The 54,782-nt window shown below is 36.5% G+C and carries 54 protein-coding genes, 13 tRNA genes, 2 pseudogenes and 1 riboswitch; of the genes and pseudogenes, 18 read left to right on the top strand and 51 right to left on the bottom strand.

Annotated features, from left to right (window positions below):
• Window positions 1-114 precede the first annotated feature (114 nt).
• The 14 genes from ACIGHG_RS23320 to ACIGHG_RS23255 form a co-directional block, all read right to left on the bottom strand.
• Window positions 115-185, bottom strand: a tRNA-Gly gene (locus ACIGHG_RS23320).
• Window position 186: 1 nt separating this feature from the next.
• A tRNA-Pro gene (locus ACIGHG_RS23315) sits at window positions 187-263 on the bottom strand.
• 4 nt (window positions 264-267) lie between these two features.
• Window positions 268-344 (bottom strand) — tRNA-Arg (locus ACIGHG_RS23310).
• Window positions 345-428: 84 nt separating this feature from the next.
• Window positions 429-514: transfer RNA gene (locus ACIGHG_RS23305), tRNA-Leu, on the bottom strand.
• Window positions 515-517: 3 nt separating this feature from the next.
• Window positions 518-598 (bottom strand) — tRNA-Leu (locus ACIGHG_RS23300).
• Between the two features lie 14 nt (window positions 599-612).
• Window positions 613-688: transfer RNA gene (locus ACIGHG_RS23295), tRNA-Lys, on the bottom strand.
• 5 nt (window positions 689-693) lie between these two features.
• Window positions 694-768: transfer RNA gene (locus ACIGHG_RS23290), tRNA-Gln, on the bottom strand.
• Between the two features lie 132 nt (window positions 769-900).
• Window positions 901-976: transfer RNA gene (locus ACIGHG_RS23285), tRNA-Asp, on the bottom strand.
• A gap of 3 nt (window positions 977-979) precedes the next feature.
• A tRNA-Met gene (locus tag ACIGHG_RS23280) sits at window positions 980-1,056 on the bottom strand.
• A 23-nt stretch (window positions 1,057-1,079) separates the two neighbouring features.
• A tRNA-Val gene (locus ACIGHG_RS23275) sits at window positions 1,080-1,155 on the bottom strand.
• Window positions 1,156-1,159: 4 nt separating this feature from the next.
• Window positions 1,160-1,234 (bottom strand) — tRNA-Glu (locus ACIGHG_RS23270).
• A gap of 7 nt (window positions 1,235-1,241) precedes the next feature.
• A tRNA-Ser gene (locus ACIGHG_RS23265) sits at window positions 1,242-1,332 on the bottom strand.
• Window positions 1,333-1,340: 8 nt separating this feature from the next.
• A tRNA-Asn gene (locus ACIGHG_RS23260) sits at window positions 1,341-1,415 on the bottom strand.
• Window positions 1,416-1,544: 129 nt separating this feature from the next.
• A complete protein-coding gene (locus ACIGHG_RS23255) occupies window positions 1,545-1,985 on the bottom strand; it encodes a SprT family protein (protein ID WP_336473927.1) in 441 nt (146 codons plus the stop codon).
• Window positions 1,986-2,092: 107 nt separating this feature from the next.
• On the opposite strand from ACIGHG_RS23255, the gene cmpA reads away from it, so the two are divergent.
• Window positions 2,093-2,206, top strand: a complete 114-nt coding sequence (gene cmpA / locus ACIGHG_RS23250) for a cortex morphogenetic protein CmpA (protein ID WP_020063275.1) — start codon at window positions 2,093-2,095, stop codon at window positions 2,204-2,206.
• A 91-nt stretch (window positions 2,207-2,297) separates the two neighbouring features.
• Here the strand turns inward: cmpA and ACIGHG_RS23245 are convergent, their stop codons facing one another.
• From ACIGHG_RS23245 to acpS, 6 genes are all read right to left on the bottom strand, one after another.
• On the bottom strand, window positions 2,298-4,469 hold the full coding sequence (locus ACIGHG_RS23245) for a Tex family protein (RefSeq protein ID WP_336473926.1): 2,172 nt from the start codon (window positions 4,467-4,469) through the stop codon (window positions 2,298-2,300).
• 66 nt (window positions 4,470-4,535) lie between these two features.
• Window positions 4,536-4,886 (bottom strand): type II toxin-antitoxin system endoribonuclease NdoA, encoded by a 351-nt coding sequence (ndoA, locus tag ACIGHG_RS23240; RefSeq protein ID WP_020063273.1) that lies wholly within the window; start codon window positions 4,884-4,886, stop codon window positions 4,536-4,538.
• A gap of 4 nt (window positions 4,887-4,890) precedes the next feature.
• Window positions 4,891-5,178, bottom strand: a complete 288-nt coding sequence (locus tag ACIGHG_RS23235; RefSeq protein WP_000004571.1) for an antitoxin EndoAI — start codon at window positions 5,176-5,178, stop codon at window positions 4,891-4,893.
• 239 nt (window positions 5,179-5,417) lie between these two features.
• Window positions 5,418-6,587: an alanine racemase gene (gene alr, locus ACIGHG_RS23230; RefSeq protein WP_336473925.1), complete on the bottom strand. Its 1,170-nt coding sequence runs from the start codon at window positions 6,585-6,587 to the stop codon at window positions 5,418-5,420.
• A 248-nt stretch (window positions 6,588-6,835) separates the two neighbouring features.
• The gene (locus tag ACIGHG_RS23225) at window positions 6,836-7,783 is read right to left on the bottom strand and encodes a LolA family protein (RefSeq protein WP_336473936.1); all 948 of its coding nucleotides are present in this window, start codon (window positions 7,781-7,783) and stop codon (window positions 6,836-6,838) included.
• 156 nt (window positions 7,784-7,939) lie between these two features.
• A complete protein-coding gene (gene acpS / locus ACIGHG_RS23220) occupies window positions 7,940-8,299 on the bottom strand; it encodes a holo-ACP synthase (RefSeq protein ID WP_396550744.1) in 360 nt (119 codons plus the stop codon).
• Between the two features lie 92 nt (window positions 8,300-8,391).
• On the opposite strand from acpS, the gene ACIGHG_RS23215 reads away from it, so the two are divergent.
• Entirely contained in the window at window positions 8,392-8,961 is a 570-nt protein-coding gene (locus ACIGHG_RS23215; RefSeq protein ID WP_336473923.1) for a rhomboid family intramembrane serine protease, read from the top strand.
• 2 nt (window positions 8,962-8,963) lie between these two features.
• Here the strand turns inward: ACIGHG_RS23215 and uvsE are convergent, their stop codons facing one another.
• The 12 genes from uvsE to ACIGHG_RS23155 form a co-directional block, all read right to left on the bottom strand.
• Window positions 8,964-9,926, bottom strand: coding sequence for a UV DNA damage repair endonuclease UvsE (uvsE, locus tag ACIGHG_RS23210; protein ID WP_336473922.1), 963 nt, complete (start codon window positions 9,924-9,926; stop codon window positions 8,964-8,966).
• A 99-nt stretch (window positions 9,927-10,025) separates the two neighbouring features.
• A complete protein-coding gene (gene cshA / locus ACIGHG_RS23205; RefSeq protein ID WP_090917257.1) occupies window positions 10,026-11,582 on the bottom strand; it encodes a degradosome RNA helicase CshA in 1,557 nt (518 codons plus the stop codon).
• A gap of 619 nt (window positions 11,583-12,201) precedes the next feature.
• Window positions 12,202-13,578, bottom strand: a complete 1,377-nt coding sequence (locus ACIGHG_RS23200; RefSeq protein ID WP_336473921.1) for a UDP-N-acetylmuramoyl-tripeptide--D-alanyl-D-alanine ligase — start codon at window positions 13,576-13,578, stop codon at window positions 12,202-12,204.
• A 62-nt stretch (window positions 13,579-13,640) separates the two neighbouring features.
• The gene (locus ACIGHG_RS23195; RefSeq protein ID WP_336473935.1) at window positions 13,641-14,729 is read right to left on the bottom strand and encodes a D-alanine--D-alanine ligase; all 1,089 of its coding nucleotides are present in this window, start codon (window positions 14,727-14,729) and stop codon (window positions 13,641-13,643) included.
• 236 nt (window positions 14,730-14,965) lie between these two features.
• A complete protein-coding gene (locus ACIGHG_RS23190; protein WP_336473920.1) occupies window positions 14,966-16,240 on the bottom strand; it encodes an MDR family MFS transporter in 1,275 nt (424 codons plus the stop codon).
• A 299-nt stretch (window positions 16,241-16,539) separates the two neighbouring features.
• Window positions 16,540-17,955 (bottom strand): branched-chain amino acid transporter BcaP, encoded by a 1,416-nt coding sequence (bcaP, locus tag ACIGHG_RS23185; RefSeq protein ID WP_336473919.1) that lies wholly within the window; start codon window positions 17,953-17,955, stop codon window positions 16,540-16,542.
• 318 nt (window positions 17,956-18,273) lie between these two features.
• Window positions 18,274-19,443 (bottom strand): homogentisate 1,2-dioxygenase, encoded by a 1,170-nt coding sequence (locus ACIGHG_RS23180; protein WP_336473918.1) that lies wholly within the window; start codon window positions 19,441-19,443, stop codon window positions 18,274-18,276.
• Window positions 19,409-20,365: a fumarylacetoacetate hydrolase family protein gene (locus ACIGHG_RS23175; protein ID WP_396550754.1), complete on the bottom strand. Its 957-nt coding sequence runs from the start codon at window positions 20,363-20,365 to the stop codon at window positions 19,409-19,411. The genes ACIGHG_RS23180 and ACIGHG_RS23175 overlap by 35 nt, the downstream gene beginning before the upstream one ends.
• A 93-nt stretch (window positions 20,366-20,458) precedes the next feature.
• Window positions 20,459-21,577 (bottom strand): 4-hydroxyphenylpyruvate dioxygenase, encoded by a 1,119-nt coding sequence (gene hppD, locus ACIGHG_RS23170; protein WP_396550741.1) that lies wholly within the window; start codon window positions 21,575-21,577, stop codon window positions 20,459-20,461.
• Between the two features lie 473 nt (window positions 21,578-22,050).
• Window positions 22,051-22,170, bottom strand: coding sequence for a DUF3948 family protein (locus ACIGHG_RS23165; protein WP_098916066.1), 120 nt, complete (start codon window positions 22,168-22,170; stop codon window positions 22,051-22,053).
• A gap of 81 nt (window positions 22,171-22,251) precedes the next feature.
• The gene (locus ACIGHG_RS23160; protein ID WP_090917239.1) at window positions 22,252-22,371 is read right to left on the bottom strand and encodes a DUF3948 family protein; all 120 of its coding nucleotides are present in this window, start codon (window positions 22,369-22,371) and stop codon (window positions 22,252-22,254) included.
• Window positions 22,372-22,414: 43 nt separating this feature from the next.
• On the bottom strand, window positions 22,415-22,525 hold the full coding sequence (locus ACIGHG_RS23155; RefSeq protein WP_090917237.1) for a DUF3948 family protein: 111 nt from the start codon (window positions 22,523-22,525) through the stop codon (window positions 22,415-22,417).
• A 439-nt stretch (window positions 22,526-22,964) separates the two neighbouring features.
• Here ACIGHG_RS23155 and ACIGHG_RS23150 point away from each other — a divergent pair, with 439 nt between their 5' ends.
• Together ACIGHG_RS23150 and ACIGHG_RS23145 are read left to right on the top strand one after the other, a co-directional pair.
• Entirely contained in the window at window positions 22,965-23,834 is an 870-nt protein-coding gene (locus ACIGHG_RS23150) for a Cof-type HAD-IIB family hydrolase (protein WP_396550738.1), read from the top strand.
• Window positions 23,835-24,223: 389 nt separating this feature from the next.
• Window positions 24,224-24,424 (top strand): hypothetical protein, encoded by a 201-nt coding sequence (locus ACIGHG_RS23145; RefSeq protein ID WP_090917236.1) that lies wholly within the window; start codon window positions 24,224-24,226, stop codon window positions 24,422-24,424.
• 114 nt (window positions 24,425-24,538) lie between these two features.
• On the opposite strand, the pseudogene ACIGHG_RS23140 reads toward ACIGHG_RS23145, so the two are convergent.
• The 3 genes and pseudogenes from ACIGHG_RS23140 to ACIGHG_RS23130 form a co-directional block, all read right to left on the bottom strand.
• Window positions 24,539-24,736, bottom strand: a pseudogene (locus ACIGHG_RS23140) (sensor histidine kinase); the annotation flags it as partial.
• A 384-nt stretch (window positions 24,737-25,120) separates the two neighbouring features.
• Window positions 25,121-26,980, bottom strand: coding sequence for a ribosomal protection-like ABC-F family protein (gene abc-f / locus ACIGHG_RS23135; protein WP_396550736.1), 1,860 nt, complete (start codon window positions 26,978-26,980; stop codon window positions 25,121-25,123).
• A 132-nt stretch (window positions 26,981-27,112) separates the two neighbouring features.
• Entirely contained in the window at window positions 27,113-27,247 is a 135-nt protein-coding gene (locus ACIGHG_RS23130) for an RAxF-45 family protein (RefSeq protein ID WP_090917231.1), read from the bottom strand.
• An 845-nt stretch (window positions 27,248-28,092) separates the two neighbouring features.
• On the opposite strand from ACIGHG_RS23130, the gene ACIGHG_RS23125 reads away from it, so the two are divergent.
• Entirely contained in the window at window positions 28,093-28,860 is a 768-nt protein-coding gene (locus ACIGHG_RS23125) for a DUF4931 domain-containing protein (protein ID WP_396550734.1), read from the top strand.
• 18 nt (window positions 28,861-28,878) lie between these two features.
• On the opposite strand, the gene ACIGHG_RS23120 is transcribed toward ACIGHG_RS23125, so the two are convergent.
• From ACIGHG_RS23120 to ACIGHG_RS23105, 4 genes are all read right to left on the bottom strand, one after another.
• Window positions 28,879-29,412, bottom strand: coding sequence for a transglycosylase SLT domain-containing protein (locus ACIGHG_RS23120; protein WP_396550752.1), 534 nt, complete (start codon window positions 29,410-29,412; stop codon window positions 28,879-28,881).
• 179 nt (window positions 29,413-29,591) lie between these two features.
• Complete coding sequence (locus ACIGHG_RS23115) at window positions 29,592-29,804, bottom strand: hypothetical protein (RefSeq protein ID WP_396550732.1); 213 nt, start codon at window positions 29,802-29,804, stop codon at window positions 29,592-29,594.
• Between the two features lie 10 nt (window positions 29,805-29,814).
• On the bottom strand, window positions 29,815-30,573 hold the full coding sequence (locus tag ACIGHG_RS23110; RefSeq protein WP_396550730.1) for a TatD family hydrolase: 759 nt from the start codon (window positions 30,571-30,573) through the stop codon (window positions 29,815-29,817).
• Window positions 30,574-31,297: 724 nt separating this feature from the next.
• On the bottom strand, window positions 31,298-31,654 hold the full coding sequence (locus tag ACIGHG_RS23105; RefSeq protein WP_396550750.1) for a YxeA family protein: 357 nt from the start codon (window positions 31,652-31,654) through the stop codon (window positions 31,298-31,300).
• 230 nt (window positions 31,655-31,884) lie between these two features.
• Between ACIGHG_RS23105 and ACIGHG_RS23100 the strand changes: the two genes are divergently transcribed.
• On the top strand, window positions 31,885-31,989 hold the full coding sequence (locus ACIGHG_RS23100) for a DUF3948 family protein (RefSeq protein ID WP_396550728.1): 105 nt from the start codon (window positions 31,885-31,887) through the stop codon (window positions 31,987-31,989).
• 249 nt (window positions 31,990-32,238) lie between these two features.
• Here the strand turns inward: ACIGHG_RS23100 and ACIGHG_RS23095 are convergent, their stop codons facing one another.
• On the bottom strand, window positions 32,239-32,850 hold the full coding sequence (locus tag ACIGHG_RS23095; RefSeq protein WP_336473909.1) for a lysophospholipid acyltransferase family protein: 612 nt from the start codon (window positions 32,848-32,850) through the stop codon (window positions 32,239-32,241).
• 320 nt (window positions 32,851-33,170) lie between these two features.
• Here ACIGHG_RS23095 and ACIGHG_RS23090 point away from each other — a divergent pair, with 320 nt between their 5' ends.
• On the top strand, window positions 33,171-33,272 hold the full coding sequence (locus tag ACIGHG_RS23090; protein WP_090917216.1) for a DUF3948 family protein: 102 nt from the start codon (window positions 33,171-33,173) through the stop codon (window positions 33,270-33,272).
• A 63-nt stretch (window positions 33,273-33,335) separates the two neighbouring features.
• On the opposite strand, the gene ACIGHG_RS23085 is transcribed toward ACIGHG_RS23090, so the two are convergent.
• Window positions 33,336-34,265: a substrate-binding domain-containing protein gene (locus ACIGHG_RS23085; RefSeq protein ID WP_396550726.1), complete on the bottom strand. Its 930-nt coding sequence runs from the start codon at window positions 34,263-34,265 to the stop codon at window positions 33,336-33,338.
• Window positions 34,266-34,430: 165 nt separating this feature from the next.
• On the opposite strand from ACIGHG_RS23085, the gene modA reads away from it, so the two are divergent.
• The 3 genes from modA to ACIGHG_RS23070 all read left to right on the top strand — a co-directional run bounded on the left by modA (window position 34,431) and on the right by ACIGHG_RS23070 (window position 36,504).
• Window positions 34,431-35,231 carry a molybdate ABC transporter substrate-binding protein gene (gene modA, locus ACIGHG_RS23080; RefSeq protein ID WP_396550724.1) on the top strand — a complete coding sequence of 267 codons (801 nt, stop codon included), beginning with the start codon at window positions 34,431-34,433 and terminating at the stop codon, window positions 35,229-35,231.
• An 8-nt stretch (window positions 35,232-35,239) separates the two neighbouring features.
• On the top strand, window positions 35,240-35,914 hold the full coding sequence (gene modB / locus ACIGHG_RS23075; RefSeq protein ID WP_396550722.1) for a molybdate ABC transporter permease subunit: 675 nt from the start codon (window positions 35,240-35,242) through the stop codon (window positions 35,912-35,914).
• Between the two features lie 101 nt (window positions 35,915-36,015).
• Complete coding sequence (locus ACIGHG_RS23070; RefSeq protein ID WP_336473905.1) at window positions 36,016-36,504, top strand: NUDIX hydrolase; 489 nt, start codon at window positions 36,016-36,018, stop codon at window positions 36,502-36,504.
• A 23-nt stretch (window positions 36,505-36,527) separates the two neighbouring features.
• Here the strand turns inward: ACIGHG_RS23070 and ACIGHG_RS23065 are convergent, their stop codons facing one another.
• A complete protein-coding gene (locus ACIGHG_RS23065) occupies window positions 36,528-37,070 on the bottom strand; it encodes a GNAT family N-acetyltransferase (protein ID WP_336473904.1) in 543 nt (180 codons plus the stop codon).
• 348 nt (window positions 37,071-37,418) lie between these two features.
• On the opposite strand from ACIGHG_RS23065, the gene ACIGHG_RS23060 reads away from it, so the two are divergent.
• The 3 genes from ACIGHG_RS23060 to ACIGHG_RS23050 all read left to right on the top strand — a co-directional run bounded on the left by ACIGHG_RS23060 (window position 37,419) and on the right by ACIGHG_RS23050 (window position 41,491).
• Complete coding sequence (locus ACIGHG_RS23060; protein WP_336473903.1) at window positions 37,419-38,270, top strand: GRP family sugar transporter; 852 nt, start codon at window positions 37,419-37,421, stop codon at window positions 38,268-38,270.
• A gap of 135 nt (window positions 38,271-38,405) precedes the next feature.
• Window positions 38,406-39,221 (top strand): pyrroline-5-carboxylate reductase, encoded by an 816-nt coding sequence (gene proC / locus ACIGHG_RS23055; protein WP_396550719.1) that lies wholly within the window; start codon window positions 38,406-38,408, stop codon window positions 39,219-39,221.
• Between the two features lie 371 nt (window positions 39,222-39,592).
• A riboswitch (SAM riboswitch) is annotated at window positions 39,593-39,698 on the top strand.
• Between the two features lie 149 nt (window positions 39,699-39,847).
• Window positions 39,848-41,491 carry a peptide ABC transporter substrate-binding protein gene (locus tag ACIGHG_RS23050; RefSeq protein ID WP_396550717.1) on the top strand — a complete coding sequence of 548 codons (1,644 nt, stop codon included), beginning with the start codon at window positions 39,848-39,850 and terminating at the stop codon, window positions 41,489-41,491.
• A 38-nt stretch (window positions 41,492-41,529) separates the two neighbouring features.
• Here the strand turns inward: ACIGHG_RS23050 and ACIGHG_RS23045 are convergent, their stop codons facing one another.
• The 4 genes from ACIGHG_RS23045 to ACIGHG_RS23030 all read right to left on the bottom strand — a co-directional run bounded on the left by ACIGHG_RS23045 (window position 41,530) and on the right by ACIGHG_RS23030 (window position 44,758).
• Entirely contained in the window at window positions 41,530-42,675 is a 1,146-nt protein-coding gene (locus tag ACIGHG_RS23045; protein WP_396550715.1) for a YhgE/Pip domain-containing protein, read from the bottom strand.
• A 53-nt stretch (window positions 42,676-42,728) separates the two neighbouring features.
• Window positions 42,729-43,310: a TetR/AcrR family transcriptional regulator gene (locus ACIGHG_RS23040; RefSeq protein ID WP_336473899.1), complete on the bottom strand. Its 582-nt coding sequence runs from the start codon at window positions 43,308-43,310 to the stop codon at window positions 42,729-42,731.
• Window positions 43,311-43,397: 87 nt separating this feature from the next.
• A complete protein-coding gene (locus tag ACIGHG_RS23035) occupies window positions 43,398-43,928 on the bottom strand; it encodes a hypothetical protein (protein WP_336473898.1) in 531 nt (176 codons plus the stop codon).
• 20 nt (window positions 43,929-43,948) lie between these two features.
• A complete protein-coding gene (locus tag ACIGHG_RS23030) occupies window positions 43,949-44,758 on the bottom strand; it encodes a helix-turn-helix transcriptional regulator (RefSeq protein WP_396550748.1) in 810 nt (269 codons plus the stop codon).
• 355 nt (window positions 44,759-45,113) lie between these two features.
• Here ACIGHG_RS23030 and ACIGHG_RS23025 point away from each other — a divergent pair, with 355 nt between their 5' ends.
• Window positions 45,114-45,575 (top strand): YusW family protein, encoded by a 462-nt coding sequence (locus ACIGHG_RS23025; protein ID WP_336473897.1) that lies wholly within the window; start codon window positions 45,114-45,116, stop codon window positions 45,573-45,575.
• 163 nt (window positions 45,576-45,738) lie between these two features.
• Here ACIGHG_RS23025 and ACIGHG_RS23020 read toward each other — a convergent pair whose 3' ends face one another.
• On the bottom strand, window positions 45,739-46,263 hold the full coding sequence (locus tag ACIGHG_RS23020) for a hypothetical protein (RefSeq protein WP_090917193.1): 525 nt from the start codon (window positions 46,261-46,263) through the stop codon (window positions 45,739-45,741).
• Between the two features lie 229 nt (window positions 46,264-46,492).
• Between ACIGHG_RS23020 and ACIGHG_RS23015 the strand changes: the two genes are divergently transcribed.
• Entirely contained in the window at window positions 46,493-47,140 is a 648-nt protein-coding gene (locus ACIGHG_RS23015; RefSeq protein ID WP_336473896.1) for a glycosyltransferase, read from the top strand.
• Window positions 47,141-47,547: 407 nt separating this feature from the next.
• Here ACIGHG_RS23015 and dctP read toward each other — a convergent pair whose 3' ends face one another.
• The 3 genes from dctP to ACIGHG_RS23000 all read right to left on the bottom strand — a co-directional run bounded on the left by dctP (window position 47,548) and on the right by ACIGHG_RS23000 (window position 51,235).
• Window positions 47,548-48,825, bottom strand: coding sequence for a C4-dicarboxylate transporter DctP (gene dctP / locus ACIGHG_RS23010; protein ID WP_336473895.1), 1,278 nt, complete (start codon window positions 48,823-48,825; stop codon window positions 47,548-47,550).
• Window positions 48,826-48,945: 120 nt separating this feature from the next.
• Entirely contained in the window at window positions 48,946-49,644 is a 699-nt protein-coding gene (locus ACIGHG_RS23005; RefSeq protein WP_336473894.1) for a response regulator, read from the bottom strand.
• Window positions 49,634-51,235, bottom strand: coding sequence for an ATP-binding protein (locus ACIGHG_RS23000; protein ID WP_396550710.1), 1,602 nt, complete (start codon window positions 51,233-51,235; stop codon window positions 49,634-49,636). Before ACIGHG_RS23000 ends, ACIGHG_RS23005 begins: the two co-directional genes overlap by 11 nt.
• Window positions 51,236-51,468: 233 nt before the next feature.
• Between ACIGHG_RS23000 and ACIGHG_RS22995 the strand changes: the two genes are divergently transcribed.
• From ACIGHG_RS22995 to scfB, 3 genes are all read left to right on the top strand, one after another.
• On the top strand, window positions 51,469-52,539 hold the full coding sequence (locus ACIGHG_RS22995; protein WP_396550708.1) for a TRAP transporter substrate-binding protein: 1,071 nt from the start codon (window positions 51,469-51,471) through the stop codon (window positions 52,537-52,539).
• 333 nt (window positions 52,540-52,872) lie between these two features.
• A complete protein-coding gene (gene scfA / locus ACIGHG_RS22990) occupies window positions 52,873-53,022 on the top strand; it encodes a six-cysteine ranthipeptide SCIFF (protein WP_081625642.1) in 150 nt (49 codons plus the stop codon).
• A gap of 130 nt (window positions 53,023-53,152) precedes the next feature.
• Window positions 53,153-54,544 (top strand): thioether cross-link-forming SCIFF peptide maturase, encoded by a 1,392-nt coding sequence (scfB, locus tag ACIGHG_RS22985; RefSeq protein WP_396550705.1) that lies wholly within the window; start codon window positions 53,153-53,155, stop codon window positions 54,542-54,544.
• A 67-nt stretch (window positions 54,545-54,611) separates the two neighbouring features.
• Here scfB and ACIGHG_RS22980 read toward each other — a convergent pair.
• Window positions 54,612-54,782 (bottom strand): annotated as a pseudogene (locus ACIGHG_RS22980) (undecaprenyl-diphosphatase); the annotation flags it as partial.

Here is a 54,782-nt window from a genome sequence, read left to right as displayed (position 1 = left end):
CCGCCAGCGTTCATCCTGAGCCAGGATCAAACTCTCCAATAAAGTTTGTCTAGCATCATAAATAAAAATTGACGTTTCACGTTGTTTGTTTCGTTCAGTTTTCAAAGAACTAAAAGCGGGTGAAGAGAATCGAACTCTCGACCAGAGCTTGGAAGGCTCTTGTTTTACCACTAAACTACACCCGCATGGTCGGGAAGACAGGATTCGAACCTGCGACCCCCTGGTCCCAAACCAGGTGCTCTACCAAGCTGAGCCACTTCCCGTAAATGGCGCGCCCGAGAGGACTCGAACCCCTAACCTTTTGATCCGTAGTCAAACGCTCTATCCAATTGAGCTACGGGCGCTTAATGTATGTTGTTTGTTTTTTGCGACTTTATTAATATACCATGGTGGTAAGATTAATGCAAGCACTTTTTTTATTTCTTTTTTGGTGCGGCCGAGAGGACTTGAACCTCCACGGGGTTGCCCCCACTAGGCCCTCAACCTAGCGCGTCTGCCATTCCGCCACGACCGCATATGCGGGTGAAGGGAGTCGAACCCCCACGCCAAAGGCGCCAGATCCTAAGTCTGGTGCGTCTGCCAATTCCGCCACACCCGCGAAATCAAAATAAATGGTGAGCCATGAAGGACTCGAACCTTCGACCCTCTGATTAAAAGTCAGATGCTCTACCAACTGAGCTAATGGCTCTTAAATGGCTGGGCTAGCTGGATTCGAACCAGCGCATGACGGAGTCAAAGTCCGTTGCCTTACCGCTTGGCTATAGCCCATCGATTTAATCGAATAAATTAACATCTTTGTGGATATCACTTAAATTCGCTTCACAAGATTTTTCAGTGAAGAAATACATTCTATCATACCCTCTAACAAAAAAAACAACTTCCATCTATTAGAAGTTTAAATGGCGGTCCCGACCGGGGTCGAACCGGCGATCTCCTGCGTGACAGGCAGGCATGTTAACCACTACACCACGGGACCATTTGGTTGCGGGGACAGGATTTGAACCTGCGACCTTCGGGTTATGAGCCCGACGAGCTACCAGACTGCTCCACCCCGCGATGATACTATTCATTATTTTATATGGTGGAGGATGACGGGATCGAACCGCCGACCCCCTGCTTGTAAGGCAGGTGCTCTCCCAGCTGAGCTAATCCTCCGAAGTGGTGACCCGTACGGGATTCGAACCCGTGTTACCGCCGTGAAAGGGCGGTGTCTTAACCACTTGACCAACGGGCCAAAATTATGGCAGAGAAGAAGGGATTCGAACCCTCGCACCGCGTAAGCGATCTACTCCCTTAGCAGGGGAGCCCCTTGAGCCACTTGGGTACTTCTCTATATTATATGGCTCCGCAGGTAGGACTCGAACCTACGACCGATCGGTTAACAGCCGATAGCTCTACCACTGAGCTACTGCGGAATAAAAAAGACATTTTTTATCTTATAAAAAATCATTTTACAAGTCAAGCACTTCCTACAATGTCTTGTAGTGAGCTGACATGTTTATAATATACTGGATTGATTTTTAACTGTCAAGGTGTTTTTTTACCTACTTCAAACGCCCTTTACACTTTCCACAAACGTAGCGATTTGTATCCATTCTTCTCCTTCTTATATATTGAAAACCACACGATAAACAAACATATATGTATTGTTTCTTCTCTTTCCTCTCATCGGGGATTCTTTTGCAAAAACGCGGCGCATCTACCTTATTCAACAACTCACGAAAATCCCTATCCCTATGTTGATACCCTTTTCTCATAAGGTGTAAATGATAATGACAAAGCTCATGCTTAATTACTGCAATTAATTCCTTTTCTCCATAAGTTTGATAATAACGATAATTTAATTCTATATTGTGTGTCCCCAATATATACCGTCCGCCTGTCGTACGTAAACGTTTATTAAATGTTGCTTCATGCAAAAAAGGTTTCGCAAAATATTTTATCGATACTTCCTCCACTAATCCCTGAATATCTATTTCACGCATCCTTATCTCTCCTACCCATAAAAATAAATCTACACGTCTTTTTTGTCTCATGCATACATTAAATAGTACATATACCCATCCTCATTCCTGTAAAAGGAGGGATTCATATGCCAGCATGGCTTCGCAAACAAATGCGGCGTGCTTATTATGAAAAAAACCGCTATCAAATTAAATTACTTAACGAATGCTGGTTTTTTTATAAAAAAAAGCAACATCCTTAGTAAACAAAGGGAGCGGACTAACATTCCACTCCCCTTTCATTCAACTAATAGAAAAGTTATTCATAGGCGCGGCACCCAATCATTCATTTTTTCAGCCTTCTGTCGGCAGCATAGATAAGGCGACGCGTCCCTTTTTCATATCAATCTCATCGACCCACACTTTTACAATTTGTCCGACAGAAACAATATCTAATGGGTGTTTTACAAACTGCTTACTCATTTTAGAAATATGAACCAATCCATCTTGCTTCACACCAATATCTACAAAAGCACCAAAATCAACAACATTCCGAACTGTACCTTCCAATTCCATATCGCGTTTTAAATCTTCTAGTTTTAAGATACCTTTTTTAAGAAGCGGCTTTGGTAATTCATCACGTAAGTCTCGCTCTGGACGAATAAGGGCATCAATAATATCGCGCAGCGTAGGTTCGCCAATGTTTATTTGCTCTGATAACGAGGAGATTTCTACTTCCTCTAAACATTTTTGCAAATGAGGTTGTCCAACATCTGTAATAGATAATCCTAAACTTTTCAATAATAACTCCACATTCTTATATTGCTCTGGATGAATACTCGTTCGATCAAGCGGATTCTCACCTTCTACTACACGTAGAAAACCGATACATTGTTCATATGTCTTTGCACCTAAGCGCGGTATATCTTTCAGTTCAGCACGTTTCGTAAACTTCCCGCTCTCTTCACGTTTTTTTACAATGTTTTTCGCAACAGTTTTTGATAAACCAGAAACATATTGCAGCAAGGAAACCGAAGCCGTATTTACGTTCACTCCAACTTGGTTTACAGCTGTTTCAACAACAAACGTTAATGATTCATTCAACCGTTTTTGCGACACATCATGCTGGTATTGTCCCACACCAACAGACTTCGGATCAATCTTCACTAATTCTGCAAGCGGATCTTGCAAACGTCTTCCAATGGAAACTGCACTTCTTTCTTCAACTTGTAAATTAGGAAACTCTTCTCTCGCTAAATCTGATGCAGAATACACACTTGCACCAGCTTCATTGACAATAATATAAAACACATCACGCACAGCCGCCTGTAGTACATCTACTACAAATTCTTCCGTTTCACGAGAAGCCGTACCATTTCCAATTGCAACTACTTCTACTTCATACTTTTCTAAAATTGAAATACATTTCTTTTTCGCTTCTTCATATTTCTGAGCAGGTGGATGCGGATAGATGACATCAATATGAAGCACTTTGCCCGTATCATCTACAACCGCAAGTTTACATCCTGTACGATACGCCGGATCTACAGCTAATACTACTTTCCCTTTCATCGGTGGCTGCAACAATAAATTCCGTAAGTTCTCTGAAAAAATATGAATCGCTTGTTCTTCCGCTATTTCTGTTAACTCTTTACGAATCTCCCTTTCAATAGACGGTTGAATTAAACGCTTATAACCATCTTCAATCGCTTCTTGTACATAAGAAGTACTTGAAGCACATGAATTATGAATTACTTTTTTATGTAAAAATTGAAGAATTTCTTCAACTGGAGGCACAATTGTTATTTTTAAAATTTCTTCTTTTTCACCGCGATTCATAGCCAATATACGATGAGGAACAACCTTTTGCAGCGGCTCTTCATAGCCATAATACATTTCATATACATTTTTTTCGTCTTTTTCTTCATCTTTTACAACTGCTGAAATCGTTCCTTTTCTAAAGGTAGTATTACGAATCCAACTACGATAAGATGCTTCATCGGACACATATTCCGCAACAATGTCTTTTGCACCCTGCAGTGCTTCTTCTGGTGATTGGACTTCTTTTTCCTCATTTACGAACATTTTTGCTTTTTCTAGCACATCATCCTTCGCAAACGTTAATAGCCAATCTGCTAAAGGTTCTAATCCCTTCTCTTTCGCAATTGTCGCTTTTGTTCTTCGTTTTTCTTTATATGGACGATATAAATCCTCCACTTCTTGTAGTTTTGTTGCAGATACAATGTTACGACGCAATTCTTCTGTAAGCTTTCCCTTTTCATGAATTAAACGCAACACTTCTTCTTTACGATTTTCAAGCTGAGTGATATATTGCCATCTTTCTAAAATCGAACGAATTTGCACCTCGTCTAACGAATTTGTCCATTCTTTTCGATAACGAGCAATAAAAGGGACTGTATTACCTTCCTCTGTTAACTCAATAACATGACGAACTTGCTTCTCTGAAAAATTCAATTCTTTCGCTAACATTTTCATTAATTCTTGGCGGTTATCTACCATTTCCATTTGCAACAAAACCTCCTTCAATAATAAAAAAAGTTGCTCTTAAAAGAGAGCAACTTCAACGTTGAACTAAAAATCTATCAGTCCTAGACTAATTTGCAGAGCTTCATCTACACGATTCATCATCAGATCATCTAACTGAGTGATTTTGTCCGTTAAGCGCTGCTTATCGATTGTTCGAATCTGTTCGAGCAAGATAACCGAATCTCTCTCAAATCCATACTTTTTTGCATCGATTTCCACATGGGTGGGCAATTTTGCTTTCTGAATCTGTGCAGTAATGGCCGCCACAATTACAGTAGGACTAAAGCGATTCCCAATGTCATTTTGAATGACAAGAACCGGACGAACGCCTCCTTGCTCAGAACCAACAACTGGGGAAAGGTCTGCAAAATACACGTCGCCGCGTTTTACAATCAAAAGATTACCCCCCGCTAACTAAGCGTTCTACTGTATGAGCTGCTTCATACTCTGCTAAGAAAGCTTCAGATGCAATACCAAGATTGATTTTTCCCATTTCAATGTACCCACGTCTCATTGATTCATGCTGGTAGCGCTTCTTCGTTTTATGTTGGCGCAATAGCAATTGTGTTGCCTGGCAAATAAGTTCATGGCGATTCTTATTCTCTTGTTTTCCAATTCCGTCTAATTCTGTTACCACTTGTTTCGGCAACCGAACAACGATTTCAGTAGTTACACTTGATTCGGACACAAAAATACACCTCCACCGTCAACTACACACACATATATGACACCTATTGTAATAATACCATTGTATAGGGCCTGTTGCAAAGACTTCCTAATGTCTTGTTTTATGTTTTCCAACTTGGAAATAAAACATTCATTTCCCTGTACTTTTCTATGTTATTCTTCTAAAGCGAGTTTCGCAAATTGCCATCTAGTAAAAAACATTGCTATTATAAGCGTACATTTAAACTCCGGAAGCCCCTTTTATATATCACTCAAATAATTTACCACCTCTACAACTTTTCCATTTTTCACATATACACGTGGAATACGAAAACTAATCGTTGCAATCACTTCATAATTAATTGTCCCTAAATACTCTGCAACCTCAGTAGCACTAATATACTGATCGTCTTGTCTTCCAATTATAGTGACTTTTGTCCCAAGCGGTACTTCATACGGCATGTGAAGCATCAGCATATCCATTGTAATTCTCCCCACAATTGGCACTCTTATACCATTTACAAGAACTTTAAGTCCCTGCAACCTACGCAACCAACCATCAGCATATCCAACGGGCAATGTAGCAATCCATTCTTCTTTTTCCGTTCGATAAGTGACGCCATAACTAATACCATCACCTTTTATCACCTGTTTTATATGCATAACCGTTGTATGCCAAGACAATGCCGGTTCAAGCTTAATTGGTAAAAAAGGGCCGATCTGTATAGATGGAGTCAATCCATACATCGCAATTCCTATTCTGACGGCATTAAAAGTAATGCTTTGAAAACGTAAAGTTGTCGCACTATTAGCTGTATGAATAAACTTTGGATTCACTCCAAATTCTTTTAGCCAGCTTAATTGTTCTAAAAAAGTATTATACTGCTTATCAAAGTAAGTTGTTACTACTTCATCAGCTGTTGCAAAATGAGTATAAACTCCTTCAAACTTAAGAAAGGGAGCACCTTGTAGACTCTTTAGAAATTCTTTCAATTCATCTTTTTCACGAATTCCAATTCTCCCCATCCCACTATCGAAGTTAAGATGAAAATGTAATGAATCTGAAGAACACCACACCTTCTTCGCTATTTCTATCCATTCTTTTTGAAATACAGTTAATGTAACATCATTCTCCGCTGCCACATTAACATCTTCTGGACGTGAAGGACCTAATACTAAAATAGGCGATTTAATTCCAGCTCTTCTCAAAACCAAAGCTTCATCTAAAAAAGCAACCGCTAACCTTGTTGCCCCCGCCGCTAATGCTGCACTTGCAACTTGCACTGATCCATGACCATATGCATTTGCTTTCACAACAGCAAAAATCTCTACACCCTTCGGGATAATAGACTTAATACGAGTTAAATTCTCATAAATCGCATCTAAGTTTACCTCGATCCACGTATCACGATAAAATGGCGATTTTTCCATCTAGAAAAAACACTTCCTTTATACGATATGCAAAGCTTATTCTTTTATATTCACTTTTTTCTCACCTTTATTTCATCAGATTACATAAAAATTTTTATCAATAAAGTGAAACTTCCATCAGTGGGGGTTTTTTTATCCCCCATCTAGCTTCCTTGTTTCTCTCTGCATCTTGAGTGCCCGTTAAAGCGGGATAAATTAAAACGTGCTAAAAAACGTGGTGTACACTGTAGTCACCACGTCTTAGTTGTTTACTTTACTTGTTTCTGAGTCACAGAGCGTGCTACCATTAATAATTCTTCTTGTTTCAAACCTTTTGATACAAGCATATACTCCGCCCCATTATGTGACCATGTAACAGAATCTTTTGTTAATGCCCCAATAGTGAAACCTAAATCAACAGGCTCCCCGCTTACACTTTGCATAGCAATAGTTGGTGCTACTTTCGCCTTTTCTTGTATTAATGTAAAACTCTTCTTATTACCAGTGTACGTGAGAATGCTACGTTTTCCATTATCTTCATTAAATTCTTTCTCTTCTTTTAAAGTCATGCCTTGTGGTGTATCACTTGGGTACAAAACAGCTAATGGTTTTTCTTGTTGAGCTGCCGTTTGTATATCTACTTGTGCTCTAGACATATTTTGCTTCGTATCAAATGCACCTTTATCAAATTTCGCATCAAACTTTACTTTCGAAAAATCTACTTGCACAAGAACATTTTGATCGTTATCCATCAACTTCACCGAAACAGGCGATAAATCTTTTTTATTAAATGTAATTTGTTGCCTTGGCAACATATTTTGATGATGATAGTTTGTTTTTGTTTCAAACACATAATATTTGTCTGTTTTCTTAAACGAACGGTCCTTATCATTCAAAATATCCCTTACAAGTGATTCATATAAATATGCTTGACTGCTATTTTGCGGCCAATCACTTTGAAAGCGAAAACTTTTATTTAAAGATGGAGTAAGAACAAACACACCTTCATCATTTCGTAAAATAATTTGACTTTGATCTTTCTTTGCGTTTTTTAAATTAACTCGGTAATACGAGGGTTTATTATACCAAACTTCAACATCATACACTTGTGGTTCATTTCCTGTTTTAATCGATAGTTTCGCTTCGGCTTGATAGCTTTTCATGTCTTTTACTCTTTCATTCAAATCTTGCACAACATCTTCTTTCTTCTTCTCCATGCAACCTGCTAACAGAAAAACGGTCAACAAACCGACAATAAACAAAAATAGCCGCCTTTTCATACGTTCAGCCCCTTTGCCTCAATAAGTAAGTGGAAGAAAACCTCTTCCTTAACGCTACTCAAATATATGAGACAAGGAGATGAAATATGCAGACTAGCTTGACGGGCTTTCTAAAACAACCTGCGCTACCGCAAACTCTCGGCTATGGCTAATCGAAAGATGGATAGTATAACTTGTATTCGCAAGCAAAAGAGGTTTTCCTCTTTCATCATTCATAATTTCAATATGCAAAAAACTAACCTCTTTTCCAATTCCAGTACCAAGCGCTTTCGAATACGCTTCTTTCGCTGCAAAGCGCCCTGCAACAAATTCACTACGTCTCTTTCCTTTTAACGTGTATGCCACTTGACGCTCATTTTCCGTTAAAATACGCTCTATAAATTTCGGTTGCCCTTCTATCATCTTTTCAATTCTTTCAATTTCAATAATATCGATTCCAACTCCTACAATCATATCCTTCCGTTCCTTCCTTCCTTCTATTTTCTCTCTCACTTTCATATTGTAAGAATAACAGACAATACGTTAACAGCAAAAGGAGTGTAAATATGAATACTCCATTAAAATACTCATTTTCTTCTTTCCCTCCGATTACTACGGCACTACTTTTTATACAACTTGTTTTACTATTGGTAGGAAATAAGAGCTTATCTACCGGAATCGCCTGTAACGAGTGTATAGCTGACGGAGAATGGTGGCGACTCATTTCTCCATTATTTGTTCATACAACATTTTCTCATTTCCTATCCAATAGCATCTGCTGCTTTGCGCTTGGATTTTCATTAGAAAAACAACTTCATAGCATTCGATTTTTATTTGTGTTTCTTACGTCTGGAATCACCGGAAATATTGCCTCTTACTTTTTATTTTCGCCCCAATATACTCATACAGGAGCTTCTGGTGCTATTTTCGGACTACTAGGAGTGCAGCTTTACCTATTCTATATGCAATTTCAGCCTACTAGAAGAAAAGAAATTCTTCTCTTTGTTATCATTTTATTTATTCTCCTTGCATTTACATTTCTTGATCCAACAACAAATTCAATTAGCCATCTAGCCGGATTACTTACAGGAGCTTGCTTAGGACCATTATTCATAAAAAAAACAGATGGTGCATAAGCTTATTTCACCCAAAAGCTTGCACCATCTATTATCTCCACTCCCGTCTTACCTATCATATCCCTCATCAACCGTAAGAGAGCTTCGTCTTTTTGTTTCGCTTCTATCATACAGTGAATTTCCGGAACACTTCCTTTTATATATTGCAAAAAAGAAATGAAATAATCAGAATCAATAAAATCGGCATGCGCCCGCGGATCCTTCCCTTCTCGCGGACTCGAAATATGCATTTTAATCGACAAAGGGGATTGCTCCCACGTTTGCACAACACGTTCCCAGTGGGTTTCCCATTCGTCTAAATCATGATTCATCATATGATGATGTAGATCAAAAACTACCGGGATTCCAAGTTTTTCCCCTAAGTATAGCGTCTCTTTTAAAGAAAATGTTGTGTCATCATTTTCTAGCATAATCATCTTTTGAATCCACGCTGGAACAAGCGACCAATTTTCAATAAATTGTTCTAGCGCTTGTTCTTTATCCCCATATGCACCGCCAACATGTAAAACACAACGATGCGTTCTATCGATTCCCATTCCCTGTAGTAACTTCCCATGCATTTTTAATGTTTTTAGGGACTGCTTTAAAATGGGTGGACGCAATGAATTTAAAACAACAAAATGATCTGGATGAAAGTCAATTCGCATTCCTTTTTGTTTTGCGTATTCTCCAATTTTCCGCAAATTTTCTTGCAAAGGCTTTATATAATCCCACCCTAACAATGCCTCATGGTTTGCCAGAGGAATTAATTTCGAACTTAAACGAAAGAATGAAATATCATGTCCATAATTATGCTTTAACAACCGTAAACAATTCTCCAAATTAGAATTAGAAATCCTCTCTAATTTTTTAATTGCCGCTTCTCGGTCTTGTATTCGCTGAAACTGTGTATACGTCATTGTTTGCGAAGGAGAAGCATCCTTGACATGCACACTCATCGCAACATACCCAAGCTTTACAAGCATTCTATTTCCTCATTTCCGATACAAGTTTCTATGTAGTATGTCCAAATGAAGAAACAAAAAAGACAGCCTTTCGAAAAAGGCTGCCTCTTTTCTATATATTTAGTTAGATTGTGGTTTACGGCTTTGATGCTTTCTTTCGCCACCGCGTCCTCTAGGAGCTCCAGAACGCCCTTCACGCCCTTCGCGTCCTTGACCTTCTCCTTTACGACCGCCACGATTGCGGTTGCCATCACGGTTACGGCCGCCTTCACGATTACGATTGCCTTCGCGGTTACCATCACGATAACCACCTCTTCCGTTTCCGTTTCCGTTTCTCTTTCTAGAACGATCTTTTGAAACTACTGGCGGCTCTGATGTTAAAGAAACTGGCGTTGCATCTGGCTCTTTTGTCATCATTTTTAAAGCACCTGCTACAACCGCTACAGAATCATGCTCTTCTAACAGCTCTTCTGCAATACGTTTGTAGTATGATAAGTTTTCACTTTCAATAATGCTTTGAAGCTTTTCAGCGATTAAACGTTGTTGGCCTTCTAAAGCTTCATCTAATGTCGGCGGGTTCATACGATCTATTTTACGTTTTGTTGTACGCTCAATATTCTTTAATTGGCCCGTTTCACGTGGTGTTACAAATAGCATTGCAAGACCCGTTTTACCTGCACGACCTGTACGACCAATGCGGTGTACGTACGATTCAGGGTCTTGTGGAATATCAAAGTTATATACGTGCGTTACACCTGAAATATCAAGACCGCGCGCTGCTACATCTGTCGCAACAAGAACTTCAATTGAACCTTCTTTAAATTTACGTAATACAGAAAGACGCTTCGCTTGTGTTAAATCACCATGAATTCCTTCTGCTGCATAGCCACGTAAGTTTAATGCTTCTGATAATTCATCAACACGACGCTTTGTACGACCGAACACGATTGCAAGCTCTGGAGATTGAATATCTAATAAACGTGTTAATACGTCAAATTTCTTTTTCTCTTGCACTTCTAAATAGAACTGCTGAATGTTTGGCATTGTTACTTCTTTAGCTTTAACCTTAATATGTTTAGGCTCACTCATGAAGCGTTCAGCAATGCGACGGATTGGATCTGGCATTGTTGCTGAGAATAATAATGTTTGGTGTGTTTCAGGAACATCTGTTAAAATCGCTTCAATATCTTCAATGAAGCCCATATTTAACATTTCATCTGCTTCATCAAGAACAACTGTCTCTACGTTTTGCAGACGAAGTGTTTTACGTTTAATATGATCTAAAATACGTCCTGGCGTACCCACAATGATGTGTGGACCTTTTTTCAACGCGCGAATTTGACGGTTAATATCTTGACCGCCATAGATTGGTAAAATGCGCACACGCTTATGCTGACCAATTTTGTATAGCTCTTCACCTACTTGAATTGCTAACTCACGAGTTGGCGCGATAACGATACCTTGAACTGTATCTTGACGTGTATTTACTTTTTCTAATAGTGGTAATCCAAATGCAGCTGTTTTTCCTGTACCTGTTTGAGCCTGACCAATGATGTCCAAACCTTGTAAGGCTACTGGAATTGTTTCTGCCTGAATTGGTGTTGCCTCTTCAAACCCCATGTTTTCAACAGACTGTAACAAAGAACTGCTTAATCCTAACTCTCGAAATGTTGTCAATTTTACTTCTCCTTTTCTATCTAAAATAGCCCAGATTATTCCTTCTTCTCATATTTACAGGATATCCAAGTAAGGTTGGGCTAAGTCTTCTTCAGACAAAATGCGTCATCAGCGCAAGGTTGCCTGACAATTATAATAAAACTAGCTTTTGAAAAATGAATGTAACAAGTATGCGTACTTCAAACATCCAAACGTAAAGCTAGACAAAAGTAGTCCCGAGACAAATTTATCCCGCTATTCTTGGGCAGTAAAACCCCAACTTCAAACAATTATAACTTTCAAATGGCAGGAGTAATTATCCTAACTATCCATTCAAAAAAGACATTTTCCGTGTTTGCGGAAAATGCCCTTTCCCTTATGTTCACATATATAAACGGGCCTACATTTATCACAAAAATACTCTACAACGTTATTACACCCTATCAATTATAAGTTTTGTATGGGTAAAAAGCAAACCCAACTCTTCCCTAATTTTACATATGGACTTTTCCATCTTTATTCTAGCTTTTCACTCTCCGTGTTGTAAGCGTTTCTTTTTATTACGTATTAACGGGCAGTAACCAAGTAATAGAACAGACCATATGCAGAGCAACAAAGAAACCCCTCACTGATGGAAGTTTCACTTTATCATCGTGATAATTTCTTCTAATTTCATTCCACGAGATGCTTTTACTAATATAACGTCTTTCACATCAACGACTTCTTTTAAATCTTTAACAAGTTCTTCTTTATTATCGTAAGCCTTCACGCGTTCATTAGAAAAATTAATTTTTGCACCTTCTGCCATTTGCGCCCCTAACGTACCGTACGTAAATACATATGCAATACGGGCCGGATCAATTAATTTTCCAACTTCATAATGAAATTGTACTTCTTGGTCACCAAGCTCCAACATATCGCCAAGCACGAGAATTTTTTTGGAAAATCCATTTAATTCACTCATTAAATGGAACGCCGCTTCCATCGCTGTCGGACTCGCGTTATATGCATCATTAATAATTGTTAACCCTGCATCCGTTTTTACAACTTCCATACGCATGCCTGTCATTTTCAAATTCACTAAACCTTGTTTCATTTCTTCCCACGTTACGCCAAAGAACTCAGCGACCGCCATTGATGCTAATGCGTTATATACATTATGTTTCCCAAGAACGGGCAAATAAAACACTACATCCTGCGCTTGATTCATTTTAAATTGTGTACCTGTCGCTTCCAACTTTACAGATACTGGGTAGTAATCATTCGCTCTTGCATCACCGAATGTAATTGTCTTTGCTGATAAATTCATGCCTGGTACACGTGTAGTTAACAACGGCTCATCTCCGTTATAAACAAATACACCATTATCTTGTAAACCTGTCACAATTTCTAACTTCGCTTCTGCAATTCCATCACGAGAGCCCAAATCCATTAAATGTGCTTCTCCAATATTTGTGATAATCGCTGCATCAGGACGAGCAAGCTTTGACAAAAATTCAATTTCACCACGGCTCGACATTCCCATCTCTAATACAGCTATTTCTGTATCTTCTTCTAAATTTAAAATTGTCAACGGAAGTCCGATATGGTTATTGAAATTCCCTTCTGTTTTTTGCACTTTAAATTTTGCTCCAAGTAAGCTTGTCACAATATCTTTCGTTGATGTTTTTCCGTTACTCCCTGTTACACCAACTACTTTCACATTTAATTGATCACGATAGTTTTTCGCTAATGTCTGCAATGCTTGTAGTGTATCTTCCACAAAAATAACTGGTACATTTTCTGGCGGGTTGGCTACACCTTTTTTCCATAGCGTTGCAACAGCACCATTTTCTATCGCTTTCCTCGCAAAAGTATGACCATCAAAACGTTCTCCTTGAATCGGAACATATAAATTTCCTTGTTCAATCTTTCTTGTATCAATGGAAACACCTTTTATCGCTATATCATTCCACTGCTCCGCTAAACTAGTTCCACATACCATTTGCTCAACTTGCTTCGCTGTTCGTTGTATCATATAAAAAACACTCCTTACAAGGAAGAAACACTATTCATTTGAATAGTGCTTCTCCTTTCTTGTTAGATTGTATATTTAATTTTTTGTTTTTCTTCATGACGTTCAATCGCTAAGCGCACTAATTCTTGAATAAGCTCTGGATACGCCAATCCTGTATTTTCCCATAATAGAGGGAACATACTAAATGGCGTGAATCCTGGCATTGTATTTACTTCATTAATAAATACATCACCATCTTTCGTTAAGAAGAAATCTGCTCGCGTTAATCCCGCACCATCTAAAGATTGAAATGCACGAATCGCATACTCTTTAATCTTCTCATATTCCGCTTCCGTAATTTCAGCAGGAATAACCATCGCCGTATCGCCATCAATGTATTTTGATTTATAATCATAGAATTCTTTTTTAGCTACAATTTCACCTACAACCGAACATTTCGGTTCATCATTTCCTAATACACCAATTTCCACTTCACGACCAACAATATTCTCTTCTACGATGATTTTACGATCGAATTGGAACGCTTCTTCAAATGCACTCTCTAACTCAGCACGATCTTTACATTTATTAATTCCAACGCTCGAGCCAAGATTTGCTGGCTTCACGAAACATGGATAGCCTAATGTTTCTTCAATTTTTTCATACGCCGCTGTGCGATTTTTCTCCCAAGCACTGCGAATGAACGAAACATATTTTGCTTGCGGTAAGTCCGCTTCTGCAAAAATATTTTTCATAATAACTTTATCCATACCTGCAGCCGATGCTAATACACCGTTCCCTACATATGGAATATTCATAAGTTCTAACAAACCTTGCACTGTTCCATCTTCACCATTTGGTCCATGTAATAACGGGAAGATTACATCAATTGTATTCCCTTTATCAGAAGCTGACATCGGGATAATCTCTGAACTTAATGATATAGGAGAAATTGCGTTCTCTTCTCCGTTCAATTGTAACGCTTGAACGTTCTTTACTTCACCTTCAATACGCTCGCCGCGAATCCATTGTCCTTGTTCAGTAATATAAATTGGATGAACCTCAAATTTTTCTTGATCTAACGCTTTACTAACAGCAAAAGCTGTTTGTAAAGAAACTTGATGCTCTGCTGATTTCCCACCATATAATAAACCTAATTTAATTTTCATAATGAAATCACCCTAATCGTTTGTTTTCATTTTTCTATTGTAGCACTTTTTACGAAAATAGATAGTTCCTATTTTCGTAAAAAGCGAAACTGAACACAAATAGTGAGATAGCCACGTCGTCGTAACAATTTTTCTAGTTATGTACCTAATAATATGAGAAAAAGAACCTATTTGTGTATAATGAAAACTTTATCCCGCTATTCGCGGGCAGTAATACCCACACTGATTAAAGTTTCACTTTATGACGTTTGCTTTACCATGTTATCTTTTTGTTTTTGCTCTACAAGTCGGTCTAATGATATGTAAACAAGTCCTGCTATCACACACCCGATTCCTAAAATTGTAAATAACATATGACCCAACAAACGATCAAGTAAAACACCTCCAAGTAGCGGACCAAACGCATTACCCGTAATCCATTGTAAGCTAGCCGCTCCCATATATGTACCTCGCAGGTGCTCAGGTGCTAAATTTGCTACAAACGTCATTTGGACAGGAGACATAACCATTTCTCCTAATGTATAAATCGCATATACAATTAATAGCGTAATTAGAACTACAGTAGCATTTGTTCCCATTTCACCAAACCATTTCGGAAGCCATCCAATCGCAAGAAGACCGATGCCAAATAACCAAGCACCATATAGCATCGTTTTTCCTACCGGTTTATCTGTCGCCCATTTCGAAATTTGAAATTGAAACAAAACCACCAAAAGTCCATTCATGGCCATTAAATAAGGATACGGATTATTCATTCCAAATATCTCTTTCATTTCATTATCAAAATGAAGAGGAAGCATGCCTTCTGTTTGCGAAAATCCCATCGAAATAACAATTCCTGTTAACAAATAAATGAGTAAAATTTTATCCTGAAACACAACTTTCCATACAGATTGTTTCGTTTCTCCTTCCTTATTCATTTGTGTTATTGCACCTTTTGGCATTGTCTCTTGAATAAGTAGTAAAACGAGTAATGCATAAAATAGCATAGAAGATGACGCAATCATAAAAATAACCGTTTTAGAAAGCAATGCAACTGAAGCACCTAGAATCGGCCCAATTGCCGCTCCGATATTATGCCCCATTCGCAGCAAACCGTATGCTTCTGTTCGCTTTTCAGGTTCTGTTACATCAGCTACCATCGCAGAAGCTGCTGGATGGAACAACGAATTACTAAGTCCTAAACAAACGGATAGAATAGCATATGGTATAAATCCATCTATAAATAAGAACCCCAGCATTAAAATCGCATTGCTAGCCATTGAAAATATCATAATTGGCTTTCTTCCATAAACATCGGCAATTCGGCCACCTATAAGAGAACCAAAACTTGCCGCAATTGGAGACAGCGCCATAATAATTCCCACTTGTAGCAGTGAATCTACTTTATCTTTTAAATATAATGCAAAAAATGGCATTAACATCATCATTGCAATTCCATTTAACGTTTCTCCAATAAATCGAATCCAAACATTACGATCCATCTGCTTTAATTCTTGCCATGTTTTCTTCATATTCCCCCTCCTTTTCTCTCATTACTTTTAACCAGAAAACACCTAAAATTTTACTTTAGAAACCAATTTTCATCTTATATCACTTTTAGAAAAATGTAAATTTTCAAAAATAAAAAGCCGTTCTTTTTCTACGAACGGCTTTCAACTTTATCCCGCACTAACGGGCAGTAAGACTCCCACCACCTCAAGATTGAAAGAAAGCAAAGAAGCTAGGTGGGAGATAACTGCCCGTAAGAGCCCGATTGGTGAGGGCTAACCATCAGCGGGGGATAAAGCCCCCCACTGATGGAAGTTTCACTTTATAAATTCACGGTGTTTTTATTATCTGCTTCTTTGTGTAACGCACTATTTTTTCTACTATATAAGAAATAGACCGCTATTCCAATTACCATCCAAATCCCAAAGCTTTTCCATGTAATTGCCGGTAATTGAAGCATTAAATATAAACAGAAAATCACTGTTAATGCTGGTAAAACTGGCACAAGCGGCGCTTTAAATGCACGAGGTAAATCCGGATGTGTTTTGCGCATTACAATAACCGCAACTGCTACAAGTGCGAACGCAGATAGAGTTCCGATATTTACAAGGTGAGCTAACACACTTAAGTCAACAAGTCCTGAAATAAGCGCTGCTACAATCCCTGTTATCCATGTATTTAAAAACGGTGTTTTAAACTTCGGATGTACTTTCGCAAAACGATTCGGTAATAAACCGTCACGACTCATTGCATACGACACTCGGACTTGACCATACATCATAACTAACATAACAGTTGTAATCCCTGTAATAGCACCTACTGAAATAATGCCTGCTAAACCATCTTGTCCAATAAATTGAAGTGCAAATGCTACTGGATCTGATATATTTAATTGTCCATACGGTACAATACCTGTCAAAATAAGCGAAACAGCAATGTACAAAACAGTACAAATTAATAACGACGCTATAATACCAATTGGTAAATCACGCTGCGGACGTTTTACTTCTTCCGCCGCTGTTGAAACAGCATCAAAACCAATAAAAGCAAAGAATACTGTCGCTGCACCTACCATTACGCCATCAAAACCAAACGGCATAAATGGTGTCCAGTTTTCTGGTTTTACATACTTAAACCCAGCAAAGATAAACAATAGTACAACGGTTAATTTAATAAATACCATAATATTATTTACGCGGGCACTTTCACGAACACCTCGTGATAGAAGGATCGTCATAATTAAAATAATACAAACAGCTGGTAAATCAATAATTCCACCTTTTCCTGCCCCAGGAGCAGACGCTAAAATTGTTGGAATTTGAATTCCAAACCCCTTTAATAAAGACTGAAAATATGCGGACCATCCATTAGCAACAGCTGATGTTGCTAATAAGTACTCAAGCATTAAATCCCATCCAATTAAAAAGGCAAACACTTCTCCCATCGTTGCGTATGTATACGTATATACACTACCAGATACCGGTACGCTAGAAGCAAATTCTGCATAGCAAAAGGCAGCAAAGGCACAAGCTAGCGCGGCTAATGCAAAAGATAAAATAATAGCAGGTCCAGAATGTTTCGCAGCAACTACCCCAGTCAAGACGAAAATACCTGTCCCAACAATTGCCCCTACCCCTAACATCGTTAAATCTAACGCTCCTAATGTTCGATCTAATTTCTTTTGACTTCCCTCTTGCAACAGTTGTGTAATCGGCTTTTTTTGAAAGATTTGCTTCATACTCAGCACCTCAACATTTATAATTTTCTGAAAATTTTAATATTTACATTCATTTTACTTATTTCACCTTTTTTCGTCAATAACTTAATGGAAACTTTGTCCTTCCACCACTATTTTGAATGATCCAAGGTAGTGTGGTGCGTTATGGTATTAATAATTAAAATGAAATAAAAATCATAAAAACAGTTTATATTTTTATATTTATATATCATTTTACAAATATTTTTGGTATTTTATATAAGTCGATTCCTTTATGACAACAGGCACACTCATCAAATGAGTGCGCTTGTTGTTCTTCATACATCATAGTCATTCACCTTATACGGTATATGTGCCTTGTTCTAGCCAGCTATACATGTATTGCTCATCTTCCATATCATGCGCATCTTTTATAACGCGTAGTGGACGAAATGTATCAATCATAACCGCTAGTTCGATTGTTTCTTTTTTACCAAGACTAGCTTCTGTTTTCCCAGGATGGGGTCCATGTGGAATCCCGCTTGGATGAAGCGTAATAGACCCTTCCTCCACGCCTTTTCTGCTCATAAAATTGCCTTCTACATAATAGAGCACCTCATCACTATTTACATTACTATGATAATATGGTGCCGGAATTGCTTCTGGATGATAGTCATATAGACGCGGAACGAATGAGCAAACGACAAAGTTATGTCCCTCAAATGTTTGGTGTACTGGCGGTGGCTGATGAATGCGTCCTGTAATTGGCTCAAAATCCTCAATATTAAATACCCATGGATATAAATGTCCATCCCAACCAACAACATCTAAAGGATGATGCTGCAAAACATGCTTATGCATGTATCCTCTAGATTTTGTCATCACAACAAATTCACCTTTTTCATCATACGTTTCCAACGTCTCTGGACCACGAATATCACGTTCACAAAACGGACTATGCTCTAACAATTGTCCGTACTCATTTCGGTAATTACGCGGCGTTGTAATTTGACTATTCGCTTCAACAACGAGAAATTTCGATTCTCCCGCTTCAGGGATTACACGGTAAATCGTACCGATTGGAATTATAATATAATCTCCTTTTCGGTAATGAATCGTACCGAACATTGTCTCAATTTTTCCAGATCCATAATGAACAAATAGCATTTCATCTCCATCACCATTGCGATAAAAATAGTCCATTTTTTCCGTTGGGTTTACAACCCCAATTAATAGATCTTCATTTCCTAATAGAAAATTCCTTCCGTTCACGGCATCTCCTATTTTTCTATATTCTTTCGTCCGAAAATGACGATGTGCTAACGCCACGTCTTCTTCATACTGCACCTGGCAAGATCGTACTAAAGAAGCATGCCCAACTTCTGTTGGCATGTAGTGATGATACAAAATAGATTGCGTACCAGAAAAACCTTTCGTCCCCATAACTTGCTCACGATAAAGCGTTCCGTCTTGTTTACGAAACTGTACATGTCGTTTACGAGGAAGTTCCCCCATGCGACGATAATACATGCTCATCCCCCGCTTCCTTTTCTGCTTTTACCGTATTACGCAATGTTCCCAAACTAGTAATTTTCAACTCTACCACATCGCCAGCTTTCAGCCATCTCTCTGTTCCAAGTTCTAAAATACAGCCGCTTCCAACTGTACCAGAACCAAGTACATCTCCTGGATATAACGTAACACCTTGAGATGCTCGTTCAATCATTTCAGCAAACGTATAATAAATATCTTGAAAATTACCCTTGGACCATTGTTCACCATTAATATGAGCTGTCATTTCTAAATTGTAACGATCTTCATTTCGATACGCGTCTAACTCATCTTTCGTCACAATATACGGTCCAAGCGATGTAGCAAAATCCTTTCCTTTTGCCGGTCCAAGTCCGACCTTCATTTCATGCGCTTGTAAATCTCTAGCGCTCCAATCATTCATAATACAATATCCGAAAATATATTCATGCGCTTGCTCGCGTGAAATATTTTTACCTTCTTTGCTAATGACACAAGCAATCTCTAATTCATAGTCAAGTTTCTTCGTTGCGCCTGGACAAACAATAGCTTCTTCCGGTCCGATAACAGCTCGATGATTCGTAAAATAGAAAACAGGAATATCATACCACTCTGGAACAATCTCCAAACCGCGGCGGCCCCGTGCTGTCTTTACATGCTGTTCAAACGCATAAAAATCACGGATACTTCCCGGGTTTGGTAAAGGTGCACAAAGCTCTACATCCGTAATATGATAAATCCCTCTTTCTGGCGTACCAATCTTACTAATGATTTTCATATATTCATCAGATTTCTCTAAAAAAGAAATCATTGTGGACGGAAGTGCCCCATGGCTTGCCATATGCATATCAATAACTTTGTCACCTTCAAGCCAGCCAGCTCGCATTTCTTGTGAAGGAAGACGAAATGTAATAAACTTCATCATTTTCTCTCCTCGCTTAAAAAGTAAAGCGCGGGAGGAAGGAGCATCCCTCCTAACCATTATCCCGCTCTAACAGGCAGTAGAATTTTTACTTTACAGATTTCCGCGACGCGCCTGTTCTCTTTCAATCGATTCGAATAATGCTTTAAAATTACCTTCACCAAACCCTCTTGATCCTTTACGCTGAATAATCTCAATAAATAAAGTTGGACGATCTACAATTGGCTTCGTGAAAATTTGTAATAAGTATCCTTCATCATCACGATCCACAAGAATTTTTAGCTCTTTTAATTTTTCAATCTCTTCATCAATTTGACCAACACGTGCTGTTAACTCTTCGTAATACGTATCTGGCGTATCTAAAAATTCGACGCCATTTGCACGAAGCGCAGAAACAGTTTTCACAATATCATTCGTTAATAACGCGAGGTGTTGTACACCTGCTCCGTTATAGAACTCTAAATACTCCTGAATTTGTGATTTTCTTTTCCCTTCTGCTGGTTCATTGATCGGAAACTTAATACGGCTTCCATTCGTCATTACTTTCGACATTAACGCAGAATACTCTGTACTAATATCATCATCGTCAAAATGAATCATTTGCTTAAAGCCCATTACATTTTCATAATAACTTACCCATTCTTCCATTTTTTCCACATTTCCAACAACATGATCAACAGCAACTAAACCTGTTTCTTCAAATGGAACAATAGATTCAAGTGGTTCATATCCTGGCATAAACACACCTTTATAGTTTTTGCGTTCTACAAGTGTATGAATCGTATCACCATATGTGCCAATGACCGCTTTTTTAAGCGTTCCATGTTCATCAGACAGCTCTTCTGGCGGAGCAATTGCAACGGCACCACGCTTTACAGCTTCTGCATATGCTTTCTCTACATCTTCTACTAGAAGTGCCACATCTTTTACACCATCACCGTGCTGTTTTACAAACTCGGCAATGCGGCTATTCGTATTTAAAGCACCCGACACAACAAAACGCATATTTTTCTGTACAAGTACGTAAGATACTTTATCTCGATTTCCTGTTTCTAAACCAGAATATGCAGCTATGCTGAATCCAAATGCCCTCGCAAGGTAATAACTCGTTTGTTTTGCATTACCAACATAAAATTCTAAATGATCAACATCACGTACTGGGAAAAAATCCTCCATCTGTGCCGCTAAAGTATCCATAGACTTTTGTTTCATAACTTCCTCATCCCCCTATAATATAAATTTCCAATACCTTCTCCCAAAACCGTAAACGCTTCCAAATGTGAGTAAAAAAAACAAATTGTAACAAAAACTATTTTATCAATTTTAAATTTTCTATTTTTTCCGTCAAATACCTTCCTTTTTCTCACATAGAAAATTCGACTTTTTTCTATTTATGCTACACGAAGTAAAACTTCCCTTACTATATCAATCCATTTTGATTTTTCAGCATATAAATCGCTGCTATGTAAAGCAAAACGTGAATTACACTTGCTTTCTCCCTTTATCTTAAACCGTGCATAAGCCCTGACCGCTTCTATGCATGGCCAGATGCTCTCGTCCACCTAAAAAGAGGGAGGGTTTTATGTCATTTTTTTAATTTGCATTTATATAATATCCCAATAAAAAAAGGAACTTCGTTTTTCGAAGTCCCTCTTGTCTTTCACGTTCAAATTTATCTATTTAAATTATACTAAAGCACTTGATAGAAACATAATTAGTGCTGTTAAACCCATTGCTACTCCTGCTGATCCTAATAAGTCCGTTTTGGTTAATTGTAATACTTCTTTGTTTTCCATTATCCTCATTCTCCTTTTAATAGATTTCTATATGTAATGTGCATTTTGCAATAGTTTTCCGCTCTATTTCCTATACAAAATTGCTATAAATTAAACTAAAACACTTGATAGAAATACGATGAATGCTGTTAATACCGCTGCTGCTCCTGCTGATCCTAATAAGTCCGTTTTTGTTAGTTGTAATACTTCTTTGTTTTCCATTGTTCTCATTCTCCTTTTATAAGATGTATATATTCCGTTCTGTTTTTATAAATTAAACTAAAACACTTGATAGAAATACGATGAATGCCGTTAATGTCGCTGCTGCTCCTGCTGATCCTAGTAAATCCATTTTTGTTAGTTGTAATACTTCTTTATTTTCCATTGCTCTCATTCTCCTTTTTTATAAGTATTTATATGTAATTAGAATTTATGTCATCTTCAAGAAATAATTTATTTAAAGTTTTTATCTTAACGTTACATTGAAACATTAACTGTAACGTTTGTAACATTAATGTAACATAACTATTTTATTTAAGCAATAGCTCTATGAATTTATTACAAATTTTTTTAGGAATCTTTAATACTATTATTTTCTAATATATGTGTAATAGTTTTGTCATATAAGTCGCTATTATGCAGAATACTACATGATTGCTACTCACTTGCTTCTTTTGTTTTAAACCTTGCATGTGGCAAGAAAAGGCTCTGACGGTTTCTATGCATAGCCCGATGCTCTCGCTTGCCTAAAAAGAAAGAGGGTTTTTATGCCGATTTTTAAATTTGTATTTATATAGTATGATGGAAACAAAGAGGTGGTCACTTTGAAATTAATCGCACTTGATATGGATGGCACACTGTTATCATCCAATCTAGAAATCTCCAATAAAAATTTAGAAGCAATACGAAATGCTGAAGAAGCAGGACACATTGTTATGATTTGTTCTGGTAGAGCTAAAGAAGATATTTTAAAACTACTTGAGCAATACCAATTATCCCTTCCACTTGGGGCTAGTAATGGAGCAGTAGTATACGCTGATGGAAAGGTCATTCACTCACGTACTTTAAAAAAAGATAAAGTATATGAAATTGCCAAGCAGCTCGAAGTGGAGGGGTTTCCGTATAAACTCTATACAAACAAGGGTGTGTATGCACCATATAATTGGAAAGAACAAGTTACGAAATCCTTTCAACTAAACAAAGAGTCTCTTGACATTACAATTGAAGAAATTGAGCGAATTACTGAAAAACAGCTAAAGGCTAACTTAATTACAACATTCCAAAGTATCGAAGATGTAATATCTGATTCAACTATTGAAATTTCTAAATTCTTTATCCTTACATTCAATAAAGATAATCGTACACAATTACTACAATCATTAGAAAAAGATGCAGCAGTAATGGTGACAGCATCTGCTCCAACAAACTTGGAAATTATGGACAAACACGGGCATAAAGGAAACGGATTGCAAGAAATGGCAAAATACTTTCATATCCCTTTACAAGATACAATTGCCATTGGAGATAACTTTAATGATGTACCGATGTTAGAAGTAGCTGGTTTGTCGATTGCAATGGGAAATGCAGAAAACGATGTCAAACAGCTCTGTGATATCGTAACAGCGACAAATGATGAAAATGGTGTAGCTTATGCTATCCAGCAACATATTTTACCTAAAACAATACAAGGATAATAAAAAATAGAAAAGAAGGTAGCCACCTACTCTGTATAGTACGGCTATCTTCTTTTTGTTTTCTGTACATCGATAGAACTTTCGGTACTTCTTTCTTACAAGTATATACATTTTGATTTTTCAACATATAAGTCGCTACTATGCAGAATACTACATGACCTGCACTTGTTTTCTCCTTTTGTTTTCAATCTTGCATGTGGTAGGAAAAGGCCCCGACCGTTTCTATGCACGGCCAGATGTTCTCGCCCCCTCTAAAAAGAAAAGGAATTTTATTTCGTTTTTTAATTTGCATTTATATAAACAACGACACTTAAATACTTGAAAATCTATTCTATTTTTTGTAAAACGAGCATACGATAATAGCAGATTCTTAATAAAGGGGAGAAAACATGGACAAGTTATTCCTACATGTCTTGAACTATATTTGTTTAATGCTCGTCATATTAGGAGCATTACTCTTATTCCCGTTCTTCCCGACGTTCGTCCTCTTTTCAGTGTGTATCTTCATGTTCGGGATTGCGATTATCATTTCACTTAGGCCAACGGAAGCACAAGAAAAAGAAAGCAGAATTCAGCGTGCCAAGCTGTAAATTCTGCTTTCTTTTTTTCAATTTGATTAGTCCAAAACCGGGATGCACTTCATTTACACCTGCTCCATCATCAGAAATGAATATGTGTACCTTTCCATCCAAGCAAGAGAGTTTCATTTCACGCGCAATTTCATTTCGTTCTTTAACTGCCGTTAATTCTTCCACCTCTTTTGCATATAGCTGCAATTGCTCATGCGCTTCTTGAAGCGCTTCATGTGATGAAGTCAATTTTTCATACTGTTCATCTACAGTTTGGCGAGCTAATGTTAATTTTTTAATTAACCCTCCAGTAAGAGCACTAAATACAACGAACAGAAATGCTACAATAAAATTCCAATATATAGAAATTAAAAGTGTTTTATGTTAACATTGTGGTTAATATGCAAAGGAGAATGATACTTATGAATCAAAAACTTAAAAGACCTTTAATTTTATTGATTCCCCTATATATTATTCTCGTTTTATTTGATTATAACAATTATAATCAATTTAAATGGATTGAGAATATTATACAGTCATTATTTTTAGTGGTATTTCATGAATTTTTCATGTGGTTATTTTCTACAAAAAAAGAATCAACCTCTAAACATTAAGCAGGTCACGTGTAATATAACAACAAAGCGGAAACTTAAATAGATTTATAAATAAAATACATACACACAATTTAAAAAGCTGGTATACACCAGCTTTTTAGTTCTACATATCTATATTATTCTCTAAATCCTCATATAATTTTGTTCTTACCAACTCTTTTTGTTCTTTTTCATGATGCAGCTTCTCCAGCTCTGCAACATTTTTCGTTTTAGCCATTTTACAATCTAACTCGTATATACTTTGCTCGACATACATAAGCTGCTCTTCTAGGTTGATAATCTCCTTATTTATAGGCTTTGGCACAGCTGCTACTCGTTCCTTTTTCGTAACGCTTCGTTGTTCTGTTTCCCTTTTTTCTTGCCACTTTTCACGTGCCCAAGCATAATTCCCAGCAAATCCATACGCTGTTTGATTATCCATCCAATACGTTTTCGCAAACAATTTATTTAAGAAATAACGGTCATGAGAAACCGCTAAAATCGTTCCATTATACTGTTCAAGCGCTTCTTCCAAAACTTCTCTCGATTCAATATCAAGGTGATTTGTCGGTTCATCAAGTACAAGAAAATTAATATCTTGATACATGAGCTGCGCTAATCGTAAACGCATTCGTTCGCCCCCGCTTAATTGATTCACCTTTTTAAATACAGCTGGTCCGTAGAATAGAAAGCGGGCAAGTATATGACGTGCTTCGCCTTCTGTTACTGCTACCTGCTCCCTAAACATTTCTAATACCGTTTGTTTACTGTTCACTTGCACATGTTGAGACAAATAACCGAGCTTTACTCCGCTACCAATGCGAATTTCACCTATATCTGGACTCATCTCTTGTAATAATAATTTCAATAACGTTGTCTTTCCTGTACCGTTCCGTCCAACGATTGCAACGCGCTCTTGAAACCGAACATGTAATTCTACATTTTGAAATAAAGCACGATCATCAAAATTCTTTCCCACTTCTTTCATGATCACAACGTCTTTCCCGCTTCGTTCTTGTCCTTCAAACTGAAGACCCATTTGCTTATGCTCTAAAACGGGTTTCTTCAATTTCTCCATTCGCTCTAGGGCACGTTCCATATTGCGGGCACGTTTATGCAATCCCTCGTTTGGCGGATTTGCTTGATTAGCCCATTCTCTAAGCCTTTTAATAGCTTCCTTCATTTTCTTTATTTTCTTTTGTTGCTCTTGATACGCTTGAAACTCTTGTAATAATCTTTCTTCTTTCTCCTTTACAAACTGTGAATAGTTCGTATGATATACATGTAATTCCCCATCTTCTAAATCAAAAATCTTCGTTACGACTTCATCTAAGAAATACCGATCATGTGAGATTACAACAACTGTCCCGTCATATTCCTTTAAAAATTGCTCAAGCCATTCCACTGCGAATAAATCTAAATGGTTTGTCGGTTCGTCTAGGAGCAATAAGTCCGGCTTTTTAAGAAGCATGTATGCAAGACTCACTTTCGTCTGTTCACCGCCGCTTAGCTCCCTAAAATCGCGTGAAAATAATTCCGTCACTTGCAGTCCATTGGCCACTTTCATCATATTCGCTTCTATTTCATAACCGCCTAAAAACGAAAACTGCTCCTGTATTTCTCCGTACTCCGTCATTATTTTTTCCGTAACATTTATGGCCATCTTCTGTTCAAGCTCACGCATCTTTCTTTCTAATGCTTGCTCTTTCACAAATGCAGAACGTAATACATCATATACAGTCATTTCTTCCGCAAACCTCGGAATTTGAGCAACATGACCAATCTGTGTACCTTTCTTCATATGAATCGCACCGCCATCCACATGTTCAATTCCTATTAACAGTTGAAAAATTGTTGTTTTCCCGCTGCCATTTCGGCCAACTAAACCAATACGTTCGCCTTTCTTTATTTCAAATGATATATTTTCAAATATGATATTTCCACCAAACGTCTTCGCTATATTGTTTACACTACAAATCATCATCTTTTCCGTACTCCTTTCAACGTAAAAAAGCCATGAGTAAAGAACCTTACCCACGGCTTTTATTTCAAAATAGAAAAGGGAACTACCATAGTTCCCTTTTCACACGTTTCTATAAAATGGGTGAAGAGACCTCTATCGTTCAATAGTTATTATGAAATTGCTAAAAAAGGGCATACGTATCCCGTTAGCAACTACACGATGAAAAATCGCACGACAAATGTAGATAAAATCTAAAAATTGCGTGCGCATAACTATAGAACGATTCATCTCTTTCACCTCTTTCGTACGGAATTTTATACTTACCTTTTCATTATACTCTCCTAAAACACGTTTGGATAGTCATTTTTCTGAAAATAATGTAAATAGACATATTCATACATAAAAGACATCTGTTACACAGCCAAAAGAAACCTTTCATTAAATAACAATGATCCTTACAAAACTGTTATATTGCCGTAATGGAAATCGATAGTTACAAAACAAGCTTCCCGATACAATAAGAGTATAAACAAGCGGCAGACAAAAGGAGACAAATAAGATGATGAATATGGTAAAAGCAATCTTAGAAGTATTGGTGAATGGTAAAGCTGTGGTACAAGAATTGAACAACATGTAAAAAGGAGGAATCGGAAATGATGGATATCGTAAAAACTGTTATTCAGATTTTAATTGATGCAAAACCAATCGTTGATGAAATGAACAATTTATAAAAAGGGGACAAATATGAAGAAAGCCATGATAATACTTGTAAGTAGCGTTGTTATCTTACATCATTTGAATAATAAAAGAGAAACAGCAACACTATTAACGAAAAAATAAAGACGAGATACCTTGAAGTAATCAGGATATCTCGTCTTTATTTTATTCCACCGCAAGGCAATTTTTATCACAATAAGTAACGAGCAATGAAAATCCTTTCAAAAAGCTTCTAATTACAAATATCCTCTTTGATGTACTTGTAATAGACCCTATGTCTCAAAACAATACATTTTATTGTTCTCCCATACACTAGTTACTCCTTTTAATCATCTCCTAATTTTACCAGAAAGGATTTAGATCGACTTTTCACGAATATATACCAATCGGAATTCGACAGATACGGGGGAAGAGAAATGGAGACACAACAACAACTATACTTTTTAAATCAGATTGGACAACAAAAACCAAACAGCATGCAAAATAAAGAAACAGCTTGCCCATTTTGCGATCAAGCACAACTAAACGATATTTTAGAAACGGATGAAGCAATCATTTGGCTAAAAAATAAATATCCAACATTACAAAATACATTACAAACGGTCATTATCGAAACCGATAACTGTCATGATCATATTGCAACCTATACACAAAAGCATATGCGAAAACTTATCCGATTCTCAGTTGGGCACTGGTTATCATTAGAAGAAAGCGGAAAATTCCAATCTGTTATTTTATATAAAAATCATGGACCTTTATCAGGGGGAACAATCCACCATGCACATATGCAAATTATTGGTATGGAACAAGTCGACTATCGACAAAATATAAAAACAGAACATTTCAAAGGAATCATTGTAAGCAAAAAACACGGAATTGAACTGAATATTTCTACTCGTCCAATTATCGGTTTTACAGAGTTTAACATTATAACAGAAAATACAACTCAAATTGATTTGATGGCCGATTATATTCAAAAAACAGTACGCTACGTATTACACGATTTTCATAAACGTTGTAATAGTTATAATATGTTCTTTTATAACTTAGAGGGAAAAATGATATGTAAAATTGTTCCTCGGTTTGTCGTTTCACCACTATACGTCGGATACAACATTCCTCAAGTTTCTACGCAATTACAAGCAGTAAAAGAACAGCTAGAGACATATTTTACAGAAAAATAGAGTAGGTCATCTCCGGGCCTACTCTTTCATAACACCTTTATTTTTATGATACACATTCTCTAGTCCAATATTATATTTCATATTTTTATCAGTCCACTCTGTTCCGAGATTACCCGGCCAACCAGATGTGTTCGCTACATATTTAAGTAACTCAAGTTCTGTTAACCCTTTCTCCATACCTCTTTTATATCCTTTTGCCAAATGTGGCATAGCAATTTCAGCATTTTTGTGCGGGTCTTTTAACTCCTCATCTGTTACATGCTCAGGAGCAAGTCCACCACCGCGATGCAATTGAAACAACCCAAACGATGTCCCATGATCTCCAACTGCTTTTGGATTAAATCGGCTCTCATGCTCAGCAATTGTAAGAGGTATCCATTCTGGAAGATCATATTTCTTAGCCTCTTCACTAATAATTTGTTTCGCCTGTTTTGCTTCTTCTGAATTAACGTAACTCGTTTGTTTTACAGGTTTTTCCATACCTTCTGATTCGCCTCGAAAAAACATATATACTCCTAAAACTACTAAGAATCCTACAAAGAATTTCTTCATGTATATTCCCTCTTCTTCCGCTGAAATTTGTCCCCTTTCAGCATTACGTATATACAACTGCTTCATTATCTATCATACCAAGAATATCCAGAACCGACATCCTTCTTAAATCTGATTTTGTGATGCAGAAGATACGAAACAAATATAAAAATGTAATATTTCTCTATCAATCATTGAAACTAATTTAAACCATCTTCTATTATATATATCCATTCTAATTTTTCGACATCTTTGTCTAGCTCTGCTATGCAGAATACAACATGACCACTACTTGCTTTCTCCCTTTGTTTTAAACTCTGCATGTGGTAGAAAAAGGCCCTGCCCGCTTCTATGCACGGCCAGATGCTCTCGCCCACCTCAAAAGAAAGAGGGTTTTTATGTCGTTCTTTCAACTTATATATATTATAGATTATAAAATTGAACTGTATTTTTATAAATAGTTTCCGCTGTATCTTCAAGGACTAGTCCTTTTACTTCACTCACACTCTTTAATACTTGCAAAATCATATGCGGATGCGTCATTTCATCATTAAATTTCCACGGTCCATCCGTTTCGACCATAAGATGTGATAACGGATAAAAAGCAACAATATCTTTAATTTTTTCTTTATATACAATGTCAGGAGTAACCGAAATATAATACTCATTCTCGATCATTCTCTCCATCGTTCGTTGACTTCCCTTAAACCAATGAAAGTGAGCTCGGCGTATTCGATAAGATTCAAGTAAATCACAAACAACTTCCGCGTCATCATAAACAGCGTGTAATATAATTGGCAAATTATATTTTCGAGCCATATATACAAATCTTTCCAGCATTTCAATATATGGCTCTAGCAACAACTTTGGATTTTCTTGACGTAAATAGTAAGGTAAACCAACTTCCCCAATCGCCGCAATACGATGTGCTTCTTTTTCAATTAATTCACAAATTTTTTCGCATTGTATGAAATCAACTTCTTGCTCAGGATGATATCCGAGAGCTGGATATATAAATGGATAGTTCTTTGCTAGTTCCAATGTTTGCTGACAAGAATGATCATTCATCGACACAGCAATTATTGCCACTATTTCCTTCGTCTTCTGTATATCTTCAATTAATTGTAATTGCTCTTCTTTTTTATATTGATCCAAATGTATATGACTATCAATCCATTTCATTTCTATCACCTCTTCCTGGCATTGTATATAAACTCATTTTAATTTTTTAACATAGAAATCGCTGCTATGCAGAATACAACATGACCGCTACTTTCTTTCTCCCCTTGTATGTGAAAGAAAAAGGCCCTGACCACTTCTATGCATAGCCAGATGCTCTCGCCCGCCTCAAAAGAAAAAAGGGGGTATGTCGCTTTTTTAACTTGTATTTATATAGTACAACTTTCTAAAATGTATATAAAATAAAAAACAAGAAGGCTCGCCTTCTTGTTTCATCTATTTATTAAACAATTAAGTTTGTGATTATATCAAAAATCCCAATACATACAATCGCAACACCAAAGTAGCTAAAACACTCTACTAACGGAACCTTAACTACTTCTTCTTTTTGCATTTCACTCGTCTCCCTTCTACAATCTCCCTAACTTTTATATCTATTTTCATTATGAGGGAAATATGACAAAAGAGCCATTGAATTTGCTTACGTAAACCTTACATTTTTGTAAGGTAGAAAAATAGTCCCATCCCTTTTGAGATGAGACTTACATATAGTTGGTTGTTAATCCTTTTCATCACATTATTGATTCAGACAGAAAGATGTATTTCATTCTTTCTATTTTTATTATAGATAATACTCGCTATCACAACTATCGAATTACATTACAGGTACCTTACAATATTGTAATAAGGTAAAACTTCCATTAAACAATGATAGAAGTCTTTCTTTTTATCGTATTGTTAAAAGCTTTCCTCTCGCATTTAACGGAATATCTTCTTTATCTATTTCAACTAATCTCTCAGCATAACGCCCTTTTGCAATGATTTCTAACGGTTCATTTTGTTTTAACATTTTCTGAACCGTTTTTGTAATCTTCTGTTCCCGTCCATCTTTATCGTATCCAACGAACTCATATTCATACCAGCCATCTCCAATATGTTGACCAATACCTTTTACGACTGTGTAATACGCTTTCGTTTGATAAAATGGATTATATTTATCAATTACTGGACCAAGCCTTGTTGGTAATAGTAAGACAACGATAGCAATACTAGCAAGTACCCCCAAAAATACACGTCTCCGTATTTTTTCCATTTTGGTTTCCTCCCTTGTATTTTATACGTAACCTTTCTTTCAGTTTAGAAAAAAAAGGATATGTATACCATTGAACTGCCTTACACTTCTCTTACAAAAATGTAAGCTTCCTGTAAGCTAATTCGATAGTTCAAACTCCCCTGATTTCGTACAATAAAGTCAGAAACGCGGTAAGTAAACAAACTGTTTCTATTACATTAAACAGGTAAGGAGAGATTATCATGGAAAACCAAATTACTTTTAATAAATTTGATTACGTTGGATTTGCTAGCGGTGCAGCTCTTCTTACAGCATTCATTTACGTTGCCGCAGTAATTCTTATATAATTTTGTGTCCCCTTTCCCCTTATATAGATAAATTTGAAAAGACGACCTTCTATGCCAGGTCGTCTTTTCCTATTACCATTATGCTGTTTTATCCCGCTATTCGCGGGCAGTAATACTTCCACCTCAAAATTCAGCGAAAGCATTGTCCAGTTCCAGTGGCTAGAATGTTCGGTGGGAGATAAACTGCTGGCATGCGCCCGATTGATGAGGGCTAATAATCAGTGGAGGATGAAGAAAACCTCCCACTGATTAAAGTTTCACTTTATCTTCTTGCAACGTTTCTTTTAACTGTGTAAACGTCTCATTTAATTTTTCTGTCATCAATTGCATCACTTCTTTACGATCCATCTGTGCTGACTGCTCCACTTGAATCGGGTCACCAAAAATTAATTGCGCTCTTTTTCCGCGAAACAATTCTTTTAAACTGTTAGGCCCAACGTATGCAGCCGGAACTAACGGAACATTAGAACGAAAGGCAATTGTAACAGCACCAGCTTTCAATGAAGTCGCTTCGGCAGATCTCGTTCCGCTCGGAAAAATCCCAACAACCTTTCCTTCTTTTAATAACCTAGATGGAATTTTCAGCGTACTCGGCCCTGGATTTTCACGATCAACCGGAAACGCATTTACCCCCTTAAAAAACCAATTTCCAAATTTACTTTGAAACAATTCCTTTTTCGCCATGTAGTAAATTTTCGTTGGTAACATTCCCGTTGCTAACATGACAACATCCATCCAGCTTGTATGGGTACAAGCTACAACATATGCTCCGCTTTGCGGTAATTTTTCTTTTCCATATACCTCCACTTTCCCAAATGTTTTAAATATATATTTCAACACCCTTACAATGAATGTATACATTCGATCTGTTCCCTTCTACAATTTAATTTTTTATAACTGTATTTATTTTTAATTATAACACTAAGTATTAATAGTTGGTAATAAAAATAAGTGACAATTTTTAAAATATTTCCCTTACAAAACTGTAATCCTACTGTAAGCTAATTCGATAGTTACTTCCTTACACCTGTCATATACTTAAAACAGAAACAGGGCAACAAAAACACATCGAAAAGGCACTCACATAATAAACACAATTGCAACTACAATGCGGCTCGTGTTATCCCCCCTTATCGATGAAAAAGTTGTTGCTGCTATTACATAAGTAAGGAGAGATAACTATGAACAACATTACTTTTAACAAATTTGATTACATGGGACTTATAGGCGGTGCGGCTCTTCTTACAGCAGTTGTTTACGCACTCGCACATGTCCTTGCATGAAAGTGCACTTCCCCCCTTTATATAAATAAAAAGTGCTGCTTGTAATCTTACAAGCAGCACTTTTTAATTTGTTTCATATATAATTTGACCTGTTTTACTTATATCATAACCACCAATAGCACGCAGTTCGTTTTGAAATTCAGAAGACTGTACTACCGAATTTACTGTTTCAATTAACTCTATATTCTCTTCTGTTTTTAAAATTACCAAATCATAGCGTTCTTGTATAAGTGGAACAAAATCTACATTTACAATTTGCGCTACTTTTTCTGTTCCTACTCCTACATCAGCTTTTCCATTTGCAACTTGAGAAGCAACACCAATATGATTTGATTCTTCCCAATCATAGCCACAAATGTCCGTTTTCGATATTCCATTTATACGCAATTGTTCATCGACAAGAACACGAATACCAGATCCTCTTTCTCTATTTACAAATTGAATGGATGGATTACATAAATCATTCCATGTCTTTATCTGTTTCGGATTTCCTTTTTGCACATAAAAACCTGATGTTCTTGATAATAAATTCATAACAATACAAGGCTGTCCAACTAAAATTCGTTTTACATACGGAAGGTTGTATTCTCCCGTATCCCCATCGAACAAATGAAGACTAACAATGTCTCCTTTTCCTTGATACATCTGAACCAAACTTGTTAAACTCCCTTGATATGCCCGCAGCATATTAGAAGCTTTCAAACGGCTCTCTACATGTTTCGTTAACATATCTAAAGATAAATCTTGTCCACTGATAATACAAGAATCAGATTTACTTAGCGGGTTCATTACTTGCATAGATGAAGAAACTACCTGTACTTTTCCTGTTTTCATCTCTGTAATATATTGCTCTAAATCACTTGCATCAACACGCATTTGCCTACCAACTCGATAAGAGGGCAATTCACCTTTTTTAATTAAATCATACACTGTTAATTTCGATACTTTTAACCGCTTCGCTACTTCTTCTGTTGTGTAGGAATGATGATCCATAAACCGATTCCTCGCTTTCTGCCTTCATTGTAACAAAAATAACAGTTTTGCTTCTATTTATTTTTACTATCGTGAGAAAAATCACAACACAACTAATTATAACTATTTATAATTAAATATATTTAGTTATAATTAAACTAGGGATAAAAGAAGGGAGAAATGAAAATGAACAAGTACATATTTCGCGTTACTTGCAGTATTTTACTCACACTACTTCTCGTAATCAGTACGGGGTGTACAAGCACAAATAAACAAGAAAAAACAACAGCTAAAGAAGAAAAGGTTGAACTTACCATTTCTGCAGCAGCTAGCTTACAAGATGCACTAAAAGAAATTCAAACACAATATGAGAAAAAAGAACAAAATATAAAGCTCTCATTTAACTTCGACGGTTCTGGCAAGCTTCAACAGCAAATTGAACAAGGAGCTCCTGTTGACTTATTCTTCTCTGCCGCAGAAGATAAATTTCAAACACTCGTAACGAAAGGACTTATTGATCAGAAAGAAGGGAAAAATCTACTCGGCAATGAGCTAGTATTAGTTGTTCCTAAAGATAGTAATCTAAAAGATTTTCAATCGTTAAAAGATGAGCAAGTAACAAAAATCGCACTAGGTACACCTGAATCTGTTCCAGCTGGAAAATACGCAAAAGAGGCGCTTACTCATTTAAATCTTTGGAACGACATTCAAAATAAAGTTGTATACACAAAAGATGTGCGCCAAGTATTAACATACGTAGAAACAGGAAACGTTAATGCAGGGATTGTTTATAAAACAGACGCCCTTATTTCAAAGAAAGTAAAAATTGCTACTACAGCACAGGCGAATTCACACGAACCAATCCGCTATCCATTAGGTATCGTAAAAGCAACGAAACATAAAAAAGAGGCAACTGCTTTTTATGAATATTTACAGTCTAAAGACGCTATAGCCATCTTTAAAAAATATGGTTTTACAGTGCTGTAATTGTAACTATGATATTTGATACATTTTGGTCACCTATCATTCTTTCACTAAAAGTTGCTGCACTTTCTACGATCATTGTGATGGTGTTCGGAACGATAATTGGCCGTGTTTTAGCTCGATCCTCGAAGCGCTATAAAATTTTATTAGAAACCATTTTTCTATTACCGATGGTACTGCCGCCCACTGTAATTGGATTTTTTCTCATTATCATCTTTGGAAAAAACAGTCCCATCGGTCAGTGGATCGAAACTTTGTTTCAACAATCGATTATGTTTACATCTTGGGCTGCTGTAATTGCTGCAACTGTAGTTGCATTTCCGCTTATGTACCAATCAGCAAAAACGGGTTTTATCATTGCCAATGAACAAATTGAAGACGGAGCTAGAGACCTTGGAGCAAATGAATTACAAGTGTTCTTACATGTAACATTACCGCTCGCGTTCCCTTCTCTACTTGGTGGAATGATTTTAAGTTTCGTCCGCGCCCTAGGGGAATTCGGTGCGACGCTTATGTTTGCTGGTAATATTCCCGGTAAAACACAAACTATTCCAACTGCAATTTACATGGCAATTGATGCAAGTAACATGCCGCTTGCCTGGGCACTCGTTCTTACAACAGTCGGTATGTCAATTGTCTTTTTATTACTCATTCAATTTATCAATAAAAAGGTAACTTCTTTCTAGCAGTAGCTTTCGACAAAGCTACTGCTTTTTATATTATTTCCCGCGAAATGAAATGAAAATTAGATGTTTATGTAGAATTATAGAAAATAAGGGGGAATTATATGTATAACCAAACACTTTGTTTTATTCGAAACGACGATGAAATACTAATGCTAAATCGAGAAAAAGCACCGCTGCAAGGCTTGTGGAATGGCGTTGGTGGTAAAATGATAGAAACAGAAACGCCAATGGCATGCATTCTACGTGAGATTGAAGAAGAAACAGGACTACATTTAACAGAGCAAGAAGTCATCTATAAAGGAACATTATCATGGACAATCGACAATACAAATTCCGGTGGATTATACCTGTTTACCGCTAATCTCCCAGCTCATATTTCTTATTACACGCCAAAAAAAGTAGCTGAAGGTATTTTAGATTGGAAGCATATTTCTTGGATTTTATCTAAAGAAAATAGAGGGATAAACTCTTTAACAAAGCACTTTTTACCCTCGGTTTTACAAGAAGAAGGCGTATATGACCATACTTCTGTTTTCCACAATAATCAGCTTGTGCACTACGAACAAAAGGAACATGTAAATGCAAAATAGCCTCTTTAGCGGAGGCTATTTTGCTATATATTTCGGCAGTACCTGCAAGATACAGCCGATTCTTCTTCTGTACTTCCTTGACTCGGACGTTCAGATTGTTTTACAAATCCTTTTGCTTCATAAAAGGGAATTCCTTTTTCATTCCCCTCGGCAACCGACACCCACTGCTCTACAATTCCTTTTTCTTTTTGAATTTCTGTAAAATAATCTACTAACAATGTCCCAATTCCTTCTCTTCTTCGATTCGGATCTAAATATAGGACAAAGATTTCTCCACACTTTTCACCCGTTGTGCCTCCACCAATTGCTCCAACAACTTTCTCGTTTTCCAATGCGACAAACCATCCATACCAATTTTCGTTATTCGTCAGTACTTCTTTATGAATACGCTCATGATTATAGTATTCTTCAATGACACAATCGATATATTCCTGGCTATGCAAACCTTCATATGTCGCTAACCATCCATCTGTACAAATCTTGGCAATCCCTTCGATATGAATTGTATCTGCTCTTACTACTTGAATCTTATTTGTTTTCTGTTCTTGCACTACATAATCTTTCACACCCTACATCCCCTTTATATTCTATTTCCCCCTACTACACTAATTTAAATGGATAAAAAATCCAAATTGTTATGATTTATTATATCTTCAAATTTCCACATAAACTATTACAATTTTCATATTCATAGAAATATACATTCTATTTGAATTTACTTTCTAAAGGAGACTCTTTCCTGTTATTATATGAAGGTGCCAAAAAAGGAGATATGAAAACGCGTTTATATAATGACTGCGTTCTCCTTATAAACATCACTACTTCATCGTTTTAACGATCACTTCTTAAGTGGAAAATTACCAATCATTAGAACTACATATATTTTATTGCTATAACAAGAAAGGAGTCTTGTAATGGACATTTTATTAGCACTTCTTCCTGCATTAGCATGGGGAAACGTTTTATTAGTAAGTGTAAAAATGGGTGGCGGTGCATATAGCCAAACGGTCGGTATGACAATTGGTGCTCTATTCTTCGCAACAATTATGTATGCATTTACAACACCGGCACTATCTTTAACTATATTAATTGTTGGCTTTATTTCTGGTTTATTTTGGGCTTTAGGACAAGTCAATCAATTAAAAACTGTTCAAACAATAGGCGTCTCAACAACTGTTACCATTTCAACAGGTATGCAGCTTGTAGCTACTTCTATCTTTGGGGTCATTGCCTTTCACGAGTGGACAACTACTACTACAATTATTATGGGAACGATTGCAATTCTTTTCATCGTAATCGGTGTTGTATTTACTTCTTTAGATGATAAAGAAAATGCACAACCACCAGGACAATTGAAAAAAGGGTTACTCACTCTAATTGTTTCAACTTTCGGTTATTTTGGGTATGTAATTATTATTCGTTGGTACAACATTGATGGCTGGGCGGCTATTTTACCGCAAGCAGTTGGTATGTTTGTTGGAGCAGTTATACTGACATTTAAGCATAAGCCATTTAACAAATATGCAATTCGTAATATCGTATCTGGTCTACTTTGGGGAACAGGAAACTTATTCTTACTTCTTTCCTTACCACGAGTTGGCGTTGCAACAAGCTTCTCATTATCTCAAACAGGGATTGTCATCTCAACGTTTGGTGCAATTGTCTTCTTAGGTGAAAAGAAAACAAAACGTCAAATGGTATTTATCGCGCTTGGTAGTGCTTTAATTATTGGCGGGGCTGTTCTACTTGGTTTGGCAAAAGCTTAATGATATATCCTAGTTTCGGAAATGCTATTTTCTGAAACTAGGATTTTTTTGTATACAAGCCTTTTCTTTTTACAATTCTCTTTTATCAATGTTATCGTTTTAGCAATACATTTCCTACAGGAAGGATCAAAAAATATGCAAAAGAAACAAAGAGTGCTGTTTATTGGTGCAGGTTGTATGGCTGAAGCCCTTTTTGCCGGGCTTCTTCATACAAGTAAAGAACACATTGCTGAGATTGTCGTATCCAATCAACGAAATCAAGAAAGGCTTACAGAGTTGCGTGAAAAGTATGCTGTTTCTACAACAACAGATTGGAAACAATATGCGGCAGATGTTGATGTTATCGTCTTAGCAATGCCTCCAGAAGCACATGAACAACTGTTAACTGAACTCTCTCCACTTGTCAGCAATCAGTTTATTGTAACAGTTGCAGCTGGTATTGGACCTTCTTATTTAGAATCAAAGCTTCCTAAAGGTGCTGCCGTTGCTTGGATTATGCCAAATACAGCTGCTACAATCGGGAAATCCATTTCTTTATACACAGCAGGCTCTTTTGTAAGCAAAGGACATCTTGAAATTTTGCAAATGCTCGTAAAAGGTATTGGAGACGCACAATTATGTACAGAAGAAGAAATTCATCAACTAACAGCTGTCACAGGAAGCGCCCCTGCCTTTCTCTACTATTTTGCCGAGAGCTTAATTGAAGCAACAAAACGGTATGGTATCGATGAGATAACTGCAAAGCATCTCGTAATTAAAATGATTACGGGGTCTGCTTCTATGCTAGAAAGTGAAAACAATCCTGCTATGCTTCGTGAACAAGTGACAACACCCGGCGGCGCAACTGCAGCAGGTTTGAAAGTATTATATGAAAATAATTTTATGAACATGATACAAGAGGCAATTGAAGCAACAAATAAAAAAGCTAGTGGAAAAACAATTCAATTGTAAAACAAGACTGAGGCTAACTCAGATCATTTTAATTTTTCGACATATAAGTCGCTGCTATGCAAAATACAACATGAGCTGTACTCGCTTGCTCCCTTTATTTTAAACCTGGCATGTGGCAGGAAAAGGCCCTAACCGCTTCTATACACGGCCAGACGCTCTTGTCCACCCCTAAAAAGAAATAGGTTTTTATGTCGTTTTTTTACTTGGATATATATATAAGGTCATCAAGCAAATGTTTGATGACCTTCCGTTCTGATTAAACTTAAAATTCAAAATATTAATATTCTAATTGACAGTTCTTTTATCTCAGTGCTAATATTTTGAATAATCAAAGCAACACAAAATTTAATACTTATTTATTATGTTTACTCATTGTATCCAGAGAGGTGGAGGGACTGGCCCTGTGAAACCTCGGCAACAGGTTCGCTTGCGAATACTGTGCCACTTCCTGCAAGCAGTTAGCTTGAAAGATAGAATGAGGGACTTTGTTTATAAATGTGCGCACATTTATAACATTTAAATCCCTCTTTTTCTATACGAAAAGAGGGATTTTTTATTTCCCTCATAATTGTTGGCCAACAAAACATGAAAACAAAGTAGACAAACAATTTAGGGAGGAACAAAACATGAAAAAGAAATTTTTACCTGCTGTCGTATCTGTTTTAGGAGCAAGCTTATTATTAACAGGATGCGGTAGCTATAATAAAGATAACGCGAACGATGCAAAAGCAAAAGATAAAGCACCTGATAAACAAGTACTTAACTTAGCATCTCCTACTGAAATTCGTACGATGGATACGGCACGTGCAACAGATACCGATTCTGGGCAAGTGATGAGAAACGTATTTGAAGGCTTATATAACCTTGGAGAAGGAAACAAACCTGTTCCTGGTGTCGCGAAATCGCATGATGTTAATGCAGATAAAACAAAATATACGTTTCATTTACGAGATTCAAAATGGTCCAATGGAACACCTGTTACAGCGAAAGACTTCGTATTCGCTTGGCAACGTGCTGTTGATCCTGCAACAGCTTCTGAATATGCTTTCTTATTCTTTGACATAAAAAATGCGCAAAAGATTAACAATAAAGAGCTTTCGCTTGATCAACTAGGTGTAAAAGCAATTGATGATAAAACATTGGAAGTAGAGTTAGACCGCCCTGTGCCTTACTTTATTAGCTTAACGGCGTTCCCAACATTCCTGCCTGTTAACGAAGAATTCTTTAAATCACAAGGCAAGAAGTACGCCTTAGAGTCTAACGCATTAATTTATAATGGGGCCTTTACATTAGAAAATTGGAAACATGAACAAAGCTTCCAATTTAAGAAAAATCCAAACTATTGGGATAAAGATGTTGTAAAATTAGAAGAAATTAATTTTAATATCGTGAAAGAGAAATCAACAGAGGTAAACCTATACGAATCTAAACAACTTGACCGTGTTGTTTTAACATCTGATTTAGTTGATAAATACCGTAAAGATTCTAATTTTAAAGAACGACCAGCTGTCGGCGTACAATTTTTACGCATGAACCAACAAAATAAAGTACTACAAAACATTAATGCTCGCCAAGCTATTGATAAAACAATCGATAAAAAAGCTTTTGTAAATGTTCTATTGAATGATGGCTCTCTTCCTGCCTACTCGCTTATTCCAAAAAACTTTGCAAAAGGACCGAACGGAAAAGACTTCCGCGCTGAAAATGGTGACTTAACAAAAGAAAGTCCAAAAGAGGCTCAAAAATTATGGAAACAAGCAAAACAAGAACTTGGACCAGATAAAATTACACTAGAACTTTTAACAAGCGATACGGATTTATCAAAGAAAACAGGAGCGTATTTAAAAGAGCAACTTGAGAAAAACTTAGAAGGATTAACAGTTACATTAAAACCACAGCCTCGTAAGCAACAAGTAACTTTATTATTACAAGGCAATTATGAAATTGGTATCGATGGCTGGAGTCCAGACTTTGCTGATCCAATTACATTCTTAGAATTGTTCACAACCGGTAATCCATACAACTTAGATCATTATTCTAATAAGGAATTTGATGATTTAATCAAAAAAGTAAAAACAGATCTCGCTGGTAATGAAAAAGCACGCTGGGAAGCTTTAAAACAAACAGAAAAAATCTTATTTAAAGATGCGGTAATCTCACCTCTATATCAAAACGGAAAATCTTATTTACAGCGCTCTTATGTAAAAGGTGTCGTTGAGGTTGATTTTGCAGGTCCATTAAACTTTAAATGGGCAAGAATTGAAAAGTAATATACAAAAGGTATCCCTTTCAAAGGATACCTTTTTCTTTATGCTTCATTCCCTTTTATTACAGTTTGATTTTTCTTCAATGAGATAGATATTTTATATCCGATTACAGCAATTATTTGAGTCACCGCAATAATCATGCATAAAAACATGATATTTTTTGTTAGATTCTCTCCTCCAAATATAATTGTATAATATCCATCTGCTGCATATGTGGCAGGAAGTAAATTTCCAATTGTTTGATACGTATGTGATAGCATCACATGCGGTACCATCACACCAGCGCTCACAAGCTGTAAAGATAACGTAAGAATATTAAATAGCATCCCCGCATTTCCAAATAAATTAAGAAACATTTGCGTTAAGGAAAGAAAAGCAAAAAAGACAATGGTTTGAAACAACCAAACCGTAAATATCGGTTCCTGTATTGGAATCTGAAAGAACTTCATCAAAACAATTGTAATAATTGCCAATACTACAGCAACAGCCATATTAATAAGTTTCCTTGAAAAGAAATTCCCCAAACCTCTTTCAACAAGTTGCGATACTTTATATAACTCCATGCTCATAATCATCGCTCCTACAAATGAAGCTAACACGATCATAAGCGGTACCATGTTGACAGAAAATCCTTTCGCATCATTTACTTTATGAATCGTAAATCCAACTGAGTCTTCAGTTAAGCCTTTTATTGCTTCTACACTTCCTGGTCCCATGGCTTGTAATTTTCCAGCAACTGCTTGCTGCTTATAATTTGATATTTCTTTATTTACATTGTCACGAACTTGTTTCGCAACTCCTTCCATCATCTGCTTTGCCATCATAGCGTTTGCTTGGTTAATATGAAAGATTAAATCTGTTTTTCCTTTTTCACTTACATCCTTTGAAAAAGAAGTCGGAATTTCAATAATCATATCGTATGCATGTGCATTCATTTCTTCTTTTGCTTCTTCCATAGATTTTTCTTTTGTTACTTGAAAAGGTAAGTTCTTCTGTAAACCTTCTGTTACTTTACTTCCCATGTTCGTATCCTGATTCACAATAGCAATGTGCATTTGATCCGCTCTTTCATTTACTCCATCATACGCTGTCAGCCAAACGCAAAAGAAAATAAGTTGAAACGCTAACGCTACTACACCCCCTACATACGTACCCGGTATTTTTAAAAATTGTTTTAATGTATTCATCTTCTCACCCTTCCGCAAGCAAGTGCATGCTTGCATTTAATTTTAAATAAATACTAGGGTCTTAATGCCCTAGCATATAAGGTTATATTATTTTCAATAAAATTTTCATCATTTATCTCTATAAGTCGATTTTCAAAACGTAATTTAGATAGAAAATAACCAAAATTAATCCATATAAAGTTCATGACTTGTGCTTCAATATTTGTATGAATAATTTTCCCGTCTTGCTGCATCTTTTCAAAATAAATCATCAATTCTTCTTTTAGGCCTTTTGGTATCTTAGCGATTTCATCATCTAATTCAGGAAATTCACCTGTTTCACGTATACCAATAGAAATCATGTCTTTCACTTCATTCAAAAATTTATGATAATGCCTTGCTAAATTCTTCAAATCCGTTTCTAATTCCCACACAATTTCTGTTTGTAAAAACTGTTTTAAATGCGGTACGTATGAAAATTCATAAACGGCTGCTTCAATGATACCCTTTTTGTTTTTGAAATTACGAAATATTGTTACTTCATTGACGCCAGCACGCATTGCGATTTCTTTCGTTGTTGCTGATTTATATCCTCTTTCTTTCACTAACTCAATTGTTGCTTGAATAATTTTCTCTGCTGTCTTTGAGCGCGCCATATAATCCTCTCTTTCCAATGCAAGTGATCACTTACATTTAGATTATATAACTTTTCTAATTATTGTCAATCTGTTATTTGTAAATACTTAAGAACGATACTCGTATAAACAACCAAGAAACTGGAATACAGTTAATATAGAACTAAATAAAAGTATGACTAGCAGACTCATATGTAAAGATGGCTGAAAAATAGTAATTGCTCCCCAAACACTTATACTAAACAGGAAAAATTGAGCAATGACTCCCGTTGGTTTCAACCATATCCTTGTTTTTTGTTTTGTAATCTTCACTAAAAATCCGATAACTGAAAATAAGGTTAATGCAATAAATGCTAGCCACCTTCCATAAGCAACATCATAAGGTTCAATTTGACCCGGGCATATGAAATGAATAATACGAAATAATAGAATACCAATACCGATACAAATAATTAATCCAAGTAAACATTCTATACTAGCCTTAAATAGAGATTTTAAAATTGGCTTGTTTTTCCCTATTACTTCTAATATTTCACTCAACACGCCAAGTATAAATAGTGCAAAAAACCATATAAAGAAGTAAAAAGGGGTTTCTAATTTCAATAATTCTGATATTGAGTAGAATAACATTTTCCACATGTGTTCTTTCTCACCCTTTCTTATTCTTCTATGTCTTCAAGCTGCAAATTCGTAGGTTCTTCAGAAAGAGTATCATAAAAATTTTCCGCTAAGTCCGTTGACGGCACCTTTTCATCGACTTCATCCAATCGAAAACTATCCGCCCATATGCAGCCTTCTCCTGATAATAAAATGCCAAATGCAATTCCGAGCGCCTCTTCTTTTATATCCAGCACAACTGAATAAGGCTCCCAGTTTTTCGTATTTTTAATTGGACGATTTTGCATATTATCCATAGCTAATGGCTCTGTATCTTTTCCGTCCACACGCATCCACAGTCCTGCCCAATCTTTCACACTTTTACTTTTAATAAATGCCGTTAGGCGCAAACGCTTTCCCCTGTATTTATCTGCTTTAAACATTTGCATAAGCGTTGTGAATCCACCATGAGTAACATCTTCTTTCGCTTTTATATAAGCTGACACTTTTCCTTGATGAACAACCTCATAATCTAAGCCCATCTCATATTCTGCTGGATGGCTTCCGCTTAATACCCAGCCTTTCGGTAATCCTTTTTGCATTGAAACGCCCTCCCTTTCTATATAAAAAGCTTGGAAATATGTCCGATACCTTTTCGGTGGTAAGTGAAACATACCTTTAAACGCTCTCGTAAATGCTTCTTGTGAAGAAAACCCGTACTGCGCTGCATATGTTAATCGTCTCTTCCGAATGTATGAGTTGACGCTCATTCCAATATTATCTTGAAAAACCCGGTGAAAATGATACATAGACATAGCACAATAAGAAGCTACTTCTTCTAAAGTCAGTTCTTCCTCAATATGCTTTTCCATATAATCAATTGCACGTTTTAATAGATCACCATACCTCTGCACACTCATCATTCCTCCTTACATTTCCAATTTAACACAAATATTCTATCTATTTTTTGATTTAAATTGCGATATTTCTCTCTTCGACACATAGAAATTAGAAAACTTTTTCGTACTCATGCCGTTCCCTGCAATAACAGGTGTCTAGCAAAAAAGAAGTGATTGCTCCCAAAAGCATGACATTTGTCAGCCTTTTGGAACAACCACTTTTTCTTTATATTTCATTTTCTTATTATAAAAAATTATTCCTTTCCCTTACATAAAAAGATAAAAATTGGAAAAGCTTTTATTGAAAACTACTAAGGAGGCACACAAAATGAAAATTTTATTTTCAATCCTTTTAGCATTTATGCTATTACCTGCAATGACAGGGTGTACACCTAAAAAACAGGATACAACTACTAACAAGAAGACAACAGAAGAAACAAAAAAGGAAGTAAATCAAGATTTAAAACTAAGTTTTAATGAATTCGATTTAAGGGCAAATTATCAAGATACAAAGAAGGACTACGAAGCAGACTATAAACATAAAAAAGCAAATGAAAAACCAGAAGCAAAACTAGACGATAGTAAAACAAATGAAAAGTTGGCTGGAAATGAAGCAATGAATAAATTGGCTCCACTCTTACAGCAACTAAAATTTGATAAAGACACAAAAGATGAAGATGTCATAAATCAAGTAGTAGATATATTCCAACTAGATAAAGACTATGAAAAATTCGACTTAAAAGTTGTCTTTACAGATGGAACGAAAAAAGAATATAAAGTACCAAAGTAAAAAGCAAACTCTAAAAGTACACCTATATTTATCATGAAGATCCAAACAACTAAAAATAAAGTAGCCCTTTTAACTTTCGTCTAAAAGGGCTACTTTATAATTTTTTTTATTTTTCATTAAAACATTTTTTATGAAATAAAAATAACTTTGTTTAAAAACAAAGTTATTTCGCTGATTTCTCTTCTTTTTTAAACCGGTCATAATAGTTAACGGCTGTAGACAGGTGTACCTCAATATCGCGAATGAATGAAGAATTTTCTTCTTTCGCTACTCGTTCTAATTTTTTCATCGCTTGTTCTGTTTCGTTTAAAAAACCTGCGTATAATTCATTTTCTCTTTCTTTTGACTTTGGAACCCGAATTTCTTTACGCACATTCTCAATATCTGCTAACGTATTATCCGTTAACTTTTGGACCTCTTCTTTAAATCTCGGAAGTTTCATTGCCTTTCCAGATTTCTCTTCCGCTTCTTTCCAAAGCTTCATAGCCTCATTTACTTCTTTATTAATTTTTTCTTCATACTGACTATGTACAGATTGGTACACTTTCAGATCTTCGGGATTGTCTTCTTTATGATTTGTTTGTTCTACTTTTTCTTTCGTTTCTTGTTTTGTTTCTTTATTACTAGTACATCCTGTTAATAGTAATGCACTACTAAGCAGAATCGCACCCCAAGCTTTTTGCTTCATTTCAAACTGCTCCTTTTATTCACTGTATGTTTTCTATCATTATTATAACGATAACGAGTAAAAATTCACACGTATCTGCTCTCATTTATACTTACAGCCATATTCTGTTCACAATATCGTCACTTTATCCACTACATGCTAAAACGATTAAATTAACCAGAATAAAATGAACGAAATAATACAAACTAACAATGGAACATTTATGTAAATCAAAAAGGAGAAGATACCCATGAAAAAGCTACTCTTGAAACTCACACTGCTCGTTATGTCTTGTACTTTCCTCTTGTCACCAATAAAAGTAGGCGCAGAAGAAAACGTACGTATCCAAAATCCTTGTCCTAGCCAATCAGCAATACAACTGAAAGATGATTTAAGAAGACTTTGGATTGACCATACAATATGGACAAGGAATTATATTATAAGCGCCTTAGCAGGGCTGAAAGATCAAGATAAGGTATTAGCAAGACTGTTAAAAAACCAAGATGATATCGGGAATGCAATAAAGCCATATTATGGGGAAGCAGCTGGTAATAAACTTACCAAACTATTAAGAGAACATATTCTCCTTGCAGGAAAAGTAGTAGTTGCAGCAAAAAGCGGTAATCAAGCAAATTTAAAAAAGTTTAACAAACAGTGGTATAAAAATGCCGATGATATCGCTCAGTTTCTTAGCAGCGCCAATCCAAATTGGTCAAATGATGCATTAAAAGACCTATTGTATACCCATTTAAAATTCGTTGCAGATGAAGCTGTAGCGAGAATTAAAAAAGATTGGGATGCAGATATTCTTGCTTTCGATAAAGGGGAAGACCATATTATTAAAATGGCCGACACACTTGCAGAAGGTATTATAAAGCAATTTCCAAATAAATTTTAATAGGAAAATCTCCTTCCTAAGTATGAAGGAGATTTACTTACAACATGACCTGTACTCGCTTTCTCCCTTTGTTTTAAACTTCGCATGTGGCAGAAAAAGGCCCTGACCGCTTATATGCACGGCCAGATGCTCTCGTCCTCCCCTGAAATGTCGTTTTTTACTTATGTATATAGCAAAGAATTCTCTCCATGAAACACTACTAAAAAATACGTCTACAGATTGTGTTTCAGAATTCCAGTCTAATATTAAAAATGGGGCATTTCATGTAATGATGTTGTGACTGGTGAGGTCTTACTTCCCCAAAATAACAGGTTAAAAAACTATCCACCTATTCTAGTGGATAGTTCCTTTTCCCATCAAACTCTTCATTCCTTTGAAAACAAATGATCCTTCTTACTACTTATGCATTATACAGCTTCCTTCGCCTCTGTTAATGCTTTTGTACCAGAAAGGGCTTCTGCATGCTTTGCTTCATCAAATTCATTTTCACTCTTTGCGACAACGATTGTCGCAATCCCATTTCCAATTAAGTTTACAATGGCTCTTCCTTCACTCATAAAGCGATCGACTCCAAGAAGTAACGCTAATCCTTCTAAAGGAATAACCTTTAACGCAGCTAACGTCGAAGCTAATACAATAAATCCACTTCCTGTGACGCCTGCCGCACCTTTAGACGTTAACATAAGCACTAAAATAATGGTAACTTGCTGCCCAATTGTTAGATCAATACCAAATACTTGCGCTAAAAAGACAACTGCCATGGATAAATAAATAGACGTACCATCAAGATTAAAGGAATAACCTGTTGGAATAACAAGACCAACAACAGATTTTGAACATCCAAATTGCTCCATCTTATTCATCATTCTTGGCAGTACAGATTCAGAAGAACTTGTTCCTAATACAATTAATATCTCATCTCGAATAAACTTTAAATAATTCCATAAACTGAATCCATACATCTTACAAATAATATTTAAAACTACAAAAACGAATAAGAACATCGTTATATATACTGACATCATTAATTTTCCAAGTGGTACAAGCGACGCAAGTCCAAAGTGACCAATTGTATATGCCATGGCACCAAATGCCCCGATCGGTGCAGCTTTCATTACATAGCCAATAATTTTAAAGAATACGTGTGAAAGTTTGTCTAAGAAATCAATTACTGAGTTTCCTTTTTCTCCAAGAGCCGCCAACCCTACACCAAATAAAATCGAAAAGAATAATACTTGTAAAATATCACCTTTCGCAAACGCATCAACCATATTAGACGGAACGATATGGGTTACAAACTCAATCCAGTTCATGCCATGTCCACCGTTTTGGGTATACTTTGATACGTCTCCTTTTGCAAGTTCATTAAAGTTAAGGCCTTCTCCTGGCTTCATAACATTTACAACAACTAAACCAACAATAAGGGCAAATGTCGTTACTACCTCAAAATAAATAAGAGCTTTTCCACCGACCTTGCCAACCTTTTTCATATCTCCCATTTTGGCAATACCGAGTACAATTGTTAAGAAAATAATCGGTGCAATTACCATTTTTACAGCATTGATAAAAGTGTCACCTAAAGGCTTCATTTCTTTACCAACACTTGGCCAAAGTATTCCAACTAACACCCCAAGTACAATAGCCGTTAATACTTGAAAGGTTAAATTTTTAAAAAGTCGTTTCACCTTTCTTCTCCCCTTTGATTTTTCTAAATTTTCTATCTGTTAGTTTCTAACATAATGATAGCGTTTACATCAAAAAGAGAGAAGTTTATGGTCATAACGGATATTTTGTTCATTTTGGTCTTAACTTTTTGTTTCTCGAAACACATAACGATTAATCGGTCTTCCAACTCCGCCATACTGAACTGCCAAATGAATAACACCTCTTTTTTCTAAATAGTCTAAGTAACGACGAGCCGTCACTCTAGCTATCCCAATGGCACGCGCCACATCTTCAGCGGAGCGGGGTTCTTCTTGCTGTTTTACATACGTTACAATTTCATTTAGTGTAAACTCGTTCAAACCTTTTGGTAAATTACTCACCGTCCTCTCAGAGCGCCCAGAATATAATAATAAATCCAGCTGCTCCTGTGAAATAGACCCAGAGTCTCTCAAACTTATTCTATATTGGCGATACTTCTCTAATGCTTGCTGAATGCGGTGCAACTTAAAAGGTTTAATAATATAATCTATTGCTCCATTTTGCAGCATGAGTTTAATTGTTTCCCTATCTTTAGCAGCAGAAACAACAATTACATCCGTTTCTAATTGTTGTTTTCGAAATTCCTGCAATACCTGAATACCATCCTTTTTAGGCATAAAGATGTCCAAAATAACAAGATCTGGCTTCATTTTTTTAACAAAGCTAATCCCCTCCTCACCATTGCTGGCGATAGCGATTACTTGAAATCCTTTTACACTTTTTATAAACTCCTTATTTACTTCCTGAACCATTGGATCATCTTCTATTAACACTACTTTAAATTCCTCTTTATACGCCATACAATTCCGCCTCCATCTCCATTGGAAAAGTAATGATAAAGCTAGTTCCTTCACCTTCAAAAGATGAAATTCGAATTTCTCCTCTCCCCTTCTCAACAATTTGTTTTACTAGAAAAAGACCATAACCTGTCCCATCACGTTTATTTACAGTAAAGCCTTTCTCATATAACCTTGGTAAATATTCTTCTTTTATCCCGCATCCATTATCTTCGATTAATATTGCACACACGTCCTCTGACTGCTCAATACTAATATCAATTCTTTTATTGGTGACCTCAATTCGTTCAAATGATCCAAATGCATTTTCTATTAAGTTCCCTAATAATACAACGAAATCATGTTGATCTACTTGGTACGGAAATGCCTCCAAATAACTATTTTGATCAATACTCACTTGAATTCCAAGCTCTTTCCCTCTACTTACTTTACTTAAAAGAAGCCCTGCAACGGCATCATTTTTAATGGTCTCATTTAAATAATTAGTTACACTCTCCTGCTCCTCTGAAGTGTTATAAGCAAGTTGTAATGCCTTATCAGCTTTACCGAGCTGAATTAGTCCTGCTATTGTATGAAGTTTATTCATATGCTCATGACTTTGTACACGCAGTGCTTCAACAAAGTTCTTCACTCCAGTTAATTCTTCCGCAAGCTTTGTTACCTCTGTACGATCTTGGAAAATTGCCACCGCTCCAATTAATTCATTATCTTTCTTAATAGGTATACGGTTACTTAAAATGACCTTTCCGCTTACTTTTATTTCTTCATTGTATACTGCTTGATTTTTCTCCACGATTTCCGGAAGCCTTGTATCCTGTAATATTTTACGAATAGGCTGTCCGACAACATCTCCAGTTACATGAAAAACTTGCTTCGCTTTCTCATTAAAAACCGTAATCATTTCTTGATTATCGATCGCAATCACTCCCTCATTCATTGAATGAAAGGTTGCTGTTCTTTCTTCAAGTATTCTTTTAATCTCATAGGGCTCTAACTGAAACATCTGTTTTTTTATATGATTAGCGAGCATTAATGATCCTATCAATCCAAGTATTAAAGTTAAGATAACTATAAAAAGAATTTCTCCTCTTAATTCGCTCATAATCTCAAAAAAGTTTGGTATTTTATTTCCAACAACAACAACACCAATTTGGTTTAAATTTTGATCTTTAATGGGCATAAAAGCACGAATAACAGTACCTATTTCTCCCTTTGCTTTTGAAAAATAAATATGCTCTGCAAATGCTGCTTTTTCATCTGCTCCTTTCGAACGTTTTCCAATCATCTCCTTCACGGGATGCGAATACCGAACTCGTTCCATATTCATGACAACAATATAATCTGTTTCATTAATGACTCTAATATTTTCAATAACAGAATTTAATGTAACCCATCCATTTGTTTCTTGAAGGGACTTCTTTACATCTGACATTTCCGCTACCGTTCGCGCTGTATTCATAGATCTAATTCTTAATTCTTTTTCTTCTTTTTGTTGAATATTTGCGACTATAATCCCTCCACCAATCATGAGGGAAACGATAACAACTGCATAAGAAAGAATCGTAATCTTCCAACGGATTGGTAAATTCCTCACACTTGGCCCTCCTCTCCCCTAAAAGCATCTTTACGAATAGAAATCTTCTCGGTATGCTTACAATAAAGTGAAACTTCCATCAGTGACGCATTTCTCACTGATGGTTAGTTAAACCAATCGGGCTTTTACGGGCAGTTTTCCCCCACCTAACTTCCTTGCTTCTCTCTGAATCTTGAGGTGGGGGCTTTACTGCCCGTTAATAGCGGGATAACAACTTCAAAAGGAGAACGACGATGAAAAAAGCAGCTACTTTTATACTCCTTTTTACCACTTTCATTGCAAGCGCTTTACTTATTAATTATCAGAGGCATTCTCCTCAAAATGAACTCTCATATGACGATGACCAAGAAGGACTAAAAGACCAGATCGTCTTTAAATTTAGCCATGTTGTTGCAGAAAACACACCGAAAGGACTTGCTGCCAACAAATTTGCGGAACTCGTGAATGAAAAATCAAATGGTAAAATAAAAATAGAGGTCTTTCCTAACGGAAGTTTATATTCTGATATAGAAGAATTTCGTGCTTTAAAATCTGGACAAGTACAAATGATTGCTCCTTCCACATCAAACCTTGGAACGTTCTCCCCTGAATGGGGTGTACTTGATTTGCCATTTGCTTTTTCAAATTATGAAGCCTTACAAGAAGGCTTAAACGGAAAAATTGGGGAACAATTACTTCAATCCTTACAAAAAGATGGAATACAAGGGCTTGCCCACTGGTCCAACGGCTTTAAACAAATTACTTCAAACAAAGGACCCATTTATACACCAAAAGATATACAAGGACAATCTTTTCGCATTATGCAAAGTAATGTCATCCAATCCCAATTCGATTTATTAAAAGTTAACGCGCATCAAGATTCATTTAATTCTACATATCAATTAATTGAATCAGGAAAAGTTGACGGTGAAGAAAATACCATTTCAAATATCTACTCTAAAAAATTCTATAACGTTCAAAACTATTTGACAATTAGTAACCATGGATATTTAGGATATGTTGTCATGATGAATCAAAAAACTTGGAACCAGCAAACCCCAAAAACGAAGCAAATATTAACGGAAGCAATGGAAGAAGCTACCGCTTGGAATAATCAACAAGCCGAGCAAATAAATAAAGAACAACTTGAACTTATTAAACAAAATTCATCGATTCAAATTCATGAACTAAACAATGAACAACGAAAAGATTGGGAAACAGCACTATTACCCATATATGATAAACTTGCGCCTACGATTGGAGAAGATTTGGTAGAAGAGTTGAAAGAATTACAAAGGAAGTATCGCGCACAAGCACCCCAATAGCAAAACCTATGAAATAAAAAAATCCGTCCGTTCTTAAGATCATAAACGGGCGGATTTACTATTATAATAGAGAATCCCAAATCATAATTATATGAGATAGTTTCAAACTCTCAAGACCCTTCACATCGCGATGAAAAAAAGAAGACGCACAATCAAGTGGATTTTCCGCAGTATCAAAACACCACGAATGATTGACGGAAATCAAAGGTGTTGTTAAAATTATTACTGGAATTAATGTGAAATTACTCACAAAGTATAGTTTTAAATGTGAAAACATTCACAAATATTGAGCTTGTTTCTTAAAAAAATATTTTTAAAAAGGAGTTATACGCTATGAAAAGAATCGTAACACTAAGCACTCGTAAACTGATGGATACGGTAAAACATGGTGGATGTGGTGCATGCCAAACATCTTGCCAATCAGCTTGCAAAACGTCTTGCGGAGTTGCAAATCAAAAGTGTGAAAACACAATGAACAGATAGAAAACAAAAAACGGACCGCCCAACTGCTTTCCAGATGGGCGGCCATTTTTATCCCGTATTAACAGGCAGTAAAAGAAGCCCTATTGACGGAAGTTTTACTTTATAGATAAAAGGAGCTTGATTATCAAGTATGATTCATCAATATAAACTAAACGGATACAACATCGTACTCGATACCTACAGTGGATCGGTACATGTTGTCGACGATCTCACCTATGGAATCATCGCGCTTTATGAGACTACTTCTGCGGAAGAAATCGTAACAATGATGCTAGAAAAATACGCATGTGATTCCGCTATCTCTGAGAAGGACATTCGAGAAACAATCGCAGATCTCGAAGAGTTGAAAAATGATGGGCAACTCTTTACTGAGGATGAATATAAAGACCTTTCAATTGATTTAAGAAATCGCCAAACTTATGTAAAGGCCCTCTGCCTCAATGTCGCACATACATGTAACCTGTCATGTGAATACTGCTTCGCCAGCCAAGGAAAATACAATGGAAGCAGAGCGATTATGAGCTATGAGGTTGGCAAAAGAGCTATTGATTACTTATTGGAAAACTCCGGTCACCACCGAAACCTCGACGTCGATTTCTTCGGCGGAGAACCGCTCATGGCCTGGAAAGTTGTTAAACAGATTGTCACTTACGCAAGAAGCAAAGAAAAAGAGTACAAAAAAACTTTCCGCTTCACCTTCACTACAAATGGCATGCTCTTAAACGATGAGGTCACCGATTTCTTGAATAAGGAAATGTACAATGTCGTATTAAGCCTTGATGGTAGAAAAGAAGTCCACGATCACCTGCGTAAAACAGTAACTGGAAAAGGAAGCTACGATTATATCGTTCCAAAGTTCCAAGAATTCGTCGAAAAGCGTGGAGATCAAGAATACTATGTGCGTGGAACCTACACTCGCAACAACGTCGACTTCACCAATGACATTTTTCATATCGCAGATCTCGGTTTCGACAAACTCTCGATGGAACCGGTCATCTGTGATCCCCGGGAACCATACGCACTGACCGAGGAGGACCTCCCTGAGATTTACAACCAGTATGAAATTCTCGCCAAGGAAATGCTAAAGCGTGGGGAAGAAGGCAATGGCTTCACCTTCTACCATTACATGCTTGATCTTTCTGAAGGCCCTTGCATTCAAAAGAGAATTTCCGGATGCGGCTCAGGAACCGAATATCTCGCTGTCACACCATGGGGCGAGCTCTTCCCTTGCCACCAATTCGTCGGGGACCAAGAATACAGTATGGGAAACATCTGGGATGGAATCACAAGACAAGAGACGCAGTGCCAATTTAAAGAAAGCAATTGCTATTCAAAGCCAGAATGTCAGGATTGCTGGGCGAAGCTTTACTGCAGTGGCGGTTGCCCTGCCAACGCACTGCATGCAACCGGCTCCATCAATGGAATCTACGATTTCAGTTGTGACATCTTCCGTAAGAGAGTCGAATGTTCCATGATGGTTAAAGTGGCTGAATCTATGAGAGCTATGAAAAAAGCTGAATAAGTACAACAATATACTAAGAGGCTGAGATTTATGCTCAGCCTCTTTAAAGGTTTTTATACTTGTATACTCAAAATCCCTTTGATTTGTTTTTGGATGGTAAAACATGTTTCTCTACTCTTTCATATAGAGTAAGCAATTGCTTCATAAAAGAAAATTTCGGTACTAACCAATACGAAAATAACGCTGAAGCACATCCTATTAAAGCCCCTATTGCAACATCAAAAGGATAATGAACCCC

The organism is Bacillus sp. NPDC077411 (assembly GCF_044543425.1).
Classification (GTDB): domain Bacteria; phylum Bacillota; class Bacilli; order Bacillales; family Bacillaceae_G; genus Bacillus_A; species Bacillus_A bruguierae.
Note: the sequence above shows the minus strand (reverse complement) of the source record. Positions and strands in the feature narration are given on the sequence as shown.

Bases quoted from the DNA above. Each gene is read 5' to 3' on its own strand.
- ACIGHG_RS23255 (WP_336473927.1), bottom strand. From the start codon at position 1,985: ATGCGTGAAATAGATATTCAGGGATTAGTGGAGGAAGTATCGATAAAA.
- cmpA (WP_020063275.1), top strand. From the start codon at position 2,093: ATGCCAGCATGGCTTCGCAAACAAATGCGGCGTGCTTATTATGAAAAA.
- ACIGHG_RS23245 (WP_336473926.1), bottom strand. From the start codon at position 4,469: ATGGAAATGGTAGATAACCGCCAAGAATTAATGAAAATGTTAGCGAAA.
- alr (WP_336473925.1), bottom strand. From the start codon at position 6,587: ATGGAAAAATCGCCATTTTATCGTGATACGTGGATCGAGGTAAACTTA.
- ACIGHG_RS23225 (WP_336473936.1), bottom strand. From the start codon at position 7,783: ATGGAGAAGAAGAAAGAAGATGTTGTGCAAGATTTGAATGAAAGAGTA.
- acpS (WP_396550744.1), bottom strand. From the start codon at position 8,299: ATGATTGTAGGAGTTGGAATCGATATTATTGAAATTGAAAGAATTGAA.
- ACIGHG_RS23215 (WP_336473923.1), top strand. From the start codon at position 8,392: ATGAATACTCCATTAAAATACTCATTTTCTTCTTTCCCTCCGATTACT.
- uvsE (WP_336473922.1), bottom strand. From the start codon at position 9,926: ATGCTTGTAAAGCTTGGGTATGTTGCGATGAGTGTGCATGTCAAGGAT.
- ACIGHG_RS23200 (WP_336473921.1), bottom strand. From the start codon at position 13,578: ATGATACAACGAACAGCGAAGCAAGTTGAGCAAATGGTATGTGGAACT.
- ACIGHG_RS23190 (WP_336473920.1), bottom strand. From the start codon at position 16,240: ATGAAGAAAACATGGCAAGAATTAAAGCAGATGGATCGTAATGTTTGG.
- bcaP (WP_336473919.1), bottom strand. From the start codon at position 17,955: ATGAAGCAAATCTTTCAAAAAAAGCCGATTACACAACTGTTGCAAGAG.
- ACIGHG_RS23180 (WP_336473918.1), bottom strand. From the start codon at position 19,443: ATGTATTATCGTCGCATGGGGGAACTTCCTCGTAAACGACATGTACAG.
- ACIGHG_RS23175 (WP_396550754.1), bottom strand. From the start codon at position 20,365: ATGAAGTTTATTACATTTCGTCTTCCTTCACAAGAAATGCGAGCTGGC.
- hppD (WP_396550741.1), bottom strand. From the start codon at position 21,577: ATGAAACAAAAGTCTATGGATACTTTAGCGGCACAGATGGAGGATTTT.
- ACIGHG_RS23165 (WP_098916066.1), bottom strand. From the start codon at position 22,170: ATGAGGATAATGGAAAACAAAGAAGTATTACAATTAACCAAAACGGAC.
- ACIGHG_RS23160 (WP_090917239.1), bottom strand. From the start codon at position 22,371: ATGAGAACAATGGAAAACAAAGAAGTATTACAACTAACAAAAACGGAC.
- ACIGHG_RS23155 (WP_090917237.1), bottom strand. From the start codon at position 22,525: ATGGAAAATAAAGAAGTATTACAACTAACAAAAATGGATTTACTAGGA.
- ACIGHG_RS23145 (WP_090917236.1), top strand. From the start codon at position 24,224: ATGGACAAGTTATTCCTACATGTCTTGAACTATATTTGTTTAATGCTC.
- abc-f (WP_396550736.1), bottom strand. From the start codon at position 26,980: ATGATGATTTGTAGTGTAAACAATATAGCGAAGACGTTTGGTGGAAAT.
- ACIGHG_RS23130 (WP_090917231.1), bottom strand. From the start codon at position 27,247: ATGAATCGTTCTATAGTTATGCGCACGCAATTTTTAGATTTTATCTAC.
- ACIGHG_RS23125 (WP_396550734.1), top strand. From the start codon at position 28,093: ATGGAGACACAACAACAACTATACTTTTTAAATCAGATTGGACAACAA.
- ACIGHG_RS23120 (WP_396550752.1), bottom strand. From the start codon at position 29,412: ATGAAGAAATTCTTTGTAGGATTCTTAGTAGTTTTAGGAGTATATATG.
- ACIGHG_RS23110 (WP_396550730.1), bottom strand. From the start codon at position 30,573: ATGAAATGGATTGATAGTCATATACATTTGGATCAATATAAAAAAGAA.
- ACIGHG_RS23100 (WP_396550728.1), top strand. From the start codon at position 31,885: ATGGAAAACCAAATTACTTTTAATAAATTTGATTACGTTGGATTTGCT.
- ACIGHG_RS23095 (WP_336473909.1), bottom strand. From the start codon at position 32,850: ATGTATACATTCATTGTAAGGGTGTTGAAATATATATTTAAAACATTT.
- ACIGHG_RS23090 (WP_090917216.1), top strand. From the start codon at position 33,171: ATGAACAACATTACTTTTAACAAATTTGATTACATGGGACTTATAGGC.
- ACIGHG_RS23085 (WP_396550726.1), bottom strand. From the start codon at position 34,265: ATGGATCATCATTCCTACACAACAGAAGAAGTAGCGAAGCGGTTAAAA.
- modA (WP_396550724.1), top strand. From the start codon at position 34,431: ATGAACAAGTACATATTTCGCGTTACTTGCAGTATTTTACTCACACTA.
- modB (WP_396550722.1), top strand. From the start codon at position 35,240: ATGATATTTGATACATTTTGGTCACCTATCATTCTTTCACTAAAAGTT.
- ACIGHG_RS23070 (WP_336473905.1), top strand. From the start codon at position 36,016: ATGTATAACCAAACACTTTGTTTTATTCGAAACGACGATGAAATACTA.
- ACIGHG_RS23060 (WP_336473903.1), top strand. From the start codon at position 37,419: ATGGACATTTTATTAGCACTTCTTCCTGCATTAGCATGGGGAAACGTT.
- proC (WP_396550719.1), top strand. From the start codon at position 38,406: ATGCAAAAGAAACAAAGAGTGCTGTTTATTGGTGCAGGTTGTATGGCT.
- ACIGHG_RS23050 (WP_396550717.1), top strand. From the start codon at position 39,848: ATGAAAAAGAAATTTTTACCTGCTGTCGTATCTGTTTTAGGAGCAAGC.
- ACIGHG_RS23045 (WP_396550715.1), bottom strand. From the start codon at position 42,675: ATGAATACATTAAAACAATTTTTAAAAATACCGGGTACGTATGTAGGG.
- ACIGHG_RS23040 (WP_336473899.1), bottom strand. From the start codon at position 43,310: ATGGCGCGCTCAAAGACAGCAGAGAAAATTATTCAAGCAACAATTGAG.
- ACIGHG_RS23035 (WP_336473898.1), bottom strand. From the start codon at position 43,928: ATGTGGAAAATGTTATTCTACTCAATATCAGAATTATTGAAATTAGAA.
- ACIGHG_RS23030 (WP_396550748.1), bottom strand. From the start codon at position 44,758: ATGGAAAAGCATATTGAGGAAGAACTGACTTTAGAAGAAGTAGCTTCT.
- ACIGHG_RS23025 (WP_336473897.1), top strand. From the start codon at position 45,114: ATGAAAATTTTATTTTCAATCCTTTTAGCATTTATGCTATTACCTGCA.
- ACIGHG_RS23020 (WP_090917193.1), bottom strand. From the start codon at position 46,263: ATGAAGCAAAAAGCTTGGGGTGCGATTCTGCTTAGTAGTGCATTACTA.
- ACIGHG_RS23015 (WP_336473896.1), top strand. From the start codon at position 46,493: ATGAAAAAGCTACTCTTGAAACTCACACTGCTCGTTATGTCTTGTACT.
- ACIGHG_RS23005 (WP_336473894.1), bottom strand. From the start codon at position 49,644: ATGGCGTATAAAGAGGAATTTAAAGTAGTGTTAATAGAAGATGATCCA.
- ACIGHG_RS22995 (WP_396550708.1), top strand. From the start codon at position 51,469: ATGAAAAAAGCAGCTACTTTTATACTCCTTTTTACCACTTTCATTGCA.
- scfA (WP_081625642.1), top strand. From the start codon at position 52,873: ATGAAAAGAATCGTAACACTAAGCACTCGTAAACTGATGGATACGGTA.
- scfB (WP_396550705.1), top strand. From the start codon at position 53,153: ATGATTCATCAATATAAACTAAACGGATACAACATCGTACTCGATACC.